Origin of the sequence: Thalassospira sp. HJ, from assembly GCF_000948415.1 — a bacterium.
Taxonomy (GTDB): Bacteria; Pseudomonadota; Alphaproteobacteria; order Rhodospirillales; family Thalassospiraceae; genus Thalassospira.
This window is the reverse complement of the sequence record NZ_JYII01000010.1, coordinates 1-57,671: the sequence shown is the minus strand read 5'-3', so window position 1 is coordinate 57,671 and position 57,671 is coordinate 1. Positions and strand designations below refer to the sequence as shown.

The 57,671-nt window shown below is 55.9% G+C and carries 50 protein-coding genes, 1 pseudogene and 1 riboswitch (1 of these 52 running past the window's edge); of the genes and pseudogenes, 22 read left to right on the top strand and 29 right to left on the bottom strand.

Features of this window, described 5'->3' with window-relative positions:
• The 12 genes from UF64_RS05760 to coxB all read right to left on the bottom strand — a co-directional run.
• A protein-coding gene (locus UF64_RS05760; protein WP_044827677.1) for a pitrilysin family protein crosses the window boundary here: on the bottom strand, positions 1-473 show its 5' end (the start). Its footprint begins 787 nt before the window's first position; only the first 473 of its 1,260 coding nucleotides appear in the window; it begins with the start codon at positions 471-473; the stop codon falls past the left edge of the window.
• A 46-nt stretch (positions 474-519) separates the two neighbouring features.
• The gene (gene thrC / locus UF64_RS05755; RefSeq protein ID WP_044827676.1) at positions 520-1,917 is read right to left on the bottom strand and encodes a threonine synthase; all 1,398 of its coding nucleotides are present in this window, start codon (positions 1,915-1,917) and stop codon (positions 520-522) included.
• 190 nt (positions 1,918-2,107) lie between these two features.
• Positions 2,108-2,527 (bottom strand): cyclic nucleotide-binding domain-containing protein, encoded by a 420-nt coding sequence (locus tag UF64_RS05750; RefSeq protein ID WP_044827675.1) that lies wholly within the window; start codon positions 2,525-2,527, stop codon positions 2,108-2,110.
• 116 nt (positions 2,528-2,643) lie between these two features.
• Positions 2,644-4,131: a carboxypeptidase M32 gene (locus UF64_RS05745; protein ID WP_044827674.1), complete on the bottom strand. Its 1,488-nt coding sequence runs from the start codon at positions 4,129-4,131 to the stop codon at positions 2,644-2,646.
• Between the two features lie 77 nt (positions 4,132-4,208).
• On the bottom strand, positions 4,209-4,940 hold the full coding sequence (locus UF64_RS05740; RefSeq protein WP_044827673.1) for an SURF1 family protein: 732 nt from the start codon (positions 4,938-4,940) through the stop codon (positions 4,209-4,211).
• Between the two features lie 6 nt (positions 4,941-4,946).
• A complete protein-coding gene (locus UF64_RS05735; protein WP_363928341.1) occupies positions 4,947-5,234 on the bottom strand; it encodes a DUF983 domain-containing protein in 288 nt (95 codons plus the stop codon).
• A 105-nt stretch (positions 5,235-5,339) separates the two neighbouring features.
• Positions 5,340-6,140 (bottom strand): cytochrome c oxidase subunit 3, encoded by an 801-nt coding sequence (locus UF64_RS05730; RefSeq protein ID WP_044827671.1) that lies wholly within the window; start codon positions 6,138-6,140, stop codon positions 5,340-5,342.
• Positions 6,141-6,225: 85 nt separating this feature from the next.
• On the bottom strand, positions 6,226-6,816 hold the full coding sequence (locus tag UF64_RS05725) for a cytochrome c oxidase assembly protein (protein ID WP_044827670.1): 591 nt from the start codon (positions 6,814-6,816) through the stop codon (positions 6,226-6,228).
• 6 nt (positions 6,817-6,822) lie between these two features.
• Complete coding sequence (locus UF64_RS20715; protein WP_200892645.1) at positions 6,823-6,963, bottom strand: hypothetical protein; 141 nt, start codon at positions 6,961-6,963, stop codon at positions 6,823-6,825.
• Positions 6,960-7,886, bottom strand: a complete 927-nt coding sequence (gene cyoE / locus UF64_RS05720) for a heme o synthase (protein WP_200892644.1) — start codon at positions 7,884-7,886, stop codon at positions 6,960-6,962. The genes UF64_RS20715 and cyoE overlap by 4 nt, the downstream gene beginning before the upstream one ends.
• Before the next feature lie 80 nt (positions 7,887-7,966).
• Entirely contained in the window at positions 7,967-9,550 is a 1,584-nt protein-coding gene (gene ctaD, locus UF64_RS05715; RefSeq protein WP_044827669.1) for a cytochrome c oxidase subunit I, read from the bottom strand.
• Positions 9,551-9,561: 11 nt separating this feature from the next.
• Positions 9,562-10,410: a cytochrome c oxidase subunit II gene (gene coxB, locus UF64_RS05710; protein WP_044827668.1), complete on the bottom strand. Its 849-nt coding sequence runs from the start codon at positions 10,408-10,410 to the stop codon at positions 9,562-9,564.
• A gap of 791 nt (positions 10,411-11,201) precedes the next feature.
• Between coxB and UF64_RS05705 the strand changes: the two genes are divergently transcribed.
• Positions 11,202-12,023: a hypothetical protein gene (locus UF64_RS05705; protein WP_235284974.1), complete on the top strand. Its 822-nt coding sequence runs from the start codon at positions 11,202-11,204 to the stop codon at positions 12,021-12,023.
• Positions 12,024-12,113: 90 nt separating this feature from the next.
• On the opposite strand, the gene UF64_RS05700 is transcribed toward UF64_RS05705, so the two are convergent.
• Positions 12,114-12,719, bottom strand: coding sequence for a YqgE/AlgH family protein (locus UF64_RS05700; protein ID WP_044827666.1), 606 nt, complete (start codon positions 12,717-12,719; stop codon positions 12,114-12,116).
• Positions 12,720-13,006: 287 nt separating this feature from the next.
• Between UF64_RS05700 and UF64_RS05695 the strand changes: the two genes are divergently transcribed.
• Both UF64_RS05695 and UF64_RS05690 read left to right on the top strand, forming a co-directional pair.
• Positions 13,007-15,223 carry a protein-disulfide reductase DsbD gene (locus tag UF64_RS05695; RefSeq protein ID WP_052657517.1) on the top strand — a complete coding sequence of 739 codons (2,217 nt, stop codon included), beginning with the start codon at positions 13,007-13,009 and terminating at the stop codon, positions 15,221-15,223.
• 209 nt (positions 15,224-15,432) lie between these two features.
• Positions 15,433-15,912 carry a peroxiredoxin gene (locus UF64_RS05690; RefSeq protein ID WP_044827665.1) on the top strand — a complete coding sequence of 160 codons (480 nt, stop codon included), beginning with the start codon at positions 15,433-15,435 and terminating at the stop codon, positions 15,910-15,912.
• 86 nt (positions 15,913-15,998) lie between these two features.
• Here UF64_RS05690 and UF64_RS05685 read toward each other — a convergent pair whose 3' ends face one another.
• The 7 genes from UF64_RS05685 to UF64_RS05655 all read right to left on the bottom strand — a co-directional run bounded on the left by UF64_RS05685 (position 15,999) and on the right by UF64_RS05655 (position 23,071).
• Positions 15,999-16,403 (bottom strand): hypothetical protein, encoded by a 405-nt coding sequence (locus UF64_RS05685; RefSeq protein WP_235284973.1) that lies wholly within the window; start codon positions 16,401-16,403, stop codon positions 15,999-16,001.
• Between the two features lie 210 nt (positions 16,404-16,613).
• Positions 16,614-17,534, bottom strand: a complete 921-nt coding sequence (locus UF64_RS19610; protein ID WP_052657515.1) for a protein phosphatase CheZ — start codon at positions 17,532-17,534, stop codon at positions 16,614-16,616.
• 204 nt (positions 17,535-17,738) lie between these two features.
• Positions 17,739-19,235 (bottom strand): aminomethyl-transferring glycine dehydrogenase subunit GcvPB, encoded by a 1,497-nt coding sequence (gene gcvPB, locus UF64_RS05675; protein ID WP_044827664.1) that lies wholly within the window; start codon positions 19,233-19,235, stop codon positions 17,739-17,741.
• Entirely contained in the window at positions 19,232-20,587 is a 1,356-nt protein-coding gene (gene gcvPA, locus UF64_RS05670; RefSeq protein WP_044827663.1) for an aminomethyl-transferring glycine dehydrogenase subunit GcvPA, read from the bottom strand. Before gcvPA ends, gcvPB begins: the two co-directional genes overlap by 4 nt.
• A gap of 2 nt (positions 20,588-20,589) precedes the next feature.
• On the bottom strand, positions 20,590-20,961 hold the full coding sequence (gcvH, locus tag UF64_RS05665) for a glycine cleavage system protein GcvH (RefSeq protein WP_044827662.1): 372 nt from the start codon (positions 20,959-20,961) through the stop codon (positions 20,590-20,592).
• 70 nt (positions 20,962-21,031) lie between these two features.
• Positions 21,032-22,174 (bottom strand): glycine cleavage system aminomethyltransferase GcvT, encoded by a 1,143-nt coding sequence (gene gcvT, locus UF64_RS05660; protein WP_044827661.1) that lies wholly within the window; start codon positions 22,172-22,174, stop codon positions 21,032-21,034.
• Positions 22,175-22,312: 138 nt separating this feature from the next.
• Positions 22,313-22,410, bottom strand: a riboswitch (glycine riboswitch).
• A 103-nt stretch (positions 22,411-22,513) separates the two neighbouring features.
• Positions 22,514-23,071 carry a hypothetical protein gene (locus UF64_RS05655; protein ID WP_044827660.1) on the bottom strand — a complete coding sequence of 186 codons (558 nt, stop codon included), beginning with the start codon at positions 23,069-23,071 and terminating at the stop codon, positions 22,514-22,516.
• A 271-nt stretch (positions 23,072-23,342) separates the two neighbouring features.
• Here UF64_RS05655 and ispH point away from each other — a divergent pair, with 271 nt between their 5' ends.
• From ispH to UF64_RS05635, 4 genes are all read left to right on the top strand, one after another.
• Positions 23,343-24,290 (top strand): 4-hydroxy-3-methylbut-2-enyl diphosphate reductase, encoded by a 948-nt coding sequence (gene ispH, locus UF64_RS05650; RefSeq protein ID WP_044827659.1) that lies wholly within the window; start codon positions 23,343-23,345, stop codon positions 24,288-24,290.
• A 45-nt stretch (positions 24,291-24,335) separates the two neighbouring features.
• Entirely contained in the window at positions 24,336-25,304 is a 969-nt protein-coding gene (locus UF64_RS05645; protein ID WP_044827658.1) for a homoserine kinase, read from the top strand.
• A 25-nt stretch (positions 25,305-25,329) separates the two neighbouring features.
• On the top strand, positions 25,330-25,779 hold the full coding sequence (rnhA, locus tag UF64_RS05640; RefSeq protein ID WP_044828176.1) for a ribonuclease HI: 450 nt from the start codon (positions 25,330-25,332) through the stop codon (positions 25,777-25,779).
• A gap of 266 nt (positions 25,780-26,045) precedes the next feature.
• Positions 26,046-28,406 (top strand): bifunctional diguanylate cyclase/phosphodiesterase, encoded by a 2,361-nt coding sequence (locus UF64_RS05635; RefSeq protein ID WP_044827657.1) that lies wholly within the window; start codon positions 26,046-26,048, stop codon positions 28,404-28,406.
• Positions 28,407-28,495: 89 nt separating this feature from the next.
• On the opposite strand, the gene UF64_RS05630 is transcribed toward UF64_RS05635, so the two are convergent.
• Positions 28,496-30,553: a protein meaA gene (locus UF64_RS05630; RefSeq protein WP_044827656.1), complete on the bottom strand. Its 2,058-nt coding sequence runs from the start codon at positions 30,551-30,553 to the stop codon at positions 28,496-28,498.
• A 290-nt stretch (positions 30,554-30,843) separates the two neighbouring features.
• Here UF64_RS05630 and ccrA point away from each other — a divergent pair, with 290 nt between their 5' ends.
• The 3 genes from ccrA to UF64_RS05615 all read left to right on the top strand — a co-directional run bounded on the left by ccrA (position 30,844) and on the right by UF64_RS05615 (position 36,309).
• Positions 30,844-32,124 (top strand): crotonyl-CoA carboxylase/reductase, encoded by a 1,281-nt coding sequence (ccrA, locus tag UF64_RS05625; protein ID WP_044828175.1) that lies wholly within the window; start codon positions 30,844-30,846, stop codon positions 32,122-32,124.
• A 191-nt stretch (positions 32,125-32,315) separates the two neighbouring features.
• Entirely contained in the window at positions 32,316-33,983 is a 1,668-nt protein-coding gene (locus tag UF64_RS05620; RefSeq protein WP_044827655.1) for an acyl-CoA dehydrogenase family protein, read from the top strand.
• Between the two features lie 235 nt (positions 33,984-34,218).
• The gene (locus UF64_RS05615) at positions 34,219-36,309 is read left to right on the top strand and encodes a methyl-accepting chemotaxis protein (protein WP_044827654.1); all 2,091 of its coding nucleotides are present in this window, start codon (positions 34,219-34,221) and stop codon (positions 36,307-36,309) included.
• Positions 36,310-36,424: 115 nt separating this feature from the next.
• On the opposite strand, the gene UF64_RS05610 is transcribed toward UF64_RS05615, so the two are convergent.
• The 6 genes from UF64_RS05610 to UF64_RS05585 all read right to left on the bottom strand — a co-directional run bounded on the left by UF64_RS05610 (position 36,425) and on the right by UF64_RS05585 (position 42,548).
• A complete protein-coding gene (locus UF64_RS05610; RefSeq protein WP_044827653.1) occupies positions 36,425-37,591 on the bottom strand; it encodes an adenosylhomocysteinase in 1,167 nt (388 codons plus the stop codon).
• A 102-nt stretch (positions 37,592-37,693) separates the two neighbouring features.
• On the bottom strand, positions 37,694-38,398 hold the full coding sequence (locus tag UF64_RS05605) for a glutathione S-transferase N-terminal domain-containing protein (RefSeq protein ID WP_044827652.1): 705 nt from the start codon (positions 38,396-38,398) through the stop codon (positions 37,694-37,696).
• 460 nt (positions 38,399-38,858) lie between these two features.
• Positions 38,859-39,299: a cyanase gene (cynS, locus tag UF64_RS05600; protein ID WP_044827651.1), complete on the bottom strand. Its 441-nt coding sequence runs from the start codon at positions 39,297-39,299 to the stop codon at positions 38,859-38,861.
• 36 nt (positions 39,300-39,335) lie between these two features.
• Positions 39,336-40,244, bottom strand: a complete 909-nt coding sequence (locus UF64_RS05595; RefSeq protein WP_044827650.1) for an ABC transporter ATP-binding protein — start codon at positions 40,242-40,244, stop codon at positions 39,336-39,338.
• A gap of 11 nt (positions 40,245-40,255) precedes the next feature.
• Positions 40,256-41,086 carry a nitrate ABC transporter permease gene (gene ntrB / locus UF64_RS05590; RefSeq protein ID WP_044827649.1) on the bottom strand — a complete coding sequence of 277 codons (831 nt, stop codon included), beginning with the start codon at positions 41,084-41,086 and terminating at the stop codon, positions 40,256-40,258.
• A 1-nt stretch (position 41,087) separates the two neighbouring features.
• Positions 41,088-42,548, bottom strand: coding sequence for a CmpA/NrtA family ABC transporter substrate-binding protein (locus tag UF64_RS05585; protein WP_044827648.1), 1,461 nt, complete (start codon positions 42,546-42,548; stop codon positions 41,088-41,090).
• A 222-nt stretch (positions 42,549-42,770) separates the two neighbouring features.
• Here UF64_RS05585 and UF64_RS05580 point away from each other — a divergent pair, with 222 nt between their 5' ends.
• The 8 genes from UF64_RS05580 (at position 42,771) to rbsK (ending at position 51,331) form a co-directional block, all read left to right on the top strand.
• Positions 42,771-44,717: a sigma 54-interacting transcriptional regulator gene (locus UF64_RS05580; RefSeq protein WP_052657463.1), complete on the top strand. Its 1,947-nt coding sequence runs from the start codon at positions 42,771-42,773 to the stop codon at positions 44,715-44,717.
• A gap of 193 nt (positions 44,718-44,910) precedes the next feature.
• Positions 44,911-45,105 (top strand): twin transmembrane helix small protein, encoded by a 195-nt coding sequence (locus UF64_RS05575; protein ID WP_008889168.1) that lies wholly within the window; start codon positions 44,911-44,913, stop codon positions 45,103-45,105.
• A gap of 37 nt (positions 45,106-45,142) precedes the next feature.
• Positions 45,143-45,715, top strand: coding sequence for a cob(I)yrinic acid a,c-diamide adenosyltransferase (locus tag UF64_RS05570; protein ID WP_044827647.1), 573 nt, complete (start codon positions 45,143-45,145; stop codon positions 45,713-45,715).
• A 253-nt stretch (positions 45,716-45,968) separates the two neighbouring features.
• On the top strand, positions 45,969-46,718 hold the full coding sequence (locus UF64_RS05565; protein WP_008889166.1) for an electron transfer flavoprotein subunit beta/FixA family protein: 750 nt from the start codon (positions 45,969-45,971) through the stop codon (positions 46,716-46,718).
• A gap of 15 nt (positions 46,719-46,733) precedes the next feature.
• Positions 46,734-47,669 carry an electron transfer flavoprotein subunit alpha/FixB family protein gene (locus UF64_RS05560; protein WP_044827646.1) on the top strand — a complete coding sequence of 312 codons (936 nt, stop codon included), beginning with the start codon at positions 46,734-46,736 and terminating at the stop codon, positions 47,667-47,669.
• 68 nt (positions 47,670-47,737) lie between these two features.
• Entirely contained in the window at positions 47,738-48,625 is an 888-nt protein-coding gene (locus UF64_RS05555) for a 3-hydroxybutyryl-CoA dehydrogenase (protein WP_044827645.1), read from the top strand.
• Positions 48,626-48,787: 162 nt separating this feature from the next.
• Entirely contained in the window at positions 48,788-50,281 is a 1,494-nt protein-coding gene (gene xylB, locus UF64_RS05550) for a xylulokinase (protein WP_044828173.1), read from the top strand.
• 123 nt (positions 50,282-50,404) lie between these two features.
• Positions 50,405-51,331: a ribokinase gene (gene rbsK, locus UF64_RS05545; protein WP_044827644.1), complete on the top strand. Its 927-nt coding sequence runs from the start codon at positions 50,405-50,407 to the stop codon at positions 51,329-51,331.
• Between the two features lie 20 nt (positions 51,332-51,351).
• Here the strand turns inward: rbsK and UF64_RS05540 are convergent, their stop codons facing one another.
• The gene (locus tag UF64_RS05540; RefSeq protein WP_044828172.1) at positions 51,352-51,912 is read right to left on the bottom strand and encodes a TlpA disulfide reductase family protein; all 561 of its coding nucleotides are present in this window, start codon (positions 51,910-51,912) and stop codon (positions 51,352-51,354) included.
• Between the two features lie 31 nt (positions 51,913-51,943).
• Between UF64_RS05540 and argH the strand changes: the two genes are divergently transcribed.
• The 4 genes from argH (at position 51,944) to UF64_RS05525 (ending at position 57,405) form a co-directional block, all read left to right on the top strand.
• Entirely contained in the window at positions 51,944-53,359 is a 1,416-nt protein-coding gene (gene argH / locus UF64_RS05535) for an argininosuccinate lyase (RefSeq protein ID WP_044827643.1), read from the top strand.
• Positions 53,356-53,502, top strand: a complete 147-nt coding sequence (locus tag UF64_RS20505; protein ID WP_161794596.1) for a lipoprotein — start codon at positions 53,356-53,358, stop codon at positions 53,500-53,502. The genes argH and UF64_RS20505 overlap by 4 nt, the downstream gene beginning before the upstream one ends.
• Entirely contained in the window at positions 53,499-54,770 is a 1,272-nt protein-coding gene (lysA, locus tag UF64_RS05530) for a diaminopimelate decarboxylase (protein WP_044827642.1), read from the top strand. Before UF64_RS20505 ends, lysA begins: the two co-directional genes overlap by 4 nt.
• Positions 54,771-54,960: 190 nt before the next feature.
• A complete protein-coding gene (locus UF64_RS05525) occupies positions 54,961-57,405 on the top strand; it encodes a DUF4175 domain-containing protein (RefSeq protein WP_044827641.1) in 2,445 nt (814 codons plus the stop codon).
• A gap of 37 nt (positions 57,406-57,442) precedes the next feature.
• Here the strand turns inward: UF64_RS05525 and UF64_RS20500 are convergent.
• Positions 57,443-57,671: pseudogene (locus UF64_RS20500) on the bottom strand (IS110 family transposase); the annotation flags it as partial.

Below are 57,671 nucleotides of genomic sequence, written 5' to 3'. Positions count from 1 at the left end.
AGGATCGAACGCCCCAGCGCCTGATTTGGCAGGGCGGTTTCCTGGAAATAGTCGAAAATGATGTCGTCGGGCGTATCATTGGCCTGACCGATTTCCTGCAAGATGACCTGACGTTCGCGTTCAAGTTCCTTCGCATCGAGTGTCGAGTGCTGCAGGATATCGGCAATCACATCAATCGCCAGTTCCTGATCTTCGTGCAGGACCTTGCAGTAATAAGCCGTGTTCTCGCGCGAGGTATAGGCATTCATCTGCCCACCAACCGCTTCGATTTCTTCGGAAATCTGAAGGGCGGAACGCCGACGCGTGCCTTTGAAGGCCATATGTTCAAGCATATGGGAAATGCCGTTGATATCGGGCGACTCATTGCGCGCCCCAACATTAACCCATGTGCCCAAGGCAACCGACTCTACGTGATCCAGACGGTCGGTTGCGACAATCATTCCATTGTCAAGCCGGGTGAGCTCGACTGTCATTTAGCATTACTCCTGTTTCGCATTTCAGGTCCAATCATGGCGGGTCTCAGGCTGCACGACGATTTTTACGAACATGCGCCATCAACGCTGCCACATCATTGGACATGGGTTCGACCTTTTCAGGTCGGTCATATAGATCAGAAAGACGCGGCGGCAAGTCCGGGTAGATCCCCGACGCCTGCTTGACCGCATCCGGGAATTTCGCCGGATGTGCGGTTGCCAGTGCCACCATCGGCACCGACTTGTCCCGATTGCACTGACGGCCCGACACGATGCCGATCACGGAATGCGGATCCACCAGTTCGCCACTGGTCGCCAGCACATCCTTGATCGCAGCTTTGGTTTCCCCGTCATCAAGGCGATAACCATCGAAATGTTCACGCGCGCGGCCAAACTGGCCCTGCGACATTTCCATAACACCCGTCTCGCGGAACTTAGTCAGCATCTCGGCAATCGCCAGACCATCACGATCATAAAGATCAAACATCAGACGTTCGAAGTTGGAGCTGACCTGAATATCCATCGACGGGCTAAGCGACGGCTCAACGCCTTCCATCTTCATGACACCCGTTTCAAAGAAGCGGGCCAGAATGTCGTTACGGTTGGCACCAACCACAAACTGTTTGATCGGAAGGCCCATCTGCATCGCGGCATAACCGGCATAGACATTGCCAAAGTTGCCCGACGGGACAGAGAATGAAATTTCGCGTTCCGGCGAACCAAGCTGCACACCCGCCCAGAAGTAATAGGCGATCTGGCACATGATGCGCGCCCAGTTGATCGAATTCACCGCCGACAGGCCAACTTCATCGCGGAAGCCATGGTCGTTAAACAGCGCCTTGACCAAGTCCTGACAATCATCGAACGATCCTTCGACGGCAATGTTATGCACATTGTCCGACCGGATGGTCGTCATCTGGCGACGCTGGACCTCGGAAACGCGGCCCTTCGGGTGCAGGATGAAGATATCGATATTTTCACGATCCCGGCAGGCTTCGATTGCCGCCGATCCGGTATCACCCGACGTTGCACCAACAATCGTGATCCGCTCGCCGCGTTTGGCCAGAACATGGTCAAACAGGCGACCCACCACCTGAAGCGCGTAGTCCTTGAACGCAAGCGTCGGACCATGGAACAGCTCCATCACCCAGTCATTCGGGCCAAGCTGCTTAAGCGGTGCCACAGCTTCGTGGTCAAAGCCGCGATAGGTATCTTCAAGAATGGCCTTAAGAGCAGCATCATCAACGGTGCCCGCGACAAACGGCTGGATCACCTTGAAGGCCACTTCGGCATAGGTCAGAGTTCGCAGCGCACGAATGTCGTCCTTGGAAAAGGTCGGCCAGGTTTCGGGAACATAAAGCCCCCCGTCACGGGCCAGACCGGCAAGAAGAACTTCATCGAACTGCAAAACGGGGGCGCTTCCCCGCGTGCTGACATAGCGCACTAGACCTGCTCCTGCGTAAGGCAAATACCGGTTAGGTGCATTCGAGCATGATGACCGCCCGAAAACACGCCAAGGCCTGATTTAGTGAGGGTTTGAGCCGATATAGTCAAGGGCCAATACAGCAGGTCTGGCCCGCAATCGGCATAAAGCGCGATCAAGGCAGGCCACAGCAGCAAACATCGCCGACAGCTTAGCTATCAAGCGGGATGTCATGTTCCTTGAGCTTCGCCTCGGCAAGGGCAGCACGGCGGACAACCGTGCGATAATTGCCCAAAAGGATTCGCAGAACCGCCTTGATGAACCGGTCCGAGCCCGACATTTTCTTTTCAAACGTCTGACGGCTGATCGCGATCAGAACGGTGCGTTCTGTTGCACGGGCCGATGCCATACGCGGCTGGTTATCGACAAGGGCAAGTTCACCGAACAGACCACCGGAATCAATCGTCCCCAAAATGACTTCTTTATCTTCACTCAGGGTCTTGAAAATCTCGACCTTGCCTTCCTGTACAACATAGGCAGCATTCCCCGGTTTTCCTTCCCGGAAAATAATCTGATCCATGGCATAGACCTGCCGGTCCATTACCTTCTTGTTGCCGTCAGTTATGCCCATGTGTTTGCAGTGCCCATAATAGGTTAGCCGGGATTGTATCCCCGATCATTGATCAAAGCGTATATCACTACTTCATCAACCAATGCTATCAGATTGCCCGATCCATTCAATTGAATTTACCGGCCATACCTATTCTCAAGATGGGCCTTGAATGCCTCCACGCCAAGGACCTTTCCTGTCGCGGCTTCAAGAATGGCATCGGTGGATTTGCTTGATGCCTGACTGTGAATGTTTGTGCCAAGCCAGCTCATCAATGGCGCGAAATCACCACGGGTTAATCCGGTGGCAATATCAGGGTTGGCGTCCTTGGCAGCGGCAAAGATCTGGGCTGCGGCCATCGCCCCTAACGTATAGGTCGGGAAATATCCCCACGCACCTGACGGCCAGTGGATATCCTGCATGCAGCCATTGCGGTCATCTTCGGGCACGATCCCCAAAAGCTTCTGCATCATTTCATTCCAGGCCGACGGCAAATCGGCAAGCTTCATGTCGCCTTCGATCAGCGCGCGTTCAATGCGATAACGCAAGATCACATGCGCCGGATAGGTGACTTCATCCGCGTCCACCCGGATCAGGCCCGGCTCAACGCGAGTGTAAAGGCGATGCAGGTTGTTCGCTGTCCACGCCGAACTGTCACCGCCAAATGCTGCCTCAAACACCGGCCCGGCATAGGTCAGGAATTCTTCCGACCGGCAGGCCTGCATTTCAACAAGCAACGACTGGCTTTCATGCATGGTCATGCCACGGGCCGTGCCAACCGGCTGGTTTTGCCATTCCTTGGGCAGGCCGCGCTCATACATGGCATGGCCGGTTTCGTGCAAAACGCCCATGATCGCCGAGGTAAAATCATTCTCGTCATAACGCGTGGTCAAACGCACATCTTCCGGGATACCGCCGCAGAACGGATGATGGGAAATATCCAGACGCCCATGATCAAAATCGAAGCCAACCGCCTTCATCAGATCAAGACCAATGCGGTTCTGGGTTTCGACCGGGAACGGACCAACCGGTTTGATCGGTTTGTCTTCGGATTTCTGACGCTCGATCACGTCAGCGGTGAAATCGGGCAGGAAGGATTCCAGTTCGGCAAACAGGCTATCTATCCGCTCAGAGCGCATCATCGGATCATATTGATCAAGCAGCGCATCATAAACCGACGTCCCCAATGCCTCTGCCTTGGCCTTTCCGGCCTCGATCGACAGATCAAGTACTTCCTGCAATTGTGGCAGCAACCCCTTGAAGTCATTGTCGGCCCGTGCTTTGCGCCATGCAACTTCGCAGCGGGTTTCGGCGCGCGACATCTTCTCGACCAGATCGGCCGGCACCGCCGTGCCATGCACCCAGCCGCGCTTCATCTCGGCCAGGTTGGCCTTTTGCCAGTCATCAAGGTTCTCGGTTTCGGCACTGGCAATCAGATCACCCAGATCCGGTGCATTGATAAGCTCGTTTTCCAGAACACTCAGTGTTGCCAACTGTTCGGAACGGGCATCCGCGCCGCCGCCCGGCATGATCACCGCCATATCCCAATGCAACATGCCGCCGATCCCCGACAGGACACTCATGCGGTGAAAACGGGCTTCAAGCTGTTTATAGGCTTCGGTCATGGGAACTCCTGCGCGGGCAATCAGATGGGATGACTGGTCGCAAAATATCAATCAGATGAGGACTATAGGACGTTGGATCAGGCTTGGCTGTCGGTTTCCTTATCGCCGGATGGGCGGCGATGGTACAGAACAAACATCACGATCAGGGTCAGCGCCAGGCTGTACCAGGTAATGGCATATTCCAGATGGTTGTTGGGCAACTCAACCTTTGCCTGACCACCAATCGGCAAACCACCCGGGACCTCTGTATCATCAAGCTCCAGATAATACGGGCTGGCAAGATCCGCACCGGTATCTTCGGCCATGTGATTAACATCGACATAGAACCACTGATTCTTGATCGCGTCGTTTTCCGGCTGTGCCCAATGCTTTTCCTTGGGCAGACGCAAGACGCCAGATACGCGAACCGGTCCCTCGATCAGGCTTTCGGGGCGGGTTGCAGGATCACGGTAGTCCTGCGGTACCCAGCCACGGTTGACCAGAATGATGCGCCCGTCTTCCTGTTCAAGCGGGGTGATCAGCTGAAAGCCGACATTGCCGCGCCGGGTCCGCGCCATCAGGTATTTTTCCTGATCGTTCAAATACGTTCCTTCGGCATAGGCCGCGCGAAACGCCATGTCGGGATCAAGGGTGGTATCGGTCGGCACCGAAATCGGGGCCATATGCGCCTGTGCCTGGCGGCTTTCAATGATGCCTTGTTTCCAGAACAGCCTGTCCACCTGCCAAGAACCAAGGGCCAGCAGAATGATCAGAGACAGTCCGGCGCAAATTTTCATCGCCAGACTGGGACGCGTTTTAAGAAGAGGCATGAAAGGTCAGTCCTGTTCGGATGTCGATCGGTGACGATATTGCAGCGCCACCATGATGCCTTTGAGCGGCCTTAGCAAGACCAAGGTCACGCCAAGGATAACCGGCCCCCAGACAACGGCATGCAGCCACAGGGGTGGCATATAGGTCATTTCGACCCAAAGCGCCATCGGCACCACCAGAAAGCCGAGGATAAAGATGATGAAAACCGCCGGACCATCACCGGAATCATGGCCACGCAGATCCAGTCCGCAAACTTCGCAGGTTTCGCGAACGGTCAGATAGCCTGAAAACAACTTTCCCCCACCGCAGCGGGGGCATTTGCATGCCAGCCCGGTACGAATGGGGGAAAGGTTTGGATAATAGTCATCCATGGTCTTGAACGTTTACTGGCGGGTGGCTTATTCGCCACCCCAGATGTAAACGGCAAAGAACAGGAACAGCCAGACAACGTCAACGAAGTGCCAGTACCAAGCTGCTGCCTCAAGACCGAAATGATGGTCCTGTTTGAAGCCGTCCTTCATCGCACGCACAAGACAGACCGCCAGGAACACCGTTCCGACAAACACGTGGAAGCCGTGGAAACCGGTCGCCATGTAGAAGGTCGAGGAATAGATGTTGTCAGCAAAGCCGAATGCCGCGTGGCTGTACTCGTATGCCTGCAGGAACAGGAAGATGACGCCAAGACCAACGGTCAGTGCCAGACCCTGAACAAGGTCCTTTTTCTTACCTTCAAGGATGCCATGGTGCGCCCAGGTAAGGGTGCAACCCGACAGCAGCAGGATCAGGGTGTTCAGGAACGGCAGATCCCACGGATCAAGCACTTCAACGCCTGCGGGCGGCCATTCGGTCACGCCGGGGCTGAAGATCACAAACGCGTTGTGGAAGAATGCCCAGAAGAAGGCGACGAAGAACATCACCTCGGATGCAATGAACAGCGACATCCCGTAACGCAGACCGATCTGAACGACCTTGTTATGATAGATGTGTGATTCGCTGATCACGTTGCTCCACCAACGGAACATCACGAACAGAATGCCCGCAATGCCCAGTGCTGCCAGCCAGAAATCAGCCGGCGCACGGTCCGAATGCATGAACATGACCATGCCACCGGTGAACAGACCAGCGGACGCCGCAGCCACCAGCGGCCACGGGCTCGGGTCTACCAGGTGGAACGGATGCTTTTGTGCATGATCACTCATTCCTTGCCCCCCTCAATCCTTACAAAAGAAACTCTAAGTTCGCTTTGTTAACCAAAGACCGCCCAGCCCACGAAACCGTGTTCTGTCAGCCTCCCTGATCTTCTTTCCCGCCAACCGCTTCGACCGATGCCTCGGATTTGAAGAAGGTGTATGACAGGGTAATCGTCTTCACGTCCTGGGTATTGATGTCTTCGGCAATGGCAGGATCAACATAGAAACTGACCGGCATGTCGACGCGCTCACCCGGTTGAAGGGTTTGTTCGTCAAAACAGAAACACGCGATCTTGCTGAAATACTGCCCAGCTTTCAGTGGTGTCACATTGTAAACGGCCTGACCGGTGATCGGCTGGACCGCCATGTTTTCGGCAACGTAATGCGCCAGATTATCTTCACCCAGACGCACCGTGATCTCACGCTGTTCGGGTTTGAACTGCCACTGCAGGCCGGAATTCACATCGGCATTGAACCGGACCTTGATGGTCCGTTCCGAAACTTCGACCCCGGTGTCTTTGCCAACTTTTGGCGTGCCACCAAAACCGGTCACCTGACAGAACAGCTCATAAAGCGGGACTGAGGCATAGGACAGGCCGATCATGCCGCCAACGACGACAACACAGCTTAGCAACACGCGCTTGTTGCGCGCCTTGATCGTATCTGTGTGTTTCTGATCAGCCATGGTTTCCTAGCTCATCTTCAAAATAGTTATCGCAAAGAACAGGACAATCAGACTGGTCAGAATGACCAGAAACGCCCAGTTCTTCTTCTTGCGCTTGGCATAGAACGCTTCGAGTTCCGCCTTGTTCATTTTGGGCTGCTCACTCATCCGATCAACCCGCCAAGCCAGACATCTGCAACCATCGCCCCGAACAGAACGAACAGATACAGAATGGAATATCCAAACATCTTGTGCGGGGCGCGTTCTTCGGCATTGCGCAGAACACGAACCGCATGGCGCAGGAACCAAAGCCCGGTCAGGCCTGCGGTCACGCCATAAAAGACACCAAGCAATCCTGTCGCCACCGGCACAAAGGTCACCGGCAAAAGCAGGATGGTGTAAACCAGCATCTGCTTTTTGGTTGCAGCTTCACCAGCCACGACCGGCATCATCGGCACCCCGACCTTGGCGTAATCGCCGCAGCGGAACAGGGCCAGCGCCCAGAAATGTGGTGGTGTCCACATAAAGATAATCATGAACAGCGCGATCGAATTGACATCGATCCCGCCGGTCACCGACGCCCAGCCGATCATCGGGGGAAAGGCCCCGGCGGCACCGCCAATGACGATATTCTGTGGTGTGCTGCGTTTGAGCCACATGGTGTAAACGAACACGTAGAACGCGATCGACACCGCAAGCAAAACCGCAGCCGCAAAATTGATGGCAACCGCCATGACGGTTACCGAAACAATCGACAACGCAATGCCAAGCGACAATGCCTCGTCAGCAGGAACCCGTCCGGCCGGAATCGGTCGGCTCTGGGTGCGTTTCATGTGGATATCGATATCGCGATCGTACCACATGTTGATCGATGCAGCCGCGCCACTGGCAACGGCGATACAGGCGATTGCGACGAGTCCGAGGAACGGATGGATGGATCCCGGGGCAATCAACAGACCGACAGCACCGGTGAAAACCACAAGGGTCATCACACCGGGTTTCAGCAATGCAATATAGTCGCGCACGTCGGAAACCGGCAGGGATACTGCGCTTTCGAGTGCTAGGGTCTGGTCGGCAACCTGCTTGGTCATTTGAACTCTGGTCTTCTCTTTTGGGGCGGTAGGATGTCCCCCGCAAACCGGGGTCTGCGGGGGACTTAAACCAGTGTCACTTACTTGATACGCGGCAGTTCGTCAAAGGTATGGAACGGCGGCGGAGAGCTCACAGTCCATTCCAGCGTATCGGCACCTTCCCCATACGGGTTTGCCTCGGCCTTCTTGCCACGGATGAAGGCATGCGCCACCACACAGAGGAAGAAGATGGTCGCCGCAAACGAGATATAGGCACCATAGGACGAAACCATGTTCCAGCCCGCGAACGCATCCGGATAGTCGGCATAACGACGCGGCATGCCAGCCAGTCCCAGGAAGTGCTGCGGGAAGAAGGTCAAGTTAACGCCGATGAAGAACAGCCAGAAGTGAATCTTCGCACCGAGATCGGAAATCTCGTAGCCCGACATTTTGCTGAACCAGTAATAGAAGCCCGCAAAGATCGAGAAGACCGCACCAAGCGACAGAACGTAGTGGAAGTGCGCCACAACAAAGTAGGTGTCATGAAGCGGCAAATCCATGCCCGAGTTCGCCAGCATCACACCTGTCACACCGCCCACAGTGAACAGGAAGATAAAGCCGATCGCCCAAAGCATCGGAGCACGCAAGGTGATCGAGCCACCCCACATGGTCGCAATCCACGAGAAGATCTTAACCCCGGTCGGCACCGCAATCACCATCGTCGCCGCGGTGAAGTATGCACGGGTGTCAACATCCATGCCCACAGTGTACATGTGGTGCGCCCACACGATGAAGCCGACAACACCGATCGCCACCATCGCATAGGCCATCCCGAGATAGCCGAAGACCGGCTTGCGCGAGAAGGTCGAGATGATGTGACTGATGATGCCAAAGCCCGGCAGGATCATGATGTACACTTCCGGATGCCCGAAGAACCAGAACAGGTGCTGATACAGGATCGGGTCACCGCCACCGGCCGGATTGAAGAAGTCCGTGCCAAAGTTACGGTCGGTCAGAAGCATGGTAATCGCGCCACCAAGAACCGGCACAGCCAGCAGCAGCAGGAATGCTGTAACCAGCATCGACCATGCAAACAGCGGCATCTTGTGCAGGGTCATGCCCGGCGCACGCATGTTGAAAATGGTGGTAATGAAGTTCACCGCACCAAGGATCGAGCTGGCACCGGCAAGGTGCAGCGCAAAGATCGCAAGGTCGACAGAGGCATCAGGATGCCCAAGCACGCCCGAAAGCGGCGGATAAACCGTCCAGCCGGTACCAGCCCCGCTGCCCACCACAGCTGATAGCATCAGCAGGATGAAGGCCGGAACGATCAGCCAGAACGAAATGTTGTTCAAACGCGGGAACGCCATGTCCGGCGCGCCAATCATGATCGGAACAAACCAGTTGCCGAAACCGCCAATCATGGCGGGCATGACAACAAAGAAGACCATGATCATGCCGTGTGCGGTCACGAGCACGTTGAAGAAATGGTGATCTTCAATGATCTGCGTTCCCGGCTCTGCCAGTTCCATACGGAACCAGACCGAAAACGCGCCACCGATCAAACCGGCGATTACAGAGAAGATAAGATAAAGCGTCCCGATATCTTTATGGTTGGTCGACAGGAACCAACGGGCAAAGAAGCCGGGGGTATGATCGTGATCATGTGTGTCAGCGTGAGCCATCAGTCTCTCCCTCACTCTGCCGATGCGACTGATACCGCAGACGGCAGATCAGCAGATGCGAATTCTTCTTGGGCCTTGGCTACCCAGGCCTCGTATTCTTCCATGGTAACAGCTTTGACTGCGATCGGCATATAGGCGTGGTTAACACCGCACAGCTCAGAGCACTGACCATAGAATGTCGTACCGGCATACTCACCTGGAATGCGGGTCCAGGTTTCATTGAGACGGCCAGGAACGGCATCAAGCTTGATGAACAGCGAAGGCATGGCCCAGTTATGGATCACGTCGTCAGACGTCATGACCAGGCGAATGTTCTGGTCCACCGGCAGGACAACGGGATTGTCCACATCCAGAAGGCGGTTCATGCCCTCTGCAACGGCAGTTTCTTCATCGATCATCAGGGAATCAAACGTGAAGTTGCCGTTATCCGGATATTCGTAAGTCCAGTACCACTGCTTGCCAATGATCTTGAGCGTAAGATCAGCATCCTCGACACGGTCTGCAAAATACAGCAGGCGGAAGGACGGGATTGCAATCACAAGAAGGATCAGTACCGGAACAACCGTCCAGACCACTTCAAGAAGGGTGTGGTGGGTCGTTTTCGACGGTACGGGGTTGCGTTTCGCGCTGAAGCGGAAAAGAACATACAGCAGCAAAAACAGAACGATCACGGTAATGATCGTCATCAACCAGATCAGTAGATTAAAGAATTTCTGGCCTTCAACAGCCACCGGTGAAACCGGATCCTGCAGCCCAAGCTGCCACGGCTCGGGTTGACCGACAGCAAGCGCTGCGCTGTCAAACCCGGTAATAACCGCCAATCCCAACAACAGGATGGGAAATAGCTTCTTGATCGACATGCGAATCTGCCCCCTCGCATTACATCTCAAGGCGATATGCCTCACTCTCTCCCCACCTCCGTCTCTTTGAACAGACCGGGTTTCAAGGTTCCTTCTTGGAAGCTTTCCACCATATCAACCAAAGATTAAAAATTGACGGACCGGAGCATTTCCTCTGACATATCTTATTCTTAAATAGCCTGCACATGAAAGTACATTGGTATCGCAGGCAAATAGCGTATCTTCGGCACCTGTTCCAGAAAAAACCTCGCTGCATTGCACAAAAAATGTATTTGATAAGACATCAAATTAGCGCTCTGGTTTTAGCTGAAATCGTTCTAAACACCCACCCTTGGATAGAAAAACCGCCATTCCTCTTGGCCGGATTTTGCATCATTCCAGTTTGCTGCTTTGCAATATATGCGCAAAAGACCTTGGAATCACTTCAACCAATGGCTAAAGCCGTTTCGTTGTAAAACTTACGGCGCTGAAACGTCATCCGATCAATCCAACGCTACGGCATCCTCAAGGGTTTGCAATCGGCCACGATTTTCCGCCAGACACCGGGCAAAAAACGGTTTTGCAAACGATTCGGCGCTCCGTTTTGACCCGGCAAAGTTTCCCAAAAGCAAAAATACGCGTCGAACCCTTTAATTGGGCAGACTTTTCCCCAATATCACGGATAGAAATTCGGTTGGATATATCAGCTTTGCGGACTATTCTACCCATACGTATGCATTCCCGATGTTCCGTGCAAGACAGCCAGACCGGCTCTTGCCCGCTACAGACGGTACAAAGACAGAGGTTCGTCTATGGCACGCTCAGGAAGTAAAAGACTATTTACCGCAGAGATGCGGTTGCTCAACAAACTCGAAACCATGAGTGACATGGTCGCCCTGCCGACCGACATGCCGACCGACCCGAATGGCGCTGCCGGCGGCGCCGATATCTCAAGCCTCCATACCGCGATCGAGGATCTCAAGCTTGAACTGCTTTCCGACATCCGCGTGATGATCGAGGAACAGAAAAAGGCGAACAAGGCCGCACCGGAAGACGACGAACAGGCTGATGCCCGCAATGAGCTTCGCCTTGTGAAAAACGAAGTCCGCGCACTGGCCAATTCCATTCAGGAAACCAAACGCGAAATCGCAGCCCTTTATACTGCGCCCGAAGATGACAGCGGCACACGCATCAATATCGTGAAGGGTGAGCTTGATTCCGTCGTTGCCGCGACCGAGGACGCAACCGCCAACATCCTTGAAACCGTCGAAAAGATCGATGCGGTCGCCCATAACATCCGTTCCGCGGCACCTGACGACTATACGCAAGGGCTGGCCGACGACATTGTCGAACTGGTGGTCAAGGTCTTTGAATCCTGTAACTTCCAGGATTTGACCGGACAGCGGATCACCAAAGTCGTCAACACCATGAAATATATCGAGGAACGCGTGAATCGCGTCATCGAGATTTGGGGCGAAGAGGACTTTGACGAGTTTGACCTGCCGCCAGATCCCAAGGGCCTCGACAACCTCGACAAAACTGTCACCAAGGCACCGCAGAACGCCAATCGCGTCTCGCAGGATGAGGTTGACCAGATCTTCTCACAAGAAGAAATCGACGCCCTGTTTGATTAATCTTATCAAACCGCGACAAACACAAAAGCCTGCCACTTCGGCAGGCTTTTTCTTTTGACAGATATAAGGATTGCCGGACAACGGCACCGGTTAAGCGTGACCAGTTTCACCCGACAGCAGTTCCGGCGCAAAGCCAAGCCGCGAGAACGCCTGTTCCCACTTGTCTTCGCAATCGGTATCAAACAGCAGATCCGCATCGGCATCAACGTGAAGCCAGCCATTGGCAAGGATTTCACTTTCAAGCTGTCCGCTGCGCCATCCGGCATAGCCAAGCGCCAGGATCCGGCTTTGCGGGCCTTCACCAACCGCAATCTGTTCAAGGATATCGACTGTGGCTGTTACCGACACGCCGCGATCAACATGCAGGGTTGCTTCGTTGGAAAAGTCGGTTGAATGCAACACAAAGCCACGGCTGCTTTCGACCGGGCCGCCGAAATGCACCTGAATGTCTTCGATCGTCGGTGCCGGGCGTGCGATGCCAAGCTGTTCAAGCAATTCCGGGAAGGTGATGCTGTCGATCAGGCGGTTGATCACAAGCCCCATCGCACCGTCTTTGTTGTGCGCACAGATATAGACCACACTTTGCGAAAAGCGCGGATCACGCATTCCCGGCATGGCTACCAACAGCTTGCCACCGAGATAATCGCCCGTGTCTATACCTTCACCCATATCGAAACTCTCTTTAACCTGTTTCATAAAGCCTATCGCGAATGCCTTTCCATTACCATCAAGAACCCGGGAAACCCGATATTTTGTCGTTTGACATACCGACTTCCCATATAGGTCATGTAGGCAGCAACCGCCTGCCATGCCAATGAAGGACGCTGTTTTTGCGCTGTGTCATGCCAGGGTGCGGTATGCTTGTGCTATGAAGATCACATAGTCGTGGCTTGATTTGAACAGGGCGTCGAATTACGCCTGTTTTGTGCCACAAGTTTGGCCGACACTGCGCTCATCGCTCTTTCGTGCTTAAGGAACAACACGTGCTCCGCCACCTTATCGTCCGCCTGACATTTTTGTTTGCCCTCTGCCTTTCGTCCATCGGCGTTACCACCGCCGCCGTGGCCGCATCGGATATGGCGACCGACTGGATTGATGAGGATTTCACATCTGTGCGCCTGATCAGCGCGCAGACCGAAACCGGCGGCAAGCAGACACTGCGTCTGGGCCTTGAATATGAATTGCAGCCTGACTGGAAGATTTACTGGCGAAGTGCTGGCGATGCCGGCTTCCCGCCACAGCTGGACTGGACCGGATCGCAGAATGTGGGTGAGGCAAACATTCTTTGGCCGGCACCGCATCGTTTCTCGATCTTTGGTCTGGAAACATTTGGCTATAAGGATCAGATCATTCTGCCGATTGATGTCACGATCCCCGATCCAACGCAGCCGGTCGCGATCCAGCTTAATGTCGATTATCTCGTCTGCAGCGACATCTGCATTCCGGCAAGTGCGGACTTCAATCTTGATATCCCGGCCAGTGCCGCAGGTGGCAGCGGTGTTTCGACCGCCAGCAACCATGCGCACCAGATCGAAAAGTTTGTCTCGCGCGTGCCGCTTACGGGTGCGGGCCTTCCCATCGAAGTTACAAGCCTGACTGCGGCAACAACCAACGATGCGACCCATCTGCGCCTTGCTGTGCGCGGCCTTGATGAAGCCGGGGTCGAGATTGACGATATCCTGATTGAAAGCGACCTGCGTGCTGGCTTTGGCCTGCCCAAGCCAGCAACCATTGCCGACGACACCAGCACCGATACCAGATATTTCGACATCGCCGTTCTGGGACTGGCAGAAGACCAGTCGCTCATCGATGAAGCCATTACCGTCACAGCGATTGCCGGTCCGCTTTCAGTTGAACAGAACCTTGTTGTTGGTGCGACTGACGACGCTGCGACTGGAACGACTTCAACAGCGGCGTCCGGTGCAACCGCTGGCATGAGCTTCTGGATGATCGGCCTGTTTGCCCTTTTGGGCGGCTTGATCCTGAATGTCATGCCCTGCGTCTTGCCGGTCCTGTCGATCAAGGTCATGTCGGCCCTTAAAGCCCGCGAACAGGATACCAACCGGGTGCGCATCGGTTTCCTTGCCAGTGCGGCCGGGATTATCACATCCTTCTGGGTGATTGCCGCTGTTCTGGTTAGCATCAAACTGGCTGGCGGCACCATCGGCTGGGGTATTCAGTTCCAGCAGCCGCTTTTCCTGACCGTGATGACGATCATCCTGGCCCTGTTTGCACTCAATATGTGGGGTCTGTTTGAAATTTCCGGCCCGGACCAGCTTGGCAATGCCGCCAATGACGCCATCACGCGCAGCGAAAGCCACGGCCACCATATCAGCAGCAACTTCCTAACCGGTATGTTTGCCACCTTGCTGGCCACCCCGTGCTCTGCACCGTTCCTTGGTACGGCTGTCGGGTTCGCTCTGGCTGGCAGCGTGTTTGATATCTTCTGGATTTTCACCTTGCTCGGCATTGGTTTGGCCCTGCCCTATTTCGCCATCGCCATCCAGCCGCGTGTGGCCCATATCCTGCCCAAACCGGGGCGCTGGATGAATGGTGTCAAATTCGTTCTTGGGCTTGCCCTGATCGGGACGGCGGTCTGGTTACTTGGCGTGTTGTCGGTTCAGATCGGCATGACTGGTGCGATTGCTGTCGGGTTGGGTCTGATTGCCGGTGGTGTTTTCATCTGGGCACGCAAACGCACATCGAACCTGCGTCCGCGTTTTGCCTTCACCTCGCTTGCTGTCCTTGGCTTCCTTGTTGCGCTGTTTGCGCCCGGCTTCTCACAACCGCCATCATCAACAAGTGCGTCATCAAACAACGGCACGCTTGCCTGGCAGGCCTTTGCCCCTGAAACCATCAACACGCTGGTTGCCGATGGCAAAACCGTCGTGATTGATGTCACCGCGGAATGGTGCGTCACCTGCCAGGTCAACAAGAAGCTGGTTCTTGAAAAGCCGGATGTGCGTGCCGCCCTGACACAGGACAATGTCGTTCTGATGCAGGCCGACTGGACCCGCCCGGATCAACAGATTGCCGATTATCTGGCGTCCTATGGTCGCTTTGGCATTCCATTCAATGCCGTGTTCGGCCCGGCCGCCCCTGAAGGTATCCTGCTGTCGGAACTGCTCGGCGTCGATGAGGTTCTTGGCGCCCTTGATGATGCAAACGGTTCTCCCAGCCTTGCCAGCTCGGCACAGTGATCACATCTGATTGGGGACGCGTATTGTTTTGATCCCGCTCACCCATTTGCGGGGAACAAGATCGAATGCGCTAACGTTAAACGTCAAGCAGATGACAGTTGTTAAAAACTCTGCGTGAAAGCATTGAATGCCAACCAGATTTGGTGTTTGATTCCGGCATGCGATCCAGCGCGCAGTCAACGGGATTGCGCCAATTAACGGAGATACCCATGACCATTTCAGTCGGTACTGAACTCCCGGAAGTTACTCTTTTCCGCGCAACCAGCGACGGTCCGGAAGCCGTCAATTCCAAGGAATTCTTCGCAGGTCGCAAAGTTGTCCTGTTCGCAGTGCCAGGTGCCTTCACCCCGACATGCTCGGCAAAACACCTGCCCGGCTTTGTCGCCAAAGCCGATGAAATCAAAGCCAAGGGTGTCGATGAGATTGCCTGCCTTGCGTCAAACGACGCCTTTGTCCTGCAGGCATGGGCAGATGCGGAAAAGGCCGATGACGTCACCATGCTTTCTGACGGCGACCTTGCCTTTGTTGATGCGACCGGGCTTGGCCTTGATCTGACCGGGCGTGGCCTTGGCAAGCGTGCCAACCGTTTCGCGATGATCGTCGAAGACGGCAAAGTCACCGATCTTGCGATCGAAGAACCGGGCGCGTTTGAAGTTTCGAGTGCTGAAGCTGTTCTGAAAAAGCTCTAAGCCTTTAAAGGCTTACCCGCACAAGCGCTTAAAGCTCCGCAGTCACTTGCGGAGCTTTTTGCTTTTCCCACCATCCATGCCGCAAATCAGCGCGGCAACAGGACCGGTATCGGGTCTTCCTTGCTGTCATAATCGCATTCAAAGGTCGGGTTGGTGTGCTTGGCAATGAAGTGCACAACACCTTCCCGGAAGCTGCCCTTGATCGGCGACCAGCTCATATAGACGCCACCGCGGGAATCATATTCGCGGATATCCGGATCACGAGCGAGTTCGGCAAAGCTGTGGCCAAGATCCTCTGTCGCACCGGCAACAAGCCAGGACGGCTTCAAACCGCCATGCCACAGCAGGTAAACGCCACCGACCCCATTCAGGCTAAGCTCTGAAATGTCGTCGATCATGAACAGACGGTAGTAATCCCCACGCGGGCTCTTTCGCCATTTGATATCCTGCGCCTTAGGCTGGCGAATAGCACCGAGAGACCAAAATCCCATATTAACCTCCAAGCACGCTAAAACACGTGCAACCTGATGTCACACGCATCCCAACATAGCTTCTTATTCTTATAGGTAAGACTGTATCTTAGCATATGTAAACGTTTGGTTGACAAAAGACGTCACCCAAACGCCTGCCATCCCCCCTCCGAGAATAGACAGGCAACGCTACTACCTTAAATCAGGCCCTAAAACCAAGTATTTTTCGAGTTATTCGAACAACTTATCGATATCGTCCTGGCTGATGCCTTCGCCTTCAAGCTGCGGACCATTAAGAAGATCGGCATCCTCGGGACGCGCTTCTTCCTCGACTTCCGGAACCGGTAGCTCGCTAAAGGCCTCTTCACCCCAGATCGAGATCATGTTGTGGACACGCTCTTCAACGAACTCAAGCGTGCTGACCACCTTGTTGATGCGCTGGCCGGTAATGTCCTGGAAGTTACAAGCTTCGAAAATCTTGGTGACGATAAAGGCAATCTGTTCGACGTGATCGGCGACAAAGTCACTGGGCGCCGAGTTTTTCAGCGTCATGGTCAGATCATCGATCTGCTCGGCGGATTCCAGAATGGTATGGGTCGCCATCTCGGTATCCTTGACGATCGCATCAAGTTCCGAGGCCGCACTGACAAGACGGTCATCCTGTGCCTTCGGATGGCGAAGCGAGGCAATCTGAACCTTGGCCTTGTGGATATGCTCGTTCATTTCCTCGATCTGGGTGCGGATCAGTTCCAGATCATCACGATCTGGCTCCGCCGCGCCCGGACGATTGGAATGGGTCGGGTTGCTTGAGACCGGCTCAGGCAGCTCATCCATCGGCGCATCGTTCGAGGCAACCGGGGCTGCCATCGCAACATCACCGGCAACCGGGACGGCACCGGATGCCACAGCCTGACGCAGTTGCGAAACCTCGCCACGCAGCGCGCGGATTTCGTCAAGAACCGCCTGGCTAATCCCGGACGCATCCCCGGCACTCGTCGACGCAGGCAAGGCGGCCGGCATCGGCTCCCCTGCCCCCATGCCGCTTTCCAGCGTCGGGTCAAAGAAGGAGTCCGACCAATCCTCAACAACACCACCGGTGCGTTCTTTAAGACGGCGTTCAGCAGTGAATACTTTTTGCACGCGACGAGACATGACTGATTTCAAACCTCCGGAACGGACAGCAGCCCGATCACTAAATCCCCAAAACACGTCATTGATGACGTCGTTCATTACAATTCACACAAGTATAAGGGTGCAGATTGCGACAAGTCCAATGGGTTTCAAGTACAAGTCTTTGAAAAAGAACACCCCGACCACAGGGCCGGGGTGCTTTAAACAGTCAGGTTGCTTGGGTTATCAAGCTGTTTCAGGTTTCCAGCGCAAAACCGGCTTACGCGCGGCTGCGGTTTCATCAAGGCGTCTGCGCGGCGTCAGATACGGCGCATTCTTGAAGAATTCCGCATCCCCCGACTCGGCCTTGGCGACAAGTGCCAGAATCGCATCACAGAACTGATCGATCGATTCCTTGGTTTCGGTCTCGGTCGGTTCGATCAGCAATGCCCCATGCACGACCAGCGGGAAATACATCGTCATCGGGTGGAACCCTTCGTCGATGATCGCCTTGGCCAGATCCAGTGTCGAAACACCGGTATCTTTCAGGAAGCTGTCATCAAACAGCGCCTCGTGCATGCAGTAACCCGGGAAGGCTACGCTAAGCTTGTCTTTCAGACGGGCCAGCAGATAGTTGGCATTGAGCACCGCATCACCTGATGCCTGACGCAGGCCATCTGCACCGTGGCTTTTCATATAGGTCAGTGCACGAATGAACATGCCCATCTGACCATGGAAGCCTTTCAGGCGGCCAAACGGCTGCATGCCGTCATCTTCGTCTGCGGTTTCAACCAGATGGAATCCGTCGCCCTTTTTGACGACATAGGGGATCGGGGCAAACGGTGCCAGTGCCTCGGAAAAGACAACCGGTCCGGAACCCGGTCCACCACCGCCATGCGGGGTCGAGAAGGTCTTGTGCAGGTTGATATGCATCGCATCAATGCCAAGGTCTGCCGGACGCACGCGACCGACAATGGCGTTGAAGTTCGCACCATCGCAATAGAAGTAACCACCCGCTGCATGCACCAGATCGGCAATCTTGCGAACATCGCGTTCAAACAGGCCACAGGTGTTCGGGTTGGTCAGCATGATACCAGCCACATCGTCGCCAAGCTTGGCTTCGAATGCTGCCAGATCAACACGGCCATCTTCGGTTGCCGGGATCGAATCAACCGTAAAGCCACAGGCTGCAGCGGTTGCCGGATTGGTCCCGTGGGCTGATTCCGGCACCAGAACACGACGACGGTTTTCACCGCGCGCATCAAGGGCCGCACGAATGGCCATCATGCCGCAAAGCTCACCCTGTGCACCCGCTGCCGGGGACATGGAAACCGCAGGCATGCCGGTCAGAACCAGAAGCCAGTGTGCGCAACTGTTGATCAGTTCCAGCGCCCCCTGAACGGTGCTTTCGGGCTGCATCGGATGCAGATCGGCAAGACCGGGCAGACGCGCAACCTTTTCATTCAGGCGCGGGTTATGCTTCATCGTGCACGAACCAAGCGGGAAGAAACCGGCATCAATGCCATAGTTCTTCTGGGACAGGCGCGTGAAGTGACGCACGACCTGCGGCTCGGACAGGCCCGGAAGGCCAACGTCGCTATCGCGATCCAGACCACCAAGGCGGGATTTGGTACCTGCCGGTTCCGGCAGATCAACGCCGGTACGGCCGGGCTGACCCTGTTCAAAGATCAGCTGTTCTTCAATGACAAGGCCGCGGTTGCCGGTATGGGTTGTGAAATTCATGCCAGCGCCTCCTTCAATGCGGACGCAAGGGCCGCGATATCCTCATCACTGTTGGTTTCGGTCACCGCCACCAACAAGTAGTTGTCCAGATCCGAACGGTTCGGATACAGACGCGACAACGGCACACCGGCCAGAACGCCCTTGGCAACCAGGGTCTCGACGACCTCAGCCGCTGGCTTACTCAGCTTGACGGTGAATTCGTTAAAGAAGTTGTCATTGATCACGGACGCGCCATCGACGGCATCAATCGCATCGGCCGCCTTGCAGGCATTTTCGTGGTTCAATGTCGCCAGACGGCGATAACCGTCTTCACCAAGCAGGCTCATATGCACCGTAAAGGCCAGCGAACACAGACCAGAGTTGGTACAGATGTTCGAGGTCGCCTTTTCACGACGGATATGCTGCTCGCGGGTCGAAAGCGTCAGAACAAAGCCGCGCTTGCCGTCCTGATCAACCGTCTCACCACACAGGCGACCGGGCATCTGGCGCACCAGTTTCTGGGTGGTAGCAAACAGGCCAACATACGGACCACCATAGTTCAGCGCGTTACCGATCGACTGGCCTTCGCCGCAAACGATATCCGCGCCAAAGCTTCCCGGTGATTTGACCGCACCAAAGGCAACCGCCTCGGTAAAGACCACGACCAGAAGCGCACCCTTGGCATGGCAAAGATCGGCAAGCTGGGTGTGATCCTGAATACGGCCAAACACGTCCGGATACTGCACCACCACACAAGCCGTCTGATCATCAATAAGATCATTAAGCTCTTCGGCGGATGCCTGATGCTCCGGATGACCATCACGACCGGCAACTTCGGTGTCGCTGTACTGGCAATATGTTTCGGTCACTTCGCGGTAATGCGGATGCAGACCACCCGACAGAACTGCCTTTTTGCGACGGGTCGCACGGCAGGCCATCAGGACCGCTTCGGCACAGGACGTCGCACCATCCCACATCGAGGCATTGGCAACATCCATCCCGGTGATCGAGGCAACCTGGGTCTGGAATTCAAACAGGTACTGCAGTGTCCCTTGCGCAATTTCGGGCTGATACGGGGTATAGGCGGTCAGGAACTCACCGCGCTGGATCACGTAATCAACCGTCGCCGGGACATGGTGGCGATAAGCGCCCGCGCCAAGGAAGCTGGGCACGCTGGACGCGCCCACATTCTTGGCGGCAAGGGCCATCATATCGCGTTCGACCTGCATTTCGCCAAGGTGGGATGGCAAATCAACAGGTGCATCAAGCAACGCGCCCTCGGGCACGTCACAATAAAGTTCATCAACAGATGATGCCCCGATGGTATCGAGCATCGCAGCACGATCAGCGCGTGTCAGTGGGAGATAGCGCATGCTTAAAGGCCTTCGACGAATTCTTTGTAAGCGGCTTCATCCATCAGCTCATCAAGCTGGGACTCATCGCTCAGCGTCATTTTAAAGAACCAGCCTTCTGCTTCCGGTGCTTCGTTGACCAGACCGGGATTGGCATCAAGCTCTTCGTTGATTTCAACGATCTCGCCATCAAGCGGGGCATAAACATCACTTGCCGCCTTGACCGATTCAACAACGGCCGCGTCGCCATCCTTGGTCAGCTTTTTGCCAACTTCCGGAAGCTCTACATAAACGATATCGCCCAGCGACTGCTGTGCGTAATCGGTGATGCCGACAGTTGCCACACCGTCTTCAAGCTCGATCCATTCGTGTTCCTGCGAAAATTTCTTAGTCATTTTCCTTTGTCCCTCTTGATCAATTCAATGCCAATGCGGCGATGCCGCTCTCTCTGATAAATTCTGGTATTTAACCGCGGAAATAACGATGCGGTGCAAAGGGAAGCTCGACCACCTCGGCCGGGCGCGCCTTGCCACGGACCATCAGGTTGACCTTGGTTCCCGGTTTGGAAAACTCGATTGCAACATAACCCATCGCGATCGGACCATCGACCGTCGGGCCAAAACCACCCGATGTGATCTCGCCGATTTCTTCACCGTCGGTATTGAGGATCTGGGTATGTTCGCGCGCTGGCGCCTTGCCTTCGGGCTTGATGCCAACACGTTTGCGATCCGCCCCGTTTTCAAGCTGATCAAGGATCACATCAGCGCCCTTGAAGCCGCCTTCTTCACGGCGGCGCTTGTTGATGATCCAGTTCAGATCACCTTCAACCGGGGTGGTTGTGGTGTCGATATCATTGCCATAAAGGCAAAGACCGGCTTCCAGACGCAGCGAATCACGTGCGCCAAGGCCAATCGCCTCGACCTCTTCCTCGGCCAGAAATTTGCGCGCAAGCGCCTCGGCATCTGCATTGGGCACCGAAATTTCATAGCCGTCTTCACCGGTGTAACCCGACCGGGTGACAAAGCACGGGCTGCCGGCAATCTCAATCTCGGCAAAGCTCATGAATTTCAGATCGGCAACAGCGGGTGCAAAGCGTGCCAGCACCTTGGCCGCATCCGGGCCCTGAAGGGCCAGAAGCGCACGATCATCGATTTCTTCAAGGGAAACGCCATCGCCAAGATTGGCGCGCATATGAACGATATCATCATCCTTGCACGCCGCATTGATCACCAGAAACAGGCTGTCGCCGGCATTGGTGATCATAAGATCGTCAAGGATCGTGCCATCATCCTGGGTAAAGGCGGAATAGCGGGTGCGACCGGGCTTGAGGATGGCGATATCACCGGGCACGAGCTTTTCAAGCTCTGCCTCGCGGTTTTCACCGGTCAGGCGAACCTGGCCCATGTGCGACACGTCAAACAGGCCAGCCTTGGCACGCGTGTGAAGATGCTCGCCCTTAACACCCAGCGGGTACTGAACCGGCATGTCATAGCCAGCGAACGGCACCATTTTGGCACCGAGTTCCACATGCAGGTCATAAAGGGCAGTTTTAAGCAGTTCGGTCTGTTGATCCACTCTTCCTTCTCCGGGACAATCGTTGCGAAACATAGCCGACCACTGGCCAACCACATTCCCCCTCTGTCTCGGAGCCTGAAAGAATCACAGCCAATGGTCGAACCTGTCTGCTTACATCTTCGGCGAGGTGCACTTTGATCAGAATGACCCAGCACCTGCTTTCCAGAGTCCCATCTCCACGCGGTCCTTTTGCCTGAGAGTTTCCGGGGTGGTTGCTCCTTCGGCGTCCGCCCATCCCTAAGGACTGCGGCCTCTCCCACGTGGATCATTTGGGTATGTTTTTGTTTATACGGGTTTCCGCGCAAACCGACCAGCCCCTATTTTCGGGGCAGGTCGGATCAGCATCACAAAGACCGACAAACAGCAATAAAATCAGTCGGTTCCGAACCGGCGATTATATTCAAGCTGCTCGGCACTCAGCTGGAAACCAAGATAGATTTCATAATCCGGACCGGTCCAAACATCAGCCAGCGGCACGGACAAAGTGACCTGCTCGTCACGGATCCGCGCCATGTTCAGATTATCGGCAAAGGCCATATTAACATCGAAGACCGACTTCTGAATGAAGTTGCCATCCGGGTCACGCAGCGCCACGAAATATTCGAACTTCACATTGCGGTTTTGCGCTGCCGGGCCAAGCTCGGCTGTGATGATCGGGCTGATAATGACGTCAAGCTCACCGTCATCAAGGTCATAGCCACAATCCCCGACATAGCCGGTAAATTCCGCCTCGACGATCACATCGGTAAGGTCACGCCCACCACCACTAAACTGCACAAGCTTCGCCGTATCCTTCGGCAGATAGGCCGACGGGCAGATCGGAACCGGCTGTTCTTCGAACGGGTTGCCGCCGCCGCACGCACTTAGCAATCCGCCAAGCGAGACCATACCCAATGCATAAACGCGCCGAAGTCCGTTACCGATCGTCATCCAAGCCTCTATCAAACCAAATGTTTTCGGGTCTGTGTCCGACCGGAACAGCCCGCGCGCAGTCTATTCTGTCACGGTTCGCGGCACAACCCGCTTGAAGGCCGACCGGCATTAGAAAGCATCAAAAAACCGGGCAAGACGCAGTCGCCATTTGCCGCAGAGTCATTGCACCGCATGATCAGGCAGGTTATGTAACGTCAATGTTTGAATAAAGCGCCGGGACTGCCAATCAAGACAGTCCGGACGCGTTTGGGAAAGCCGGACCTGTATCATGTCTGACAAAGCCAGCCTTCAGATCGTTCTCGCCAACCCGCGCGGTTTTTGCGCCGGGGTCGATCGCGCCATCGAAATCGTCGAAAAGGCGCTCGAAAAATATGGTGCGCCGGTCTATGTCCGCCACGAAATCGTGCATAACAAATTCGTGGTCGATCGCCTGCGCGATATGGGTGCGGTGTTTGTCGATGAACTTGATGCGGTTCCCGATGGCGTACCGGTGATCTTTTCGGCCCATGGTGTGCCGAAATCCGTGCCCGAGGCTGCCGAAACCCGCAAGCTTGAATATCTTGATGCCACCTGCCCGCTGGTCTCCAAGGTCCATCGCGGGGCTGAACGTCATCACGCGGATGGCAAGCATATCCTTCTGATCGGCCATGCCGGCCACCCGGAAGTCATCGGCACCATGGGCCAGTTGCCCGTCGGCAGCATGACGCTTGTCGAAACCGAAGAAGACGCCGCAACCATCGAGGTTTCCGATCCGGAAAATCTGGCCTTTGTCACCCAGACGACGCTATCGCTTGATGACACGGCCAAGATCATCGAAATCCTGCAGAAACGCTTCCCGTCGATCTCGGTCCCGAAAAAAGAAGACATCTGCTACGCCACGACCAACCGTCAGCATGCAGTCAAGCTGATCGCGGAAAAGTCTGATGCCATTCTGGTCCTTGGCGCGCCGAATTCCTCGAACTCCAACCGTCTGGTCGAAGTCGCCAAGCGCGAAGGCTGCATGCGGTCGGTTCTGGTCGAACGTGCAAAAGATATCGACTGGTCGAAGCTTGAAGGCATCAAAAGCCTTGGCATCACCGCAGGTGCATCCGCCCCGGAAGTTCTGGTCGAAGAAGTCATTGATGCCTGCCGCGAACGGTATGACGTGACGGTCGAAACCATCACACTCACCGACGAAAACGTCACCTTCAAACTGCCGCGTCAGCTTGCCAGCTAATTCAGCAGATACGCTTACCTACAGATCAGGACGACGATAGAACCCATGGCCGTCTATACCGACGTTTCAGACGAAGATATCTCTCGTTTTGTTGCCGAATACGATATCGGTGACGTGGTTTCGTTCAAGGGCATCGCCGAAGGTGTCGAAAACACCAACTTCCTGCTTCAGACAACGACAGCACCCTTTATCCTGACGCTCTATGAAAAGCGTGTAAATCCGGATGATCTGCCGTTCTATCTTGGCCTGATGGATCACCTCTCGGCCAAGGGGCTCAATTGCCCAACCCCGATCCATGGCAAGGATGGCCTGGCACTGCGCACGCTGTGTGATCGCCCGGCTGCCATCACATCCTTCCTGCAGGGCATGTCGCCACGCCGTATCCAGCCCCATCATTGTGCCGGTCTTGGCGCGGCACTGGCTGAACTGCACAGTGCCGGTCTTGATTTCGAAATGCACCTGCCAAATGCGCTGAGTGTCGCAGGTTGGCGGTCGCTGTTTGAAAGCTGCCAGGAACACGCCAATGACGAGCTTCCGGGCCTTGGCGAAATGATCGCCGAGGAACTCAATTACCTCGAAGCAAACTGGCCACACGAACTGCCCAAGGGCGTCATTCACGCCGATCTGTTCCCCGACAATGTGTTCTTCTTCCCCGGCAAGGAAGAGGTATCAGGCCTGATCGACTTCTATTTCGCGTGTAATGACCTGCTTTGCTATGACGTCGCGATTTGCATGAATGCCTGGTGCTTTGAACCCGACAACAGCTTCAATGTCACCAAGGCCAAAAACCTTCTGTCGCATTACAGCAAGGTGCGCCCGCTATCCGATGCCGAAAAAGAGGCCCTTCCCATTCTTGCCCGCGGTGCCAGCCTGCGCTTCCTGCTGACCCGTCTGTATGACTGGGTCAACACGCCGAAAGACGCACTGGTCACGCCGAAAAATCCGCGCGAATACATCAACAAATTGCGCTTCCACCAACGTGTGGAAAACGCAGCGGCCTATGGGCTTGATTAAGGCCACCGGCCAGGGACACGACGATATGACTTCAGGCAATGGCGGCGATAACCGCGTCGAGATCTACACAGACGGCGCGTGCAGCGGCAATCCCGGCCCCGGCGGCTGGGGCGCAATTTTGCGCTTTAAGGGCGTGGAAAAGGAAATGTCGGGTGGCGATCCGGAAACCACCAACAACCGCATGGAAATGATGGCCGCGATCAGCGCGCTTGAAGCCCTCAAACGCCCATGTGTGATCGACATTTACACCGACAGCAGCTATGTCCGTGACGGCATAACCAAATGGATTTTCGGCTGGCAGAAACGTGGCTGGAAAACTGCTGACAAGAAGCCCGTCAAGAACGTAGAGCTTTGGCAACGCTTGCTAAAAGCCCTCGAACCGCATCAGGTTGAATGGCACTGGGTCAAGGGTCACGCAGGCCATCCCGAAAACGAAAGATGCGACGAACTGGCCCGCGAAGCCGTCCCGCGCTAACGAATTTTTCGTAGATCCCCGCAAAACTGCTTGAAGCTGAATGACTTCGCTACAAAATAGATAGGTTTGCTGGCCTCGGTCAGTTATTACTTATGTAATGAAATCGAGCTTGCGTTTTCATCAAGTTACGGTTTGACTTGAGACTAATTCAGGGGAGTTGGCACCCATACAAAGGTCGAGTATTGTATATTCGACCAGCTTAAAGTTGGGCGCTAGGGAGAGAACGCTTGTCGCGCGGATCATACGGGTTTTTACAACGCAAGTCCTTGAGCAGTCGGCTGCTGTTTATCGCATTGCCGCTTGTCTCGTTGTTCTCGCTCGCCCTGTTCATTGTCTTTGGCTATGTCAGCTACAAGGTGCTGCGCGACGACCTGAATGGCAAAGTCGAACAGACCGCCGATATTAACGCCCGCGTTCTGGCGACCCCGTTTTGGTATCTTGACGTCGACAACATCGAATCTGCACTGAACGCCATGGCGCGTGATCGCGACATCGTTGCTGTGCAGGCGCTTGGTGCCGACGGAACCGAATTTGCCCATACCGGCGTTTCCCAGTCCGAGTTGACCGATACGCTGCGCCTGTCGCGCCGGGTGTATTTCGAACGCAACAATGTCCGCCACGACGTTGGCGAACTGGTCATCTACTTTACCGATGACCGCGTGCAGGATTTGCTGTTCCGCCGCATTGCGATCGACATGATCCTGTTCGGGCTTCTGATTTCGGTTGTGGCCGCAAGCCTTCTGATTGCGAACAAACGCTCGATCAAGGAACCGCTTAATCGTCTGCTGCATTCCATCCGAATGACCAAACACGGCCGTCTGCGCCGTCCGGTGGAATGGAACAGCTCGGACGAACTTGGCCTTCTGATTCGCGAATATAACGAAATGGTCGCCCTTCAGGGGCAGGCACAGGAAGAAGCCCAGCGTAAGCAAGCCCTGCTTGAAGCCACCCTGCACAATATCGGCCAAGGCATCTGTCTGTTCGATCAGGACCTGAACCTCATGGTCTGGAACGAACGTTATATCGAATTGCTGAACCTGCCGCGCGATCTGGTCAAGGAAGGCACACCGCTTTCCGATATCCTGCGCTATAACGGCGAACGCGGCGAATATGGCGATGTCAGCATTCAGGCCCTGATTTCCGACCGTGTCGCGATTGCGCGCCGTCGCGAACCCTATCGCATGGAACGCACCCGCCCGAATGGCCGCGTCATTCAGGTTGATCACAACCCGATGCCGGGCGGCGGTTATGTTGCAACCTATACCGACATTACCGAACGTAAACAGACCGAAGCACGCATGCGTCATCTGGCGGTTCATGACGTTCTGACCAGCCTGCCGAACCGGACCCTGTTCCTTGACCGTCTGCGTCAGGCACTTATTTCAGCCCGCCGTTTCCAGCGCGGTGTCACGGTTCTGTTTGTCGACCTTGACCGCTTCAAGGACATCAACGACCACTTCGGCCATGATGTCGGCGATCTGATGATTCAGGAAATGGGTCAGCGTCTGTCGCGCATCATCCGCGATTCGGATACCGCTGCCCGTCTGGGCGGTGACGAATTCGCAATCATTCAGACCGACGTCCAGAATATCGAAGACACCATCGCCCTAGCCCAGCGCATCATTGACGAGCTGTCCCAGCCGTTCGATTGCCGTGGCATCCGCCTGCATTCGACCGCCAGTGTCGGCATCACGCTGTTCCCCGAGGACGGCGAAAACCCCGAACAGCTGGTCAAGAACGCCGATATGGCGATGTATGCCGCCAAGGCCGAAGGCCGCAACAATTACCGCTTCTTCCTGCCGTCCATGCATGAACGGGTCAAAGAACGCAAAACCATCGAGGAAGATCTGCGCAACGCGCTCGAACAGGATCAGCTCGAACTTTACTATCAGCCGAAAATCGACTGCCGCACCGAAAAGGTCGTTGGCGCCGAGGCACTGGTGCGCTGGCATCATCCGGAACGCGGCCTGATCCTGCCGGGCGAATTTATCTCGGTGGCCGAGGAATGCGGCCTGATCAACCGTCTGGGCGCGTGGGTTCTTGAAAAGGCCTGCCGTCAGACCAGCGCATGGCGCAATTCATCGCTGGCCGGGCTTCGGATCGCGGTCAACCTGTCCCCGGCACAGTTCCAGGATGCCGAACTGGTCGACAGTGTCACCAAGATCGTCAAGGAAACCGCCCTGCCCGAAGGCACGCTGGAACTTGAGATCACCGAATCCATTCTGATGAACAACCCGGAAAAAGCTGTCTCGACGCTGAAAGAACTCAAGGAACTTGGCGTTCTGATCGCGATTGACGATTTCGGTACAGGCTATTCGTCGCTGAACTATCTCAAACGTTTCCCGGTGACCTCGATCAAGATCGACCGTTCGTTCGTGAACGACATTCATGTCGATGTCGATGACAAGGCCATCGTTGATGCGGTGATCGGCCTTGGCCACAGCCTCAATCTCGAAGTGGTGGCCGAGGGCGTGGAAGAAGTCGAACAGCTTGTCTATCTGCAGGAAAAAGGCTGCGACTTCATTCAGGGCTTCCTGTTCTCCAAGCCGCTGCCCGCCTCGACCTTCGAAAGCTGGGTCAATGAACGCCACGGTACCGAAACCGAAAAGGTTTCTGCCAAGTCCTGATCGATCTGGCATATCCATAAGAAAACCGGTCGCACCCGTTGTTGGGTCCGACCGGTTTTTTTGTTACACCGCTCTGCTTGGCGGGGCGTTTAAAACAACGCGGTGTCGCCCTGCGCATCCCCATTGGCATTTGATGATGCTGCGGCCTTGTCCGATGATTTGCGATCAACCAGGTCGACAATCTCCGAGATCACCTTGACCAGCTGATAGTCCTTCGGCGTATAGACCGCCGAAACGCCCATCTGGCGCAGCACCAGCATATCTGCCTCCGGGATAATCCCGCCGACAACCACCGGAATATGACCCGCCCCTTGTGCACGCAGGCCATTAACCACTTCGCGCACCAACGGCACGTGCGAGCCCGACAGGATCGAAAGCCCGATCACATGTGCGCCGTCTTCAATCGCGTTGCGCACAAGTTCCTCTGGCGTCCAGCGGATGCCTTCGTAAAGGACCTCGATCCCGGCCTCGCCCGCCTTGACTGCGATCTGTTCGGCCCCGTTGGAATGGCCATCCAGCCCCGGCTTGCCAACCAGCATCTTCATCCGTTCACCAAGCTTGTCGGAAACCTCATTCACGCGATTGCGCAAATCCTGAAGGTTTTCCTCATCCCCGGTCACAATCATGGATGTGATCCCGGTCGGTGCACGGTATTCGCCAAACACGTCGCGAAGCGTCTCGGACCATTCGCCGGTCGTCACTCCGGCATGGGCGCAGGCGATGGAACTTTCCATGATGTTGCGCCCTTCGCTGGCGGCGGATTTCAGCTCTGTCAGGGTGGCATCAACCGTGGCCTGATCACGATCCGACCGCCATGCTTTCAGCTTTTCGATCTGCTCCTGCTCGGCCATGTCATCAACGGTCAGGATCGATTTCTCACCTGAAGTCAGCGGCGATGGCTCCGTCTCGGTAAAGGCATTCACGCCAATCACCTTGGTCAGCCCGCTTTCGATATCAGCCAGTCGAAGCGCGTTGGAGCGCACCAGTTCCTGTTTCATATAGCCACGATCAACGGCCGCAATCGCACCGCCCATGGCATCAATCTTGGCAAGCTCTGCCCGCGCTCCTTCCTTAAGCGCACCGACTTTGCGTTCAATCGCCGGGTTGCCATCAAACAGGTCTTCATATTCCAGAAGGTCGGTTTCATAGGCCATGATCTGCTGCAGGCGCAGCGACCATTGCTGATCCCACGGCCGCGGCAGACCAAGCGCCTCGTTCCAGGCGGGCAATTGTACCGCGCGCGCCCGTGCATTCTTTGAAAGAACCACCGCCAGCATCTCGATCAGGATGCGATAGACGTTGTTTTCCGGCTGCTGTTCGGTCAGGCCCAATGAGTTGACCTGAACCCCGTAGCGGAACCGGCGATATTTGGCGTCTTCAATGCCATAGCGATCACGGGTGATTTCATCCCACAATTCGCAGAATGCCCGCATCTTGCAGATCTCGGTGACAAAGCGAATCCCGGCATTCACAAAGAACGAAATACGCCCGACCACCTTGGCAAAGTCTTCTTCGGGCACCTGTCCCGAATCGCGCACGGCATCAAGCACCGCAATCGCTGTCGCCAGCGCATAGGCCAGCTCCTGTTCGGCCGTCGCCCCGGCTTCCTGCAGATGATAGGAACACACATTCATCGGGTTCCATTTCGGAACCTCGCGATAGGTAAAGGCCGCCACATCGGTAATCAGCTTAAGGCTGGGTGCGGGCGGAAAGATATATGTCCCGCGCGACAGGTATTCCTTGATGATGTCGTTCTGGGTCGTGCCCTGCAGGCTGGCGCGTGCCGTACCCTGCTTTTCGGCCACCGCAATATAAAGTGACAAAAGCCAGGCTGCCGGCGCGTTGATCGTCATCGATGTGTTCATCTGATCAAGCGGGATGCCGTCAAACAACGTCATCATGTCACCCAGATGCGCCACCGGCACGCCGACCTTGCCGACCTCACCGCGCGCCAGAACATGATCGGAATCATATCCGGTCTGGGTTGGCAGATCGAAAGCCACCGAAAGCCCGGTCTGACCTTTTGCCAGGTTCTGGCGATACAGCGCATTTGATGCCTGTGCCGAACTATGCCCGGCATAGGTGCGGATCAGCCACGGGCGATCGCGTTCCGGCTTTGCTGCATTGCGCTTGTTTTCCATCGACATCGCGACCTCTTGTATTTTTATTACCGAGTTTCTTTACGATAATTACGCGGAAACGTTATTAAATTATCCACTAGACAATGTCCAAGTAATTATATAACAATTTGTGCAACGCGATAAAAGCGAAAACAAATGTCGCCCCGGTTTCATCTGCGAGAAACCCGCAGAAAACCGGGAGATGCCCGGGGAAATAGAACAAATTCCGTGGCTTGGAGGATTCGTCGACCGCAGCGCAGCATAGGTAATTTCATTACCCTGCAACCCGGATCGACCCCGAACAAGGAGTGAAGGCCATGAATACGTCTGCTGAAGTGCTGCCTTTCCGTGGCGGTCAGGAAGAAAAAGATCTTTATGAAATCGGCGAAATCCCGCCGCTCGGCCATGTGCCGAAGAACATGTACGCATGGGCGATTCGCGAAGAACGCCACGGCGAACCCGATACCGCCATGCAGTGTGAAGTCCTGCCGGTGACCCAGCCCGACAGCCACGAAGTCCTCGTTCTCGTGATGGCGGCCGGTGTGAACTATAACGGTGTCTGGGCATCGCTCGGCAAACCGATCTCGGTCTTTAATGTCCATGACTGCCCGTTCCACATTGCCGGATCGGATGCATCGGGCATCGTCTGGGCCGTGGGCTCCAAGGTCACCCGCTGGAAAGTCGGCGACGAAGTGGTCATCCACTGCAACCAGGATGACGGCGACGACGAAGAATGTAACGGCGGCGATCCGATGCTGTCGCCGACCCAGCGCATCTGGGGCTATGAAACCCCGGACGGGTCCTTTGCACAATTCACCTGTGTTCAGGCACAGCAGCTGATGCCGCGTCCCAAACATCTGACCTGGGAAGAAAGCGCGTGCTACACGCTGACCCTTGCCACCGCCTATCGCATGCTGTTTGGCCATCGCCCGCACATCCTGCGTCCGGGGCACAATGTTCTGGTCTGGGGCGCATCAGGCGGTCTTGGCTCAATGGCGATCCAGCTGATCACCACGGCGGGGGCCAACGCGATTGGCGTCATATCCGATGAAACAAAGCGCGACTTTGTGCTTGGACTAGGCGCCAAGGCCGTTATCAACCGCAAGGACTTCAATTGCTGGGGCCAGCTGCCTACGGTCAACGGGCCTGAATTTGGCGACTACATGAAAGAAGTCCGCAAATTCGGCAAGGCAATCTGGGACATCACCGGCAAGGGCAATGACGTTGATATTGTCTTTGAACATCCGGGCGAACAGACCTTCCCGGTATCATGTAACGTTGTGAAGCGCGGTGGCATGGTCGTGTTCTGTGCCGGTACCACCGGCTTTAACCTGACCTTCGATGCCCGTTTCGTATGGATGCGTCAGAAACGTATTCAGGGCAGCCACTTTGCCAACCTCAAACAGGCATCGCAGGCCAACACCCTGATGGTTGAACGCCGCATTGATCCGAGCATGTCCGAAGTGTTCGCCTGGGAAGATATTCCGCGCGCCCACATGAAGATGATGCGCAACGAACACAAGCCGGGCAACATGGCCGTTCTGGTTCAGGCCAAACGCCCGGGCATGCGCACGCTTGAAGAAGCAGTCGAAGGATAATCCCACTTGGGTGTTGGATTCTCCCAAGTCGTCCAACACCCGGCCTTCGACTGATTGTTGGCACCCTGCGCGCATTCTCGCCCGATTTGCGCCGGGGTGCCACCACCCTTCCGAGCTTTGATGCACCATAACCGATTGCGCAATCGCCCCACAGGATTGCACAAAGACGACCCGATCCGAGGACCCGAACAATGACTGATAACGCCCTTTTGCCTGACCTCGAACGTTTGTGCGATGACGCGCTTGCTGCACTCAGCCCCGTTTATGATGCCGCTGAATATGCGCTGCGCAATGCTGTGACGGTCGATGGCCGGGTCAATGCGGATGCCTTTGATGATAACCAGTTTGCCGCACACGGCTTTGCCTGGTTCACCACCTATGTCACGGCCTTGGGGCAGATGAAGGCATGGGCAACCCGGCTTAAGGACCAGGGTAAGTTTGGCAATCTCGAACAACTGATCCTGCAATCGGCCTTTGGCGAATATCTCGCCCAGATAATCGGTGGCATTCCGATGTCACAAGGCGAGATCATTCGGCTTTCCACCCTTGGCGTGGCCGAAGACATCATCGCATCCCTTGCCGCCAATCCGTCGGTCACAACACTGGCGCGCAGTGGCAATTCCGATGCCGCCCGCCGTGCGATTGCTGCCGAGATCGAAGACAGCCTTGATACCGGTCGCTTCGGGGAAACCGGCCTTGAAGACGAAACCCTTGATATGGTGCGCGATCAGTTCCGCCGCTTTGTCGAGGAAAAGGTCTCTCCGCATGCCCATGGCTGGCATGAACGCGATGAACTGATCCCGATCGAGATCGTCAACGAAATGTCCGAACTCGGCGTTTTCGGCCTGACCATCCCCGAAGAATTCGGCGGCCTTGGCATGGGCAAAACCGCGATGTGCGTCGTGACCGAGGAACTGTCGCGTGGCTATATCGGCGTTGGCTCGCTCGGCACCCGTTCCGAAATTGCTGCCGAACTGATCCGCCTTGGCGGCACGGACGCGCAAAAGGAACATTACCTGCCCAAGCTGGCATCGGGTGAAATCCTGCCGACGGCTGTCTTTACCGAACCCAACAATGGATCGGATCTGGCGCATTTGCGCACCCGCGCGGTCAAGGATGGCGACAGCTATAAAGTCACCGGCAACAAGACCTGGATCACCCATGCGTCGCGCTCAGACCTGATGACGCTTCTGACCCGCACCAACCCGGACGAGTCCGGTTATCGCGGTCTGTCGATGCTGCTGGCAGAAAAGCCGCGCGGCACGGACGACAACCCCTTCCCAGCCGATGGCATGTCCGGTGGCGAGATCGAGGTGCTTGGTTATCGCGGCATGAAGGAATACGAGCTGTCCTTTGATGGCTTCAAGGTCCCGACCGAAAACCTTCTGGGCGGTGAAGAAGGTCAGGGCTTCAAACAACTGATGGCGACATTCGAGTCGGCCCGTATTCAAACCGCCGCACGTGCGGTTGGCGTGGCCCAGAACGCGCTTGAAATCGGCATGCGTTATGCCAAGGACCGCATCCAGTTTTCCAAGCCGCTTTATGCCTTCCCGAGGGTGTACGGAAAAGTTGCATGGATGGTTGTCGAAACCATGATCGCGCGCCAGCTGACATACTTCTCGGCCTTTGAAAAAGATCAGGATATTCGCTGCGATATCGAGGCCGGCATGGCCAAACTTCTCGGCGCACGCGTCGCCTGGTCCAACGCCGATAACGCCCTGCAAATTCACGGCGGCAATGGTTATGCGCTCGAATATCAGATCAGCCGCGTGCTGTGTGATGCGCGAATTCTCAACATTTTCGAAGGTGCAGCTGAAATTCAGGCACAGGTCGTCACACGCGGCATTCTGACCCGGTAAACCTGATAACATTCTGAAATGCTGATGAAATTCACATCCGAACCGTGGCCCCTGTGAACAACGAGGGCAAACTCGGCCCGCCATCCCTGGCGGGCCTTTTTTCCATATCAACCTAAAGTATGATACCTTCTAGACTTACCTAAGGTGCTACACTCTCCGAAAGCACACACAGAACGCTAAAAATCTGTGAAAAGCGGGCCAAAACGCCCGCAAGGAATAAGGGAGTGAAATACAAATGAATCACACTTCTGCAATGCCGGAAAATACAATCTACGCGCGAATTGAAGATGCCAAAGGCCTCTTTGCGCAGCACGGCGAACAGCTTGCAGAAAATCTGGTTTCGGAACTGCTGGGTTCCGGACAAAGCAGTGCCGCGCCAAGCGATCCGAAAAGCCACGTTGCCGGTCTCACTGCACGCTTTTCGGCAATGGCCAATGCAAGCAGCGCCGCCGCGCTTAATGACCTGCTCAACAATCACCTTCTGGCCAATGCCGTAACCGGATTGGCCACCGATCAGCTTGTCCTGGCCTATCACAAGGTTTCGGCAAACTGCGCGACGCTGGCATCGCGCGCCAAGGGTGGTTCTGCTGTCGCCGATGCCGCGCGCTGTCTTTTGATGGCCGATATGAGCAGCCTGATCACGGCCCGCCAGAACGCGCTTGGCAAAGACAAGTCGGCTTCTGAAATCCAGTCGATGTCGGAAATCATCGAACGTGAAACCGACAACATCATCTCCGAAGTCGGTTTTCAGGCCGGGCGCACCAATGATGTCGCCCAAGCGATGGAAAGCGATGCCGGCGAACTTTCGCAATTGGTCGAACGCATCACCGCCACCACCGACATTGCCAGTAACAATGTCGCCACCGTGGCCTCTGCGACCGAGGAATTGCAGGCATCCAGCCACGAAATCGCCGAACGCATTCACAAAACCAACGACATCGCCGGTCAGGCCGTAACCCGCGCACAGGAAACATCGGCAACGATGGGCAGCCTGTCAGAAACAGCGACTGAAATCGGCAAGGTTGTCGATATCGTCAAACGCATTTCCGATCAGACCAAGATGCTAGCGCTCAATGCCACGATCGAGGCTGCGCGTGCTGGCGATGCCGGCAAGGGCTTTGCCGTCGTCGCGAACGAGGTCAAGAACCTCGCGACCCAGACCGAAAAGGCCATCCTCGACATCAACGCTCAGATCACCGCGATCCAGGGCGCAACGTCTGAGGCCGTCACCGCCATTGAGGGCATCGGCGGGGCGATTGACGAAGTCAGTCAGCTTTCAAGCGACATCTCCGCATCCGTCGAACAGCAAACTGCAGCAATTGCCGAAATTTCGACCAGTGCGCAGGAAGTGTCGACCCATATGCAGGGCATCTCGAGCGACATCGAACTGGCCAGCCAGAAATCGCACAATGCCAGCCAAACGGCCGAGAACTTGCGCATTCTGTCCTCGAACATACGCAACGACATCAACGAGATGGAAACCCGGTTCCGCATGGTTCTGCGCAGCGCAGACAGCACGAACCGCCGTCATACAGAACGTGTGCCGATTGCTGTTGATATCAAGGTCGACTTTGGCAATGGCGATGTCCGGTCGGGCGTTACGGCCGACATGTCGATTGCCGGTCTTCTGGCCCGGATCGAGGCCAGCGAAGAAGATCGCAACAAGACGATCAACATCACCATGGAAGACGGAACGCGCCTTAAGGGGATTGTCAAAGCGCACTCCACCCTTGGCACGCACATCCAGTTCACCGAAGTTGACGAGGCCGCAACGCAGGTCATTCTCGGACTGCTCGAGAAAACCAGCGAACATGATCAAAAGATCGCTGGTCTGGGCAAGGAACTGGCGGCCGAACTGGGCAAAGTACTTGAAAGCGGTCTGCGCAATCAGGAATTCACGCACGAAGACCTGTTTAACACCCGTTATGAACCGATCCCTGACTCCGATCCCAAGCAGTTCATGACGCCCTATATCCCGTTCACGGACCGCAACTTCACCCCGCTTCAGGAAGCCATGCTGGATAAGGACGAACACATCGTCTTTGCCGCGGGCGTGGATACCAACGGCTTCCTCCCGACCCATAACAAGGTCTATAGCCAACCGCAGCGGCCGGGCGAACCCGCCTGGAACATGGGCAATTGCCGCAACCGGCGCATCTTTGATGACCGGGCTGGTCTGATGGCCGGGCGCAATACCAAGCCCCATCTGCTGCAGACCTATTTCCGCGATATGGGCGACAGCGTCGTCTTCATGAAGGAATGTGACGTTCCGATCATGGTCAATGGCGAACAGTGGGGGAACCTCAGGATCGGCTACAAATCCTGATCCAAGCCGCCAAGATATCGGCATCGAGCAAACACCAAGAAGAAAAACACCCCGGCCATCTGTTGGTCGGGGTGTTTCAGTATCTGATTAACGACGTGCTCGCTCTTAGAATAAATCAGCTATGGGAATGCAGGATCGCTTCGGCGATTTCGCGTTCGACATCTTCCGGATAGGCATAAAAGCCCGGCTTGAACGATGCCGCCCCACCCGATGCCAGCCAGTCGATCCCACGGATCAAAATGGCCGAGAACGGATCAAACAGATCCTTGCCTGATCCCCCCATCCCGGGGGCGAGGTTCAGCAAACTACCGCGATTAAGCAGATAAACCTCGCGGCTGTTATCAAGCTCAAACCGTTCGATATGACGACGCATTTTCGTGCGCGTCTGGGTATCGAGCCATTTGACATCAATCTCGGTATTGGAATGGCCGACATTAACCAAGATCGCACCACGACGGCACTGCTTGATCTGTTTCTCGCCCAGAATGCCCGAAAGGCCGGTGGCGGTGACAATGATCGCGCATTCCTTGAGGCCATCTTCAAGGCTGACAACCCGGCAGCCATGATGCTGCGCTTCAAGGGCACGCACCGGATCACGCTCAGCAACCGATACCACCGCACCCAGATTGCGCGCACGTTCGGCAACACCGCGACCGACCGGACCAAAGCCGATCACAAGCACCGTCCGCCCGTAAAGCGCAAGCCCCGTCACATTGGAAAAGACCGGCCACATTTCCTGCGCCACGTGATGGCGGTTATGCAGGCGATCCTTGATGGCGATGTCGTTCCAATTAAATACCGGGAAGGAATAATCAAGCTTCTCAACGCGGTGCACACCGGTCGTGGTCGCTTCAAGTGCGCCATCAACCTTGTGCCCCTTTTGCACAAACGCCTCGATCAGCTCACCCCCCATGTCGGCCACGATATCGGCCGGTTCGGACGACAGGATATCGATGCTTTTGGCATATTCTTCTGGCGTCATCCCCGAAAAGGCATGGACCTCGACCCCATTCGCAGCAAGGTACGCGGCGGCAACATCATCGGTACTATCCGGGTTACAGGCCCCGACCTTGACCTTCGCACCCGCCTTCACAAACGGCAGCAATGTGGGAATAGTGTCTTCAAGAACGTGCTGGAAACTGACGATGGTCTTGTCGCGCAAGTCACGCTTGGCAACATAGTTTCCGTATTTCGCCGTCACCGGACAAATCACCTCGCACCAGGCAAGGGTCTCGTCAGTGATCTGTTGGGCAAGGGCAGCGTCCTTGATGCGGCTCGTCATGATCGGTCTCTTAACTTCGTGGGAAAATGCGTTCCACACTAATTAAGGCGAGCCTGACCGGATGGAAAGCATTTGTATCCATCCGGTCAAAATCAATGGCGGTTAGTCACGCGCCGGAATGTTCAGGCCGCGCTGAACAGCCGGGCGATCAAGCCCGCGCTCAAGCCAGGCCGGAACGTTTTTAAATTCGTGATAGTCGACAAGACTACCTGCATCATAAAACCCGATCAGGTTGCGCACCCAGCCAAGAGATGCAATGTCGGCAATCGAATATTCATCGCCCATGATCCAGTCACGTCCTTCAAGACGGGTTTCAAGAACACCCAGCAACCGTTTGGATTCATTACGATAACGATCAAGCGGACGCTTGTCCTCGATCTCCTTGCCGGCAAACTTGTGGAAGAAGCCAAGCTGACCAAAGATCGGGCCAAGTCCGCCCATCTGGAAGTAGACCCACTGGATCGCTTCAATGCGTTTGGCCGGATCAGCTGGCAAAAGCTTGCCGGTTTTTTCCGCCAAATACTGAATGATCGCACCGGATTCAAACAGACCAATCGGCTCGCCATTCGGGCCGTTCGGATCGATGATTGCCGGGATCTTGCCGTTCGGGTTCAGCGACAGAAATTCCGGGGTCCAGGTTTCGTCTTCGCCGATATTGATCAGGTGCGGTTCATAGTCCAGACCGGTTTCTTCCAGCATGATCGAAACCTTCACCCCGTTCGGGGTCGGCAAGGAATAAAGCTGGATGACATCCGGGTTTTGCGCAGGCCAGCGTTTGGTAATGCCGAAGCTCGACAGATCAGCCATGTTAAAGCCCTTTCCAAGTCAATGTGTTGTTGACCATAACATTTAGACGATCATGGAAAATGCGCCACCGGCAATCTAGGCTCAGGACCGATTAATTTGGTTTGAATGGTTCACCATATTTGTGCGGATACGCGGAGCAAAACCGCAGGAAGATATATATCTTTCAAGGCTTTGCGACAAAGTAGCCCGTGCAAATACGGTGAATCCGAAGGACAGACCTTATATTTGCAAACTCCTGCGTCAAATCCCTTGGCCGGGATACCAGCCCGACCAGCGGGCTTTTCCTTGTATTTCACAAATATAAGGTCTGCCATTCAAATCAAATTAGTCGGTCCTGAGCCTAGAAACTTATTGTTTCCAGTCCGGTGCTGGCTTCTTTGGAACCGTCCAAAAAGCAAAACCGGCCTGCATGAAACAGGCCGGTTTCGTCTTCTGCGACTGCTCGTACCGGGTGGTTATCTTACCAGGCGCGGTATTTCAGGAATTTACCATCAAGGGTAATGACAACGCGGTCACCCTTCGGGTCTTCCTTGCGCTCGATATACATTTCGTAGTCGATCGCGCTCATGATGCCATCGCCGAATTTCTCATGGATGATTTCCTTGATGGTCTCGCCGTAAACACCGACGATTTCATAAAGGCGATAGATCGCCGGATCGGTCGGAACTGCCTGATCCCAGATTTTCATCGGGCATTCCTGCATCACAGCCGATGCTTCGGCCGGCAGATCAAACAGGGCAACCAGCATGTCGGCCTTGTCCTTTGGCGCGGAATTCATGCCAAAACAGACAGAGGTCGTCCAAACCGGTGACATGCCGATCTTGCTTGCGACTTCTTCCCAGCCAAGGCCTTTGGCCTTTTTGGCTTCGATGATCATTTCTTTGACATCTGCTTTTTTCACAGCTTTTCTCCTTCTAAGTAATCAGCGTGCGTTTGGTTATTCCGCCCGGCTGGTGGCCGGTTTGCGGTTGTCTTTCGGATCCGTAATCACCCCGTGCGCGCCAAAGCGCACAACGGATGGCTCGGCCACAACGCCGTCTTCCTGTTTGCCCGCAAGTTCCTTGGAACGGGTGGCAAGGAATTCGACCAGGTGGTTTCGGATGTCGTAATAGTCGGAATGGTGGATGATGTTGGCCCGCTCGCGCGGGCGCGGGATATCGACCTGAACGGATTCGGCAACGCGCGCATACGGCCCGTTGGTCATCAGCAAAATGCGATCAGCCAGCAAAATGGCTTCATCCACATCATGCGTAATCATGAAGACCGTCTGATCAGACCCCGACCAGATCCGGATCAACTCGTCCTGAATACTGCCACGTGTCAGGGCATCAAGCGCCCCGAACGGCTCATCCAGAAGCAACAATTCCGGCTGGATCGCAAAGGCACGTGCAATAGACACACGCTGACGCATGCCGCCCGACAATTGCGATGGCTTGCGAAGCTCCGCCCCGCCAGCCAGCCCGACCATTTCCAGATACTTCATCGAATGGTCGTGAACCTGTTTCTTGCTCCATGATTTGTAGCGCGCCTGAACGGCAAAGGTGACGTTCTTAAGCGCGGACAACCACGGCAGCAGGGAATAGTTCTGGAACACGATCCCGCGATCAAGACTGGGACCCGAGACTTCCTTGCCATTCATGATGACCGCCCCTTCGGTCGGTTCATCAAGACCCGCAAGGATATTCAGGATGGTCGATTTGCCACAGCCGGAATGGCCGATGATGCAAACAAACTCGCCCTTTTCGATCCCCAGATTGACGTTTTCAAACACCGTCAGGGCTTCACCGCCCTTGGGTGCCTGAAAACGCTTGCTCAGGTTCTGCAAACTCAGGAATGGTGTCGACATATCAGGTCTCCTTATTCCTGGTACTGCACAAGACGTGCGCAATAGGCGAAGGCGGTATCAAGCAACATGCCGACAACACCGATCATGAGGATCGAGAACACCACGCTGGTCAGATCAAGGTTGTTCCATTCGTTCCAGACGTAGTAGCCAATCCCGGTCCCGCCCACGAGCATCTCGGCAGCCACAATCACAAGCCATGCAATGCCGATCGAAATCCGCATGCCGGTCAGGATGGTCGGTGCCGCAGCCGGCAGGATCACGATCCAGGCCGTCTTGAATGCGCCAAGTTCATGGGTACGTGCCACATTGACCCAGTCCTTCCGGACCCCCGCCACACCAAAGGCGGTATTGATCAACATCGGCCATATCGAACAGATAAAGATGACAAAGATCGCCGAGGCCTGACTGTCCTGAATGACAAACAGGGCCAAGGGCATCCATGCCAGCGGGGAAATCGGTCGCAACACCTGAATAAACGGATCAAGTGCCTTGTACATCAGGGGCGACATCCCGATCAGGAACCCGACCGGAATGGCCAGCGCCGCCGCAAGGAAATAGCCGCTCAGAACGCGATAAAGCGAATAGCCGATCTGGATACCGATCCCCTTGTCGTTGGGACCGGCATCGTAGAACGGATTGCTCAGCTCTTCCCATGCCTTGGCGATGACGTCCGAGGGGGGCGGCACAGCGGCTTTTGGCTCTGCCCCACCCATCAGAAGTTCATATTCTGTAAGTTCGCCAGCAAGTTCCTGCTTTGGGCTGGCGGCCTCCCATAAACCCAGGAAGACCGCCAGAAGCACGAGTGACAACACCAAAGCTCTGGCATTGAGCGATGCCAGCATATCAGCTTACCCCTTTGCCGATGGCAAAGCTGTTGACATAGGCTTCAGGCTGATCGGGATCGAACGTCTTGCCCATGATGGTATAGCTTTTGTACGTCTCGGTCGGCGCCTCATAGCCAAGCTCTTTCATGATCTTGGCGCAATCGGTCGCGACATAGACTTCTTCGGCGATTTTCTTGTAATCAACATCGCCTTCGATATAGCCCCAGCGCTTCATCTGGGTCAGGATCCAGACACCCATCGAGTGCCATGGGAACGGATCGAAATCGATGCGATCAGGTACGTTTTTAACTTCGCCCAGACCATCGGCGTAACGACCGGTCAGGACCTGTTCAATCACCGGAACCGGCTGGTTCAGATAGTTGGCCGGTGCAATCGCGGCCGAGATTTCCTTGCGGTTTTCCGGCTTGGCCGCGTACTGGGTCGCATCAACGATGGACTTCAGAAGCGCACCATAGGTGTTCGGAAGCTCTTCAGAAAACGCTTTCGAGCACGCAAATGCACAGCACGGATGGCCTTCCCAGATATCCTTGGTCAGGGTGTGCAGGAAGCCGATCTTTTCCCAAACAGCACGCTGGTTGAACGGATCAGGCGACAGATAGCCATCAAGGTTACCGGCACGCAGGTTTGCAACCATCTCGGGCGGCGGAACGACACGGATCTGGATGTCTTTATCCGGGTCCAGACCATGCTCGGCCACGTAGTAACGCAGCAGGAAGTTGTGCATGGAATATTCAAACGGCACGCCGAACTTGAAGCCTTTCCAGTCTTTCGGATCGCGCTTGTCCAGGTGGTCGTTATGCAAAACGATGGCCTGACCATTGATGTTTTCAACTGCTGGCATCAGGAACGGGGTTGCGGTCGAACCCGCGCCCATCGAAATTGCCAGCGGCATCGGGGTCAGCATGTGTGACGCGTCATATTCATTGTTCAGCGACTTGTCACGGGCAACTGCCCAACCGGCCGTCTTGATGACATCAACATCAAGGCCGTATTTCTCATAAAAGCCCATCGGCTGCGCCATGATAATCGGCGTGGCACAGGTAATCGGCACAAAGCCGATATTAAGCTTGGATTTTTCCGGCGTGCCCAGATCATCAAGGATCGCTGCCTTGACCTTATCAATCGGCAGGACCGAGGCAAGCGCCGCCATCATGGTGCTGCCGCCAACCATTTTGGCGAACGAACGACGCGAAATGTCGTTATGGCCAAAGACGGACCGCACGATGGCACTGTCGATGGCACGATCAAGGATCTCTTCGCTCGTTTCCGGCGTTTTGGCTTCCATATCACTATGGGCCGGCATGCTGGCCAGATCGTGTTTCAGGCCATGGTCATGGTCTTTGTGTGATGCATGTGTATGCCCATCTTTTGACGATGCACAAACCTCACAGCCACACCCCTTGCTGTGGCGCAGATCGGTATCGCCGCTAAATGGATTTCCCAGACTTTTAACTGACATGTGATCACCCCCTGTGTTGTTACGCCGCCAGAAAGGCAGCACCAGATGTTCACCCCCACTACAGCAACGGGCGTGCCATTTTGTGCAATGCGTCATTTTTCGTTGAAAATGCTGGACTCTTGGCCTGCGGGGTGCGACGCTTACGAAATACGAAAATTCGTAATTTACGAAATATCGTAACTGTAATTACGATTTTTCGTAGAAGGAGTACGAAGCAGCGCGATGCGGATGAATGAAATCAACCCGATACCGGTCATGATCGAAAACCTGCACTTGCAGGCATTGCTCGCGCATACCCACCCGACCTTGCTGATTCACCCCAAATCCGACCGGATTGTCTTTGCCAATCAGGCCGCTGCCAACCTGCTTGGCCGCAGCATCGAGGAGCTTCTGGCGACCTCGGTGAGTGCACTGCACAAGGGTCAGGTCCCCAGCCTCGTCGTCTTTAGCGAGGCCGCCTTTTATAACGGATTTGCCTGGACCCGCGGGCTTGATATGACCCGCCCGGATGGCACGGAGCTCAAACTCGAACACGAAGCCCGCCCGCTGATCCTTGAGGGCGAGGAATATCTCACTGTCACGATCTCCGACCTTGATGCCCGTCATCGCCGTGATGTCGATTCCGAGGCAGATGACTACTTGCGCGAAGGCATTGCCGAATGGCGCCGCGCCGAACGTTTCTTCCGCGAGATCGAACGTGAAAACCAGCTGATCCTTGGGGCCGCGGGTGAGGGCATTTACGGGGTCAACAGCGATGGCGTGACAACCTTCGTCAACCCCGCCGCCGAACGCATGCTGGGCTGGACGGCGCAAGCACTGGTGGGCCGTGAAATCCATTCGATCATTCACCATTCCCACGTTGATGGTGAACCCTATCACGCCGAACAATGCCCGATTTACAACGCCTTTCGCGAAGGCATCGTCCGGCGTGTCGATGACGAGGTCTTCTGGCGCAGCGACGGCAAACCGATCCGTGTTGAATATACCTCGACCCCGATCCGCGACCACGGGTTGGTGATCGGGGCGGTGATTGTGTTCCGTGACATCACCGAACGTAAAATTGCCGAGGAAAAGCTGCATGCCGCCTTGGCCGAGGTCGACCGCCTGCGCGAACGCCTCGAACTTGAAAACGCCTATTTGCAGGAAGAAATCCTTTCGACCAACAACCACCATGAAATCATCGGCCAGTCCGATGCCATTCAGGGGGCGCTGAAGCAGATCGATCTCGTCGCCCCCACCGATGCCAACGTCCTGATCACTGGCGAATCCGGCACCGGCAAGGAACTGATCGCGCGCGCCATCCATCAGGCAAGCGCCCGATCTGACCGCGTTCTGGTGCGTGTGAACTGTGCCGCGATCCCGCATGAACTGTTTGAAAGCGAATTCTTTGGTCATGTGCGCGGTGCCTTCACCGGGGCGGTGCGTGATCGTGTCGGGCGGTTTGAACTGGCCGATGGCGGCACGCTGTTTTTGGATGAAGTCGGCGAAATCCCGCTGGAGCTTCAGGGCAAGTTGCTCCGCGTACTGCAGGACCAAAAGTTCGAACGCATCGGCGAGGAACGCACACGCGAAGTCAATGTCCGCCTGATTGCCGCCACCAACCGCGATCTTAAGGAAGAAGTCCGTCAGGGGCGTTTCCGCGAAGACCTTTATTTCCGCCTCAACGTCTTCCCGATCGAATGCCGTCCTTTGCGCGAACGGCCCGATGATATTCCGCCGCTGGCCTCGCACTTTCTGCGCAATATCTGTCAGCGTTTGAATATCGCCCAACCAACCCTGACCAAGGGGCAGGTCCGCACCCTGCAAAACTATGGCTGGCCGGGCAACGCACGCGAGCTTGAAAACGTCATCGAACGTGCGGCCATCCTCGCCCATGACGGCAAGCTGCATTTCGATCTGCCCGAACATGGCGGACGCGACAGCCGCAAATTGCCAACACCCGATGCAGAACCCGACAGCAAACCGGAAAAGACAGTTCTAACCCGGGGTGAGCTGCGCCAGACCGAATATGACAACATCATCCATGCCCTGACCGTGACCAAGGGCAAGGTATTTGGTGCCAATGGTGCGGCCGCCCTTCTTGATATCAAACCAACAACGCTGGCCTCGCGTATCAAGAAGTTCAAAATCGACCGTCGCAGCTTCGGGGAAAGCGAAACCATCGAATAATCGCGCAGCGGATTGCCGATGAAATCGCGGATTTAACCATCGTCTGGTTGCCTGTTGCGTCCGTTTGGCGCAGCATGTCGCCGCCTGACAGGTCAATCGGCTGGCAATTAGGGATCATCGGTGGTGCATTACCACCATTGCGCAGCCGCAAAAACGGCATAAGTCTGCAGGCAGAAACAGGGAAGAAACAGGAATGGCTGGTTTTTTACAGATTGGTGTTTTGCTTGCGATGGCAGCTGTCGCCGGGGTTCTGATCATGGGCATCGTTTCCATGGCGCGCGGCAAGGATGCGCGCAAACAGAACAAACTGATGCAAATGCGCGTTCTGCTTCAGGGCCTGGCCCTGTTGCTGCTTTTCATTCTGTCGCTGATGGCGGTCGGCTCCTAGAAAACCCAACCAGATAATCCAGGATTACAGACGGCACATGGTTCAACTGACTCGTATCTACACAAAATCCGGTGACAAGGGCAAAACCGCCCTTGGCAATGGCACCCGCGTTCCGAAAAATTCCGTGCGCGTGGATGCCTATGGCACCGTTGACGAAACCAATGCCGTGATCGGTGTCGCCCGCCTGCATGCGGATGGCGAGGTCGACGCCATGCTCGCGCGAATCCAGAACGATCTTTTTGATCTGGGTGCTGATCTTTGCACCCCGGGCGACGGCAGCGACGATAATCCCGAACAACCGGCCCTTCGCATTACCGCCACTCAGACCGAGCGGCTCGAGACCGAGATCGATCAGATCAATGCCAACCTCGATCCGCTGAAATCATTCGTTCTTCCGGGCGGCAGTGCCCTTTCGGCACAGCTGCATGTGGCGCGCACGGTTTCGCGCCGTGCCGAACGCCTGATTGTCGAGCTGGCCGGGCTTGAAACCATCAACCCGGAAGCCGTTCGCTATATCAATCGCCTGTCAGATCACATGTTTGTTCTTGCCCGCCATGCCAATAACGGCGGCAGGGATGATGTTCTCTGGCAGCCCGGACTGACCCGATAATCTGGCTTGATAACAAGATTATTGGACAAAATCCTTGTTCCCTTGCGGATTTTTGCCGTATCAAGACGGCGAAGGGCATCAAGATTTCCGTGAAGAAGTTGTCGTTAACGTCAACACCTTTACGTAAATTGACAACCTGCGTAGCACTACCTATTGTGCGTCGCGGGGAAAACATTACCATGCGGGCCAAAGCAAACTGCCTTGGCAGGGAGCAAAGCCCGCAGTTTCGACAACAAAAACGAACAGGTCTGTCATGAAGGTTCTTGTCGCCGTTAAGCGCGTTGTGGATTACAACGTCAAGATCCGTGTCAAACAGGACCAGTCTGGCGTTGAGTTGAACAACGTTAAGATGTCCATGAACCCGTTTGACGAAATCGCCGTTGAAGAGGCCATCCGCCTCAAGGAAGCAGGCACTGCCACCGAAGTGGTTGCTGTCTCGCTCGGCGTTAAACAGTGCCAGGAGACCCTGCGCACCGCCCTTGCCATGGGTGCCGATCGCGGCATTCTGGTCGAAACCGAAGACGAACTTCAGCCGCTCGCTGTTGCAAAGCTCTTAAAAGAAGTCGTTGCCAAGGAAAGCCCGGATCTCGTGATCCTCGGCAAACAGGCAATTGACGATGATGCCAACCAGACCGGCCAGATGCTGGCTGCATTGCTGGATTGGCCACAGGGCACCTTCGCGTCCAAGGTTGTCGTTGCTGACGGCAAACTTGATGTCACGCGTGAAATCGATGGCGGTCTTGAGACCATCAAGATTGATCTTCCGGCAATCGTTACCACCGACCTGCGCCTCAATGAGCCGCGCTACGCGTCGCTGCCCAACATCATGAAAGCCAAGAAAAAGCCGCTCGATACCCTGAGCCCGGCCGACCTTGGTGTTGATACCGCGCCGCGCCTGAAAACCCTGAAAGTTTCCGAACCGGAAGCCCGTCAGGCAGGTGTCAAAGTTGCCGACGTCGCAGAGCTTGTCGACAAGCTCCGCAACGAAGCAAAAGTAATCTAAGCGGGGATCAATCAAATGAGCATTCTTGTTATTGCCGAACACGACAATACCGAACTGAAGGGTGGCACGCTTAATACCGTTGCTGCTGCTCAGAAAATCGGTGGCGACATCACCGTTCTGGTCGCGGGCGAAGGCTGCAAGGCCGTTGCTGACGCTGCTGCCAAGGTCGAAGGTGTCTCCAAGGTTCTCCTCGCAGACAATGCTGCCTACGGTCACTTCCTGGCCGAAAACCTGGCAGGTCTTGTGATCGAACTGGCTGGCGACTACAGCCACATTCTTGTTCCGGCTTCTTCGTCGGGCAAAAACTTCATGCCGCGCGTTGCTGCCAAGAAAGACGTCGCACAGATTTCCGACATCACCGACGTGGTTGATGCGGATACCTTTGTCCGTCCGATCTATGCCGGTAACGCCATGGCAACCGTGCAGTCATCCGACAGCCTGAAACTGATCACTGTCCGGACCACCGGCTTTGATCCGGTCGCAGGCGAAGGCGGTTCTGCTCCCATCGAAGACGTCTCTGTCGCAGCAGATGCGGGCAAGTCGTCCTTCGTTGGTCAGGAACTGACCGAGTCGGAACGTCCGGAACTCACCGCTGCAAGCATCGTTATTTCTGGCGGTCGTGGCATGGGTTCGGGTGAAAACTTCCACCTGATCGAGCCGATTGCCGACAAACTCGGCGCTGCCATCGGCGCTTCTCGCGCTGCGGTTGATGCGGGCTATGCCCCGAACGACTGGCAGGTCGGTCAGACCGGCAAAGTTGTTGCACCGCAGCTATACATTGCTGTAGGCATTTCGGGTGCTATTCAGCACCTTGCCGGCATGAAGGACAGTAAGGTCATTGTCGCGATCAACAAGGACGAAGAAGCGCCGATCTTCTCGGTAGCGGATTACGGACTTGTCGGTGACCTGTTCGAGGCCCTTCCCGCTCTGGCGAGCGAACTCGACAAATAATCTGATCCCCTTTAGGGTCAAAGCAACGCATACTCTTGTTTTGACCCTTGGGGACGAGTGGGGAACAAATGGCTTCGCTAGAAGATATCAAAACCATTGGCGTAATCGGCGCCGGTCAGATGGGCAATGGCATTGCACATGTGATAGCCCTTGCCGGCTACGACGTCCGAATTCTCGACATCTCGCAAGAGGCCCTCGACAAGGCCATCGTCGTGATGGAAAAGAACATGGACCGGCAGGTCAAAAAAGAGATCATTACTGCAGCGCAAAAAGATTCTGCGCTGAAGCTGATCTCAACCGGAACGGAATATTCCTTCCTGTCCGACTGCGATCTGGTGATCGAAGCAGCCACCGAGAATGAAGAGATCAAAAAACAGATCTTCAAGGCTCTGTGCCCGGTGCTTGGCCCGGAAGCGATCATCGCGACCAACACGTCATCAATCTCGGTCACCCGTCTGGCGTCCTATACCGACCGTCCGGCAAAGTTCATGGGCATGCACTTCATGAACCCGGTGCCGCTGATGAAGCTGGTCGAACTGATCCGTGGTATCGCCACCGACGAAACCACCTATCGCACCATTCATGAGCTGACCAAAAAGCTCGGCAAGGACACGGCAAGCGCCGAAGACTTCCCGGCCTTTATCGTCAACCGCATCCTGCTTCCGATGATCAACGAGGCGATCTACACCCTTTACGAAGGTGTGGGGAACGTCGAGTCCATTGATACCGCGATGCGTCTGGGTGCGAACCATCCGATGGGTCCGCTGCAGCTGGCAGACTTTATTGGTCTCGATACCTGCCTGTCGATCATGCACGTTCTGCATGATGGTCTGGCCGATACCAAGTATCGCCCGTGCCCGCTTCTGGTCAAATATGTCGAAGCCGGATGGCTGGGCCGCAAGGCTGGCCGTGGCTTCTATGACTATAGCGGTGACGAACCGACCCCGACCCGCTAAGGGATCGCAGGTCGTCATTGGCTTCAAGACATCAAAGCCGCTGCCCCGCAGCGGCTTTTTTTGTTGCAATCCACGGCCCAAGCATCTCGAATAGTCGTTGCTCTAACCCGCACAATCATGATGTCGGGACAAATCAAAACGGTTTCTGGAGGCCGTCCGAACATGTATCTCGGAATTGATGTCGGCACGTCGGCAGTCAAGGCATTGTTGATCGACGATAACTCGGTAACCCTGGCCGAGGCCGATGTTCCCTTGCGCGTTTCCAGCCCCCAACCGTTCTGGAGCGAACAGAACCCCGAAGATTGGTGGGATGCGACCACGCGTGCAATTGATGAACTGCACCGCCAGAATCCGTCCGCCATTGCCGCAACCCGTGCCATCGGCCTGTCAGGGCAGATGCATGGTGCCACCTTGCTGGGTGCTGATGACAAACCGCTGCGTCCCGCCATCCTGTGGAATGATGGCCGTGCGATGCGCGAATGCGCCGAACTTGATGCAGCCCTTCCCGATCTTGGCGAGCGCGCCGGGGTTGCCACCATGTCGGGCATGACCGCCCCCAAACTGATCTGGCTGCAAAAACACGAACCCGATGTTTTTGCCAAAATCAAAACCATCCTGCTGCCCAAGGACTACATCCGCTTTTGCCTGTCGGGCGACAAGGTCACGGAAATGTCGGATGCCGCTGGCACCCTGTGGCTTGATGAACAAAGCCGCAGCTGGAATGAAAGTGCGATTGCCGCCTGCGGCCTGACCCCCGATCAACTCCCCGGACTGGTCGAGGGATCTGATATCACCGGCACCCTGCACGCCAATCTGGCGGACCGTTGGGGCATGGCCGATGGTGTTATCATTGCCGGCGGCGGCGGTGATGCAGCAACCGGTGGCATCGGGGTCGGCGCGGTTGCCCATGGTGATGGCTTCATCTCGCTTGGTACATCTTCGCAGATTTTCGTCGCTTCGGACAAATACCGGCCGAAACCCGAAGAACTGCTGCACAGCTTTGCCCACGCCATTCCGAACCACTGGTTCCAGATGGCGGTGCTACTCAATGGCGCAAGCTGCCTGAAATGGGCGGCCGACCTTCTGGGTGAAGCCGACATCACCGACCTGCTCAACCGGGTCGAGGCACAGCACAAGGCACCATCTGATATTCTGTTCCTGCCCTACCTGAACGGGGAGCGCACCCCGCATAACAATCCCTATGCCCGTGGCGTTTTCTTTGGCCTAGGCAGTGACACCGATCGCGAAGCCATGGTGCAGGCCGTGCTCGAGGGCGTCGGCTTTGCACTCAGCGACGCCAAATCGCGCCTGAATGCGGCTGGAACCTATTGTGATCTGCCGGGCGTCATTGGCGGGGGCGCACGCAGCCGCTACTGGATTCAAATGATCGCCGATATCCTTGGCAAACCGCTTGCACGTTATGAAGGGGCGACCAAGGGCCCGGCATTCGGCGCGGCCCGCCTTGCCCGTCTGGCGCTCACCAACAAACCGGTCACAGATGTCTGCGTCAAACCCGTGATCGAAGAAGTCGTTGAACCTGACATGTCGCGTCATGACGCCTATCAGCCACGCTTTGCCAAATTCCAGCGGATTTATGCTGCTTTGTCTGACGAATTCACCCCGAACCAGGGCAGATATCCCCCATCCAAAGAATAGGCTAAACACCCGTTTTTAAAGAAAGTTCTTCGATCTGGTCGAATTTTGCCAGACACGCCTTTTAAACCCCCGCCCGGGTGCCAACATTAATCTGATGGCATTAATTCATAAGCACGGACAGATATGACGATTGTAGTAGTTGGAAGCTCGAACTTTGATTTCGCCGCCCGTGTGGCAAAGCTTCCAGTGCAGGGACAAACGGTATCCTCCCAAGCCTATAAAACCGGCCCGGGCGGCAAGGGCTGCAATCAGGCGCTTGCAGTTGCACGGCTTGGTGTTGATCCCGTCTTCATCTCCAAGATCGGCGATGACATGCTTGGCAATCAGCTGATTGAAACGCTCGCGGCCGAGGGGCTTGATACCACCCATCTGATCGTCGCCGACGAAGCCCAGACCGGCATCGCCCTAATTTCGATTGATGAGGCGGGCGAAAACATGATCACGGTCGTTGGCGGGGCCAACATGACCATGACCCGGTCTGATTTGCATGAAAAGCAGGATTACCTGCGCGACTGTGACTATCTGCTGCTGCAGCTGGAATGTCCAGTGGTGGCGATTGATTGCGCCATCAAATATGCCCGCGAGGGCAAGGCAAAGGTCATGCTTGATCCGGCCCCGGTCGCCGATCTGGTGGTCATGCGCGATCTGCTGGCCCTTACCCATATCGTCACCCCGAACCAAAGCGAATGTCTGGCCCTAACCGGGATCGATCCGGTCGATGCGGCCACCGCACGTGCCGCCAGCCTCAAGCTCCATGAAATGGGCCCAGAAACCGTCATCATCAAAATGGGTGGGGCCGGGGCATTCTATTCATCACATGGTGAAACCGGGATGGTGCCGGGCTTTAAGGTCAATACGATTGATACGGTCGGGGCCGGGGATTGCTTTAATGCCGGGCTGGCTGTGGCGTTGCATGGTGGTCAGCCGCTTGGTGATGCTGTGCGCTTTGCCTGTGCGACCGGTGCACTTGCCACCACAAGCAATGGCGCGGCTGATGCCGCACCGCTGCTTGAAGATGTTTTGAACCTGCTCGAAGGCCGCGCGGCTTAACCAAGCAGCACTGTGATGGCTCAGGACGTCTGATCAATCAACTGATTGAAATAGGAAATGACTTCCGGTGCGTCCCAGCGCGCAATGCCTTCAAGCTTGCCGCGCAAATCACCCTTGGCGTCATAAAGGAAACTGGTCGGAAGACCGCGCGCGCCCATCTGGCGTGCAATCGCCCCGCGCGGATCAAGCACCACATCAAGGTTCTCGATTCCATTGGTTTCAAAGAATTCTTTGACGGCATCCGCCCCGCCACGGTCCTGACTAAGCGCCAGAACCCGGAACGGCTTGTCGGCCATCTCAACGGCCAGACGATCAAGATCGGGCATTTCCTTGACGCATGGCACACACCAGGTCGCCCACAGATTGACCAGAACAACCTGTCCTTTCAGGCTGTTAAAGGCGACCTCATTGCCATTTTCATCGACAAACGCCAGATCTTCGGGCAAAGAACCCCCGTCCGATGGCATGACCATCTTTGAAAGTTCTTGCGGGAATTGCGTATCAGCAAAGGCAGGGGTTGCATAAATGCCCGAGATGGCGACAATCACGCCAAGTTTTACGTAACGAAGCAATGCTTTCACAACACCCACCTTTCCAAGACTGCGGATCACGATGACCGACCAAAACGCCACTGACCAGAAAAACGCAAACTCCCTTTGGGGCGGCCGCTTTGAAGCAGGCCCGTCAGCCATCATGGAAGAAATCAACGCTTCCATCGGCTTTGACAAACGCCTCTACGCCCAGGATATTCAGGGCTCGAAGGCCCACTGCGCCATGCTGGTCAAGCAGAACATCATTCCTGCAGAAGATGGCGAAAAGATAACCAACGGTCTAGACCAGATTCTTCAAGAAATCGAGAGCGGCGAGTTCAAATTCTCCGCCGCCCTTGAAGACATCCACATGAACGTTGAAAGCCGCCTGCGCGAACTGATCGGCCCGGCGGCCGGTCGTCTGCATACCGCACGTTCGCGCAATGATCAGGTCGCGACCGACTTCAAACTCTGGGTCCGTGATGTCGCACTTGGCGATCTTGAAGTCGGCCTCAAAGGCCTTCAGGAAGCTTTGATTGAGCAAGCTGAAACCCACGCTGAAACCATTATGCCGGGCTTCACCCACCTGCAGGCCGCCCAGCCGGTCACCTTTGGCCATCATCTTCTGGCTTATGTCGAAATGTTTGGCCGGGATCGTGGCCGCGTTGCCGATTGCCGCACGCGCATCAATGAAAACCCGCTGGGCTCGGCTGCCCTTGCCGGTACGCCCTATCCGATTGACCGTCACATGACGGCAAGTGCGCTTGGCTTTGATCGCCCGACGGCGAACTCGCTTGATGCGGTGTCGGATCGTGACTTTGCGCTTGAATACCTCAATGCCGCATCGATTGCCGCCATGCATCTGTCGCGTCTGGCCGAAGAAATGGTTATTTGGTGCTCGGCCCAGTTCCGCTTTATCGGCATGTCCGACAAATTCTCGACCGGCTCTTCGATCATGCCGCAGAAACGCAACCCGGATGCGGCTGAGCTGATCCGCTCCAAGATCGGGCGTATCGTTGGCTGCTATAACGGCTTGATGCTGTCGATGAAGGGCCTGCCGCTGGCCTATTCCAAGGACATGCAGGAAGACAAGGAACCGGTCTTCCAGGCCCATGACCATCTTGGTCTGTGTGTTGCCGCCATGACCGGCATGATCGCCGACATGAAAGTCTTTGCCGATAACATGCGCGCTGCTGCCGGTGCCGGTTACACCACCGCAACTGACCTTGCCGACTGGCTGGTTGCCGAACTTGGCATGCCGTTCCGCGATGCCCACCACGTTGTCGGTGCGACCGTCAAGCTTGCCGAAACCAAGGGCTGCGATCTTGATCAGCTGTCGCTTGAAGATCTGCAGGGGATCGAACCCAAGATCACCAATGCGGTTTATGACGTCCTCACTGTCGAGGCATCGGTTGCCGCCCGCCAAAGCTTTGGTGGCACCGCTCCGGTACGGGTGAAGGAATCCGTTGCGGCCGCAAAGGAAAGGTTTCTGAAATGAACAACAGCCTCTTGAAACGCGGCACCGTGGTCACGTTGGCCATCATGCTGGGACTGTCGGTTGCGGCTTGCGGCAAAAAAGGCCCGCTCGAACCGCCGACCGATGCCGGACAGGAATATCCAAGGGATTACCCGACCCAATGAACCATTTTGAATATATCAACGGCGAACTTTACGCCGAAGGTGTCGCGATCCGGGAAATGGCCGACAAGGTCGGTACCCCGTTCTTCTGCTATTCGACCGCGACCCTTGAACGCCATTACAATGTCTATGCCGCCGCATTCGAAGGCCTTGATGCCACCATCTGCTTTGCGGTCAAGGCAAACTCGAACCAGGCGGTTCTGAAAACGCTCGCCAATCTTGGCGCGGGTGCAGACGTTGTTTCGGTTGGTGAAATGCGCCGTGCCCTGCGTGCCGGCATGGATCCGGCAAAGATCATCTTTTCGGGCGTTGGCAAGGCCGATGCGGAAATGCGCGAAGCTCTTGAGGCCGGCATTGCCCAGATCAATGTCGAAAGCATTCCCGAACTGGTTGAGCTCAACAACGTTGCCATCGACATGGGCAAAAAGGCGCGCATCGCATTGCGCGTTAACCCGCATGTTGATGCCAAAACCCATGAAAAGATCGCGACCGGCAAGGCCGAAAACAAATTCGGCATCGACTGGACCCGCGCGATTGAGGTCTACCGTGATGCAGCCGCCATGGACGGCATTGAAGTCACCGGGATCGCCATGCATATCGGCTCCCAGCTGACCGACCTTGCCCCCTTCCGCGAGGCCTTCACGCGCTTGGCTGGTCTGGTGGAACAGCTCCGCTCCGAGGGCATCGATATCCGCAATCTCGATCTCGGTGGCGGCCTTGGCATTGCCTATCAGGGCGAAACACCGCCGCTTCCCGATGCCTATGGTCAGATGGTGCGTGAAACTGTTGGCCATCTAGGTTGCCACATCACGCTTGAGCCGGGCCGTCTGATTGCCGGCAATGCCGGGATCATGGTTTCGCGCGTCATGTATATCAAGGAAGGCGAAGCCAAACGCTTTGTCATTCTCGATGCCGCGATGAACGACCTGATCCGCCCGACGCTTTATAGCGCCTATCACGAAATCATCCCGGTAGATGAACAGGGTGAAGACGACAAACAGGTCAAGGTCGATGTGGTCGGGCCGGTATGTGAAACCGGTGATACGTTCGGCAAGGACCGCGATCTTCCCGATGACCTCAAGGCCGGTGATCTGGTCGCTGTGATGTCAGCCGGTGCCTATGGTGCTGTGATGTCTTCGACCTACAACACCCGCGCACTGACGCCGGAAGTTCTGGTCAAGGGCAACAACTTCGCCATCGTGCGCCCGCGTCAGGAAATTGACGACCTGATCAACATGGATCAGGTGCCCTCATGGCTTAGCAACGCCTAATCCACGCGTTCTTTCTGATCTGCATTTGATTTTGGGGCGGTTGGCCATGTGCCAGCCGCCCTTTTATTTTGCGTCCATCCTGCGAACTGCTTGACCCGTCACGGCAAAACCCCAAACTCTAAAGATGCGGGTTGTGCTAGAATACACGCGATAATGCGCGCACTGTCGGCAAGCAGGGACCACCAGACCCATGTCGTTGATACCACCCTATCCAAAAATGGAACGTCATGTGCGCAAGACGCGCATGGTGATGGTGTGGGAATCTGTCTGGCCCTGCCTGATCCCGTCCCTGTCGATCGGACTTCTGGTGGTTGGCCTGACATTGACCGGCGCGTTCGAAATTCTGCCTGCCACCGGGCATATCATGTTGCTCTCGATCCTGTCGGTGGCGGTCATGGTTTCGGTGGTTGCCCCATGGCGCAATTTCAAAATGCCGACCCGGCGCGATGTCCTGCACCGGATCGAGATCGACAACCATCTTGATAACAATCCGCTGCAAAGCCTTGAAGATCACATCCCCGAAACCGACGACCCGCTGACCAGCCTTCTTTGGCAGCGCCAGCTTGGCCTGCATGAAGCCGCCCTGAAAAAGCTCCGACTCTCACGCCCGCTACCCGCGATTACCCGCGTTGATCGCTTTGGCCTGACCGCCATTCCGATCCTGCTGCTGTTTGTCGGCCTGATGACCGGCAGCGATCATGTCGCGGAACGCTTTTCAAAGGCCTTCAGCCCGCTTCAGCGTCTTGGGGCTGCCGACTTCACCGCCACCCTTTGGGTCACCCCACCGGCTTATACCGGCCAGATCCCGCGCATCCTGCAATTCACCTACCTCTCGGATGACACCGGCAAACGGACAGGAGGTAGCAACACCGACGCTGCATCGGATGCCACCGGTGACGTGATGTCGGTACAGGTCCCGGCGGGCTCGACCCTCGATGGCAGTATCTCAAGCATCTGGGAACCGACCCTGACCACACCGCGCGGCAAGCAGGCCTTCACCGAAAGCGGTGAAAACAGCTATGTGCTTTCGACCGCCATCGATCAGCCCGGCCAGTGGCGCATCTCGGTCTGGGGCAATGATCGCCTGACACTGAATATCGAACTTCTGGCCGATAATGCGCCCAGCCTGTCCTTTGTCAGCCCGCCCACCGTCACCAGACGCGATCACGTCCGCCTGGATTACGTCGCCAGTGACGATTACGGCCTTTCCAGTCTCGAGCTTGTCATCACCCCGGCCGTCGAAGACGGCACCATCAAGCAATACGGCCCGATTGATCAGGTCGTCATTGACCTTAAGGGCGATGCTGGTGGCGCTACTGGCGCCGGCGCCATGCCAACCCGTATCGACGGCCCGCGCTTCATCGATCTGGTCGCCCATCCCTGGGCCGGCCTTCCGGTCAATATTCAGATGGTCTCGCGCGACAACGCCGATCAGGTTGGCGAAAGCGATATCCGTTCCCTGATGCTGCCCGAACGGGAATTCAGCCATCCGGTGGCGCAAAAGCTGATCGATATCCGCCGCGGTCTGCTGCGCTATCCCGACCGTGCCCTTGAAATGCACAATGCCTTGCTGCCGATCCTGTTTGCCCCGCAGGCGTTTAACGGCCATCTCGGAGTCTTCCTGACCTTGTCTGTCGCGGAAAACCGTCTTGCGGCCAACCTGCATAACCGTGACACCCATCAGGATGTCGCAGGGCTTCTGTGGCATGTGGCGGAGGAGATCGAGCGCGGCAGCTACGGCATTGCCGAGCGCAACCTGATGGAGGCCGAGGAACGCCTGCTTGAGGCACTCGCCAACCCCGACATCACCGAAAGCGAAATCGCCCAACTGATTGATGAATACCGGCAAGCACTGAACGAATATCTCGCGGCCCTGATGCGCGAAAGCCCGGACACGACCGAGGAACAACCACCTGCCGGCAGCGCAACCCTTGAACAACAGGACCTGTCACGCATCATTGATCAGATCGATGCCCTGATGCGCGCCGGTGCCCGGGATCAGGCCCGCCAGCTGATCGACCGTCTGCGTGAACTGGTCGAAAACATGCAGGTCACCACGGGCGAAGGCGGCATGGATATCACCTCGACGCTCCGCGAGATGCTTGATGGCATGCGCGATCTGTCACGCCGTCAGCAGGACCTGATGAATGATGGCGACAATGCCTCCACCCAGAACGGCAACGGCCCGCGCGCCAGCCAGCAACAGGGCCTTGCCGATGATGCCGGTGAAATCCTCGAGAACCCCGGCCTCGGCCAATTCGGCGATGTCAGCGGCATGAATTCGGTGATTGATGCCATGCGCGGGGCGGCCGATGCGCTAGAACACAATCGCTCGCACGAAGCTTTGCAGTACCAACGTCAGGCCATGGACGCCCTGCAACAGGGCATCGGTGAAATCAGCCGTGCGCTGGAAGGTTTAAGCCAGATGGCACCGATGCTCGAAGACCTCGAAGGATCGGGCCGTCGGGACCCGCTCGGCCGCCCGGTCGGTGGCAATGGCACCACCATCATCCCGGATGTAAACACCCTTGAGCGCGCCTGGCGCATCTTGCAGGAACTGCGTCGTCGTTCCGGCGACCCCGAACGCCCGCAGATCGAACAGGAATATATCGACCGCCTGCTCAAACGGTTCTGATCATCCTTCCGTCCCACCCAACAAAAAAGCAGCGGTATTAGCCGTCAAGTATTAAAGCATAATGGTCACGCATTCTCGCATTGAGGATGGTGACCATTTTTCTGACGACGGCAATGATAGCAACCTTGCCGGGTTTTCTGTTTTCAGTCAGGCGTTTGTAGAAGTCGCGTAGCAGAGGATCGAAGCGTATTGCCGGTAATGCAGCATAGTAAAGAGCATTGCGCACTTCCAAACGTCCGCCGCCAATCATTCTTTTGCCTTGGAAT

What these genes read in the sequence shown, in the direction of transcription:
- UF64_RS05750 (WP_044827675.1), bottom strand. Translation starts at nt 2,527, where the DNA reads ATGGGCATAACTGACGGCAACAAGAAGGTAATGGACCGGCAGGTCTAT.
- UF64_RS05745 (WP_044827674.1), bottom strand. Translation starts at nt 4,131, where the DNA reads ATGACCGAAGCCTATAAACAGCTTGAAGCCCGTTTTCACCGCATGAGT.
- UF64_RS05740 (WP_044827673.1), bottom strand. Translation starts at nt 4,940, where the DNA reads ATGCCTCTTCTTAAAACGCGTCCCAGTCTGGCGATGAAAATTTGCGCC.
- UF64_RS05730 (WP_044827671.1), bottom strand. Translation starts at nt 6,140, where the DNA reads ATGAGTGATCATGCACAAAAGCATCCGTTCCACCTGGTAGACCCGAGC.
- UF64_RS05725 (WP_044827670.1), bottom strand. Translation starts at nt 6,816, where the DNA reads ATGGCTGATCAGAAACACACAGATACGATCAAGGCGCGCAACAAGCGC.
- UF64_RS20715 (WP_200892645.1), bottom strand. Translation starts at nt 6,963, where the DNA reads ATGAGTGAGCAGCCCAAAATGAACAAGGCGGAACTCGAAGCGTTCTAT.
- cyoE (WP_200892644.1), bottom strand. Translation starts at nt 7,886, where the DNA reads ATGACCAAGCAGGTTGCCGACCAGACCCTAGCACTCGAAAGCGCAGTA.
- ctaD (WP_044827669.1), bottom strand. Translation starts at nt 9,550, where the DNA reads ATGGCTCACGCTGACACACATGATCACGATCATACCCCCGGCTTCTTT.
- coxB (WP_044827668.1), bottom strand. Translation starts at nt 10,410, where the DNA reads ATGTCGATCAAGAAGCTATTTCCCATCCTGTTGTTGGGATTGGCGGTT.
- UF64_RS05705 (WP_235284974.1), top strand. Translation starts at nt 11,202, where the DNA reads ATGGCACGCTCAGGAAGTAAAAGACTATTTACCGCAGAGATGCGGTTG.
- UF64_RS05700 (WP_044827666.1), bottom strand. Translation starts at nt 12,719, where the DNA reads ATGAAACAGGTTAAAGAGAGTTTCGATATGGGTGAAGGTATAGACACG.
- UF64_RS05690 (WP_044827665.1), top strand. Translation starts at nt 15,433, where the DNA reads ATGACCATTTCAGTCGGTACTGAACTCCCGGAAGTTACTCTTTTCCGC.
- UF64_RS05685 (WP_235284973.1), bottom strand. Translation starts at nt 16,403, where the DNA reads ATGGGATTTTGGTCTCTCGGTGCTATTCGCCAGCCTAAGGCGCAGGAT.
- UF64_RS19610 (WP_052657515.1), bottom strand. Translation starts at nt 17,534, where the DNA reads ATGTCTCGTCGCGTGCAAAAAGTATTCACTGCTGAACGCCGTCTTAAA.
- gcvPB (WP_044827664.1), bottom strand. Translation starts at nt 19,235, where the DNA reads ATGAATTTCACAACCCATACCGGCAACCGCGGCCTTGTCATTGAAGAA.
- gcvPA (WP_044827663.1), bottom strand. Translation starts at nt 20,587, where the DNA reads ATGCGCTATCTCCCACTGACACGCGCTGATCGTGCTGCGATGCTCGAT.
- gcvH (WP_044827662.1), bottom strand. Translation starts at nt 20,961, where the DNA reads ATGACTAAGAAATTTTCGCAGGAACACGAATGGATCGAGCTTGAAGAC.
- gcvT (WP_044827661.1), bottom strand. Translation starts at nt 22,174, where the DNA reads ATGTTTCGCAACGATTGTCCCGGAGAAGGAAGAGTGGATCAACAGACC.
- UF64_RS05655 (WP_044827660.1), bottom strand. Translation starts at nt 23,071, where the DNA reads ATGACGATCGGTAACGGACTTCGGCGCGTTTATGCATTGGGTATGGTC.
- ispH (WP_044827659.1), top strand. Translation starts at nt 23,343, where the DNA reads ATGTCTGACAAAGCCAGCCTTCAGATCGTTCTCGCCAACCCGCGCGGT.
- UF64_RS05645 (WP_044827658.1), top strand. Translation starts at nt 24,336, where the DNA reads ATGGCCGTCTATACCGACGTTTCAGACGAAGATATCTCTCGTTTTGTT.
- rnhA (WP_044828176.1), top strand. Translation starts at nt 25,330, where the DNA reads ATGACTTCAGGCAATGGCGGCGATAACCGCGTCGAGATCTACACAGAC.
- UF64_RS05630 (WP_044827656.1), bottom strand. Translation starts at nt 30,553, where the DNA reads ATGTCGATGGAAAACAAGCGCAATGCAGCAAAGCCGGAACGCGATCGC.
- ccrA (WP_044828175.1), top strand. Translation starts at nt 30,844, where the DNA reads ATGAATACGTCTGCTGAAGTGCTGCCTTTCCGTGGCGGTCAGGAAGAA.
- UF64_RS05620 (WP_044827655.1), top strand. Translation starts at nt 32,316, where the DNA reads ATGACTGATAACGCCCTTTTGCCTGACCTCGAACGTTTGTGCGATGAC.
- UF64_RS05615 (WP_044827654.1), top strand. Translation starts at nt 34,219, where the DNA reads ATGAATCACACTTCTGCAATGCCGGAAAATACAATCTACGCGCGAATT.
- UF64_RS05610 (WP_044827653.1), bottom strand. Translation starts at nt 37,591, where the DNA reads ATGACGAGCCGCATCAAGGACGCTGCCCTTGCCCAACAGATCACTGAC.
- UF64_RS05605 (WP_044827652.1), bottom strand. Translation starts at nt 38,398, where the DNA reads ATGGCTGATCTGTCGAGCTTCGGCATTACCAAACGCTGGCCTGCGCAA.
- UF64_RS05595 (WP_044827650.1), bottom strand. Translation starts at nt 40,244, where the DNA reads ATGTCGACACCATTCCTGAGTTTGCAGAACCTGAGCAAGCGTTTTCAG.
- ntrB (WP_044827649.1), bottom strand. Translation starts at nt 41,086, where the DNA reads ATGCTGGCATCGCTCAATGCCAGAGCTTTGGTGTTGTCACTCGTGCTT.
- UF64_RS05585 (WP_044827648.1), bottom strand. Translation starts at nt 42,548, where the DNA reads ATGTCAGTTAAAAGTCTGGGAAATCCATTTAGCGGCGATACCGATCTG.
- UF64_RS05580 (WP_052657463.1), top strand. Translation starts at nt 42,771, where the DNA reads ATGCGGATGAATGAAATCAACCCGATACCGGTCATGATCGAAAACCTG.
- UF64_RS05575 (WP_008889168.1), top strand. Translation starts at nt 44,911, where the DNA reads ATGGCTGGTTTTTTACAGATTGGTGTTTTGCTTGCGATGGCAGCTGTC.
- UF64_RS05570 (WP_044827647.1), top strand. Translation starts at nt 45,143, where the DNA reads ATGGTTCAACTGACTCGTATCTACACAAAATCCGGTGACAAGGGCAAA.
- UF64_RS05565 (WP_008889166.1), top strand. Translation starts at nt 45,969, where the DNA reads ATGAAGGTTCTTGTCGCCGTTAAGCGCGTTGTGGATTACAACGTCAAG.
- UF64_RS05560 (WP_044827646.1), top strand. Translation starts at nt 46,734, where the DNA reads ATGAGCATTCTTGTTATTGCCGAACACGACAATACCGAACTGAAGGGT.
- UF64_RS05555 (WP_044827645.1), top strand. Translation starts at nt 47,738, where the DNA reads ATGGCTTCGCTAGAAGATATCAAAACCATTGGCGTAATCGGCGCCGGT.
- xylB (WP_044828173.1), top strand. Translation starts at nt 48,788, where the DNA reads ATGTATCTCGGAATTGATGTCGGCACGTCGGCAGTCAAGGCATTGTTG.
- rbsK (WP_044827644.1), top strand. Translation starts at nt 50,405, where the DNA reads ATGACGATTGTAGTAGTTGGAAGCTCGAACTTTGATTTCGCCGCCCGT.
- argH (WP_044827643.1), top strand. Translation starts at nt 51,944, where the DNA reads ATGACCGACCAAAACGCCACTGACCAGAAAAACGCAAACTCCCTTTGG.
- UF64_RS20505 (WP_161794596.1), top strand. Translation starts at nt 53,356, where the DNA reads ATGAACAACAGCCTCTTGAAACGCGGCACCGTGGTCACGTTGGCCATC.
- lysA (WP_044827642.1), top strand. Translation starts at nt 53,499, where the DNA reads ATGAACCATTTTGAATATATCAACGGCGAACTTTACGCCGAAGGTGTC.
- UF64_RS05525 (WP_044827641.1), top strand. Translation starts at nt 54,961, where the DNA reads ATGTCGTTGATACCACCCTATCCAAAAATGGAACGTCATGTGCGCAAG.